46 protein-coding genes (2 of these 46 only partly in view) are annotated in these 57,671 nt (G+C 33.3%); 23 read left to right on the top strand and 23 right to left on the bottom strand.

Going from position 1 to position 57,671, the window contains the following annotated elements; all coding sequences use genetic code 11:
- The 3 genes from QLS65_RS06340 to ychF form a co-directional block, all read right to left on the bottom strand.
- Nucleotides 1–1,831 carry the 5' portion of a DNA topoisomerase IV subunit B gene (locus QLS65_RS06340; protein ID WP_121342525.1) on the bottom strand. It extends 32 nt beyond the left edge of the window, so only the first 1,831 of its 1,863 coding nucleotides appear in the window; the start codon lies at nucleotides 1,829–1,831; its stop codon lies beyond the left edge, outside the window.
- Between the two features lie 156 nt (nucleotides 1,832–1,987).
- Entirely contained in the window at nucleotides 1,988–2,509 is a 522-nt protein-coding gene (locus QLS65_RS06335; RefSeq protein ID WP_282716023.1) for an NADPH-dependent FMN reductase, read from the bottom strand.
- A gap of 248 nt (nucleotides 2,510–2,757) precedes the next feature.
- Nucleotides 2,758–3,852, bottom strand: a complete 1,095-nt coding sequence (gene ychF, locus QLS65_RS06330; protein ID WP_099714782.1) for a redox-regulated ATPase YchF — start codon at nucleotides 3,850–3,852, stop codon at nucleotides 2,758–2,760.
- A gap of 304 nt (nucleotides 3,853–4,156) precedes the next feature.
- On the opposite strand from ychF, the gene QLS65_RS06325 reads away from it, so the two are divergent.
- Together QLS65_RS06325 and QLS65_RS06320 are read left to right on the top strand one after the other, a co-directional pair.
- Complete coding sequence (locus QLS65_RS06325; protein WP_282716021.1) at nucleotides 4,157–6,853, top strand: TonB-dependent receptor; 2,697 nt, start codon at nucleotides 4,157–4,159, stop codon at nucleotides 6,851–6,853.
- 439 nt (nucleotides 6,854–7,292) lie between these two features.
- Entirely contained in the window at nucleotides 7,293–7,829 is a 537-nt protein-coding gene (locus QLS65_RS06320) for a hypothetical protein (RefSeq protein WP_282712407.1), read from the top strand.
- Between the two features lie 83 nt (nucleotides 7,830–7,912).
- Here the strand turns inward: QLS65_RS06320 and QLS65_RS06315 are convergent, their stop codons facing one another.
- A complete protein-coding gene (locus QLS65_RS06315; RefSeq protein ID WP_282716019.1) occupies nucleotides 7,913–8,263 on the bottom strand; it encodes a 4Fe-4S dicluster domain-containing protein in 351 nt (116 codons plus the stop codon).
- A gap of 135 nt (nucleotides 8,264–8,398) precedes the next feature.
- On the opposite strand from QLS65_RS06315, the gene QLS65_RS06310 reads away from it, so the two are divergent.
- The 6 genes from QLS65_RS06310 to QLS65_RS06285 all read left to right on the top strand — a co-directional run bounded on the left by QLS65_RS06310 (nucleotide 8,399) and on the right by QLS65_RS06285 (nucleotide 13,302).
- Entirely contained in the window at nucleotides 8,399–9,457 is a 1,059-nt protein-coding gene (locus tag QLS65_RS06310) for an acyl-CoA reductase (protein WP_282716017.1), read from the top strand.
- Between the two features lie 93 nt (nucleotides 9,458–9,550).
- The gene (serC, locus tag QLS65_RS06305; protein ID WP_282716015.1) at nucleotides 9,551–10,621 is read left to right on the top strand and encodes a 3-phosphoserine/phosphohydroxythreonine transaminase; all 1,071 of its coding nucleotides are present in this window, start codon (nucleotides 9,551–9,553) and stop codon (nucleotides 10,619–10,621) included.
- 186 nt (nucleotides 10,622–10,807) lie between these two features.
- Nucleotides 10,808–11,758 (top strand): D-2-hydroxyacid dehydrogenase, encoded by a 951-nt coding sequence (locus QLS65_RS06300; protein WP_282712403.1) that lies wholly within the window; start codon nucleotides 10,808–10,810, stop codon nucleotides 11,756–11,758.
- Nucleotides 11,759–11,854: 96 nt separating this feature from the next.
- The gene (locus tag QLS65_RS06295; protein WP_282716014.1) at nucleotides 11,855–12,319 is read left to right on the top strand and encodes a DUF937 domain-containing protein; all 465 of its coding nucleotides are present in this window, start codon (nucleotides 11,855–11,857) and stop codon (nucleotides 12,317–12,319) included.
- Nucleotides 12,320–12,532: 213 nt separating this feature from the next.
- On the top strand, nucleotides 12,533–12,967 hold the full coding sequence (locus QLS65_RS06290; RefSeq protein WP_282716012.1) for a DUF6146 family protein: 435 nt from the start codon (nucleotides 12,533–12,535) through the stop codon (nucleotides 12,965–12,967).
- Between the two features lie 32 nt (nucleotides 12,968–12,999).
- Nucleotides 13,000–13,302 (top strand): DUF6787 family protein, encoded by a 303-nt coding sequence (locus QLS65_RS06285; RefSeq protein WP_282712399.1) that lies wholly within the window; start codon nucleotides 13,000–13,002, stop codon nucleotides 13,300–13,302.
- A gap of 13 nt (nucleotides 13,303–13,315) precedes the next feature.
- On the opposite strand, the gene QLS65_RS06280 is transcribed toward QLS65_RS06285, so the two are convergent.
- Both QLS65_RS06280 and msrA read right to left on the bottom strand, forming a co-directional pair.
- Entirely contained in the window at nucleotides 13,316–13,615 is a 300-nt protein-coding gene (locus tag QLS65_RS06280; RefSeq protein WP_282716010.1) for a hypothetical protein, read from the bottom strand.
- A gap of 42 nt (nucleotides 13,616–13,657) precedes the next feature.
- Nucleotides 13,658–14,206, bottom strand: coding sequence for a peptide-methionine (S)-S-oxide reductase MsrA (gene msrA, locus QLS65_RS06275; protein WP_099716293.1), 549 nt, complete (start codon nucleotides 14,204–14,206; stop codon nucleotides 13,658–13,660).
- A gap of 245 nt (nucleotides 14,207–14,451) precedes the next feature.
- Between msrA and QLS65_RS06270 the strand changes: the two genes are divergently transcribed.
- The 8 genes from QLS65_RS06270 (at nucleotide 14,452) to QLS65_RS06235 (ending at nucleotide 24,390) form a co-directional block, all read left to right on the top strand.
- Nucleotides 14,452–15,114 (top strand): ABC transporter ATP-binding protein, encoded by a 663-nt coding sequence (locus QLS65_RS06270; protein WP_282716008.1) that lies wholly within the window; start codon nucleotides 14,452–14,454, stop codon nucleotides 15,112–15,114.
- A 61-nt stretch (nucleotides 15,115–15,175) separates the two neighbouring features.
- Complete coding sequence (locus QLS65_RS06265; protein WP_282716006.1) at nucleotides 15,176–15,940, top strand: TIGR02757 family protein; 765 nt, start codon at nucleotides 15,176–15,178, stop codon at nucleotides 15,938–15,940.
- A gap of 350 nt (nucleotides 15,941–16,290) precedes the next feature.
- Nucleotides 16,291–16,659, top strand: coding sequence for a response regulator transcription factor (locus QLS65_RS06260; protein ID WP_282712395.1), 369 nt, complete (start codon nucleotides 16,291–16,293; stop codon nucleotides 16,657–16,659).
- A gap of 135 nt (nucleotides 16,660–16,794) precedes the next feature.
- Complete coding sequence (locus QLS65_RS06255) at nucleotides 16,795–17,763, top strand: HEAT repeat domain-containing protein (RefSeq protein ID WP_282716004.1); 969 nt, start codon at nucleotides 16,795–16,797, stop codon at nucleotides 17,761–17,763.
- Nucleotides 17,764–17,775: 12 nt separating this feature from the next.
- Nucleotides 17,776–19,206, top strand: a complete 1,431-nt coding sequence (locus QLS65_RS06250) for a glycosyltransferase family 2 protein (RefSeq protein WP_282712393.1) — start codon at nucleotides 17,776–17,778, stop codon at nucleotides 19,204–19,206.
- 24 nt (nucleotides 19,207–19,230) lie between these two features.
- Nucleotides 19,231–21,681 (top strand): sulfatase-like hydrolase/transferase, encoded by a 2,451-nt coding sequence (locus QLS65_RS06245; protein ID WP_282716002.1) that lies wholly within the window; start codon nucleotides 19,231–19,233, stop codon nucleotides 21,679–21,681.
- Nucleotides 21,681–22,946 carry a YaiO family outer membrane beta-barrel protein gene (locus QLS65_RS06240; protein WP_282716000.1) on the top strand — a complete coding sequence of 422 codons (1,266 nt, stop codon included), beginning with the start codon at nucleotides 21,681–21,683 and terminating at the stop codon, nucleotides 22,944–22,946. The genes QLS65_RS06245 and QLS65_RS06240 overlap by 1 nt, the downstream gene beginning before the upstream one ends.
- Nucleotides 22,947–23,037: 91 nt before the next feature.
- Nucleotides 23,038–24,390, top strand: coding sequence for a DEAD/DEAH box helicase (locus QLS65_RS06235; RefSeq protein ID WP_282712389.1), 1,353 nt, complete (start codon nucleotides 23,038–23,040; stop codon nucleotides 24,388–24,390).
- A gap of 65 nt (nucleotides 24,391–24,455) precedes the next feature.
- Here QLS65_RS06235 and QLS65_RS06230 read toward each other — a convergent pair whose 3' ends face one another.
- Entirely contained in the window at nucleotides 24,456–25,568 is a 1,113-nt protein-coding gene (locus tag QLS65_RS06230; RefSeq protein WP_282715998.1) for a lactonase family protein, read from the bottom strand.
- 182 nt (nucleotides 25,569–25,750) lie between these two features.
- On the opposite strand from QLS65_RS06230, the gene QLS65_RS06225 reads away from it, so the two are divergent.
- The 4 genes from QLS65_RS06225 to QLS65_RS06210 all read left to right on the top strand — a co-directional run bounded on the left by QLS65_RS06225 (nucleotide 25,751) and on the right by QLS65_RS06210 (nucleotide 30,047).
- Nucleotides 25,751–27,679, top strand: a complete 1,929-nt coding sequence (locus QLS65_RS06225; protein WP_282715996.1) for a BatA domain-containing protein — start codon at nucleotides 25,751–25,753, stop codon at nucleotides 27,677–27,679.
- Between the two features lie 117 nt (nucleotides 27,680–27,796).
- Nucleotides 27,797–29,050, top strand: coding sequence for a dihydroorotase (locus QLS65_RS06220; protein ID WP_282715994.1), 1,254 nt, complete (start codon nucleotides 27,797–27,799; stop codon nucleotides 29,048–29,050).
- 3 nt (nucleotides 29,051–29,053) lie between these two features.
- Nucleotides 29,054–29,395 (top strand): hypothetical protein, encoded by a 342-nt coding sequence (locus QLS65_RS06215; protein WP_282715993.1) that lies wholly within the window; start codon nucleotides 29,054–29,056, stop codon nucleotides 29,393–29,395.
- A 4-nt stretch (nucleotides 29,396–29,399) separates the two neighbouring features.
- Complete coding sequence (locus tag QLS65_RS06210; protein ID WP_282712384.1) at nucleotides 29,400–30,047, top strand: alpha/beta hydrolase; 648 nt, start codon at nucleotides 29,400–29,402, stop codon at nucleotides 30,045–30,047.
- Between the two features lie 7 nt (nucleotides 30,048–30,054).
- Here the strand turns inward: QLS65_RS06210 and QLS65_RS06205 are convergent, their stop codons facing one another.
- The 3 genes from QLS65_RS06205 to QLS65_RS06195 are packed head-to-tail and all read right to left on the bottom strand — an operon-like array spanning nucleotide 30,055 to nucleotide 31,774.
- Nucleotides 30,055–30,495 carry a hypothetical protein gene (locus tag QLS65_RS06205; protein ID WP_282712382.1) on the bottom strand — a complete coding sequence of 147 codons (441 nt, stop codon included), beginning with the start codon at nucleotides 30,493–30,495 and terminating at the stop codon, nucleotides 30,055–30,057.
- Nucleotides 30,496–30,497: 2 nt separating this feature from the next.
- Nucleotides 30,498–30,998, bottom strand: a complete 501-nt coding sequence (locus QLS65_RS06200) for a hypothetical protein (protein WP_282715990.1) — start codon at nucleotides 30,996–30,998, stop codon at nucleotides 30,498–30,500.
- A gap of 11 nt (nucleotides 30,999–31,009) precedes the next feature.
- Nucleotides 31,010–31,774: an MBL fold metallo-hydrolase gene (locus QLS65_RS06195; RefSeq protein ID WP_282715988.1), complete on the bottom strand. Its 765-nt coding sequence runs from the start codon at nucleotides 31,772–31,774 to the stop codon at nucleotides 31,010–31,012.
- A gap of 94 nt (nucleotides 31,775–31,868) precedes the next feature.
- On the opposite strand from QLS65_RS06195, the gene QLS65_RS06190 reads away from it, so the two are divergent.
- A complete protein-coding gene (locus QLS65_RS06190; protein ID WP_099714758.1) occupies nucleotides 31,869–33,329 on the top strand; it encodes a TonB-dependent receptor in 1,461 nt (486 codons plus the stop codon).
- 223 nt (nucleotides 33,330–33,552) lie between these two features.
- Here QLS65_RS06190 and bcp read toward each other — a convergent pair whose 3' ends face one another.
- Nucleotides 33,553–34,005, bottom strand: a complete 453-nt coding sequence (gene bcp / locus QLS65_RS06185; protein WP_282715986.1) for a thioredoxin-dependent thiol peroxidase — start codon at nucleotides 34,003–34,005, stop codon at nucleotides 33,553–33,555.
- A gap of 89 nt (nucleotides 34,006–34,094) precedes the next feature.
- Between bcp and QLS65_RS06180 the strand changes: the two genes are divergently transcribed.
- Nucleotides 34,095–34,745 carry an endonuclease III domain-containing protein gene (locus QLS65_RS06180; protein WP_282715984.1) on the top strand — a complete coding sequence of 217 codons (651 nt, stop codon included), beginning with the start codon at nucleotides 34,095–34,097 and terminating at the stop codon, nucleotides 34,743–34,745.
- Nucleotides 34,746–35,055: 310 nt separating this feature from the next.
- Here QLS65_RS06180 and QLS65_RS06175 read toward each other — a convergent pair whose 3' ends face one another.
- The 8 genes from QLS65_RS06175 to QLS65_RS06140 form a co-directional block, all read right to left on the bottom strand.
- Entirely contained in the window at nucleotides 35,056–35,640 is a 585-nt protein-coding gene (locus tag QLS65_RS06175; RefSeq protein ID WP_099714755.1) for an RNA polymerase sigma factor, read from the bottom strand.
- Between the two features lie 343 nt (nucleotides 35,641–35,983).
- Complete coding sequence (locus QLS65_RS06170; RefSeq protein WP_282715982.1) at nucleotides 35,984–36,739, bottom strand: glycoside hydrolase family 16 protein; 756 nt, start codon at nucleotides 36,737–36,739, stop codon at nucleotides 35,984–35,986.
- Between the two features lie 6 nt (nucleotides 36,740–36,745).
- Nucleotides 36,746–39,046, bottom strand: coding sequence for a beta-glucosidase BglX (gene bglX, locus QLS65_RS06165; protein ID WP_282715980.1), 2,301 nt, complete (start codon nucleotides 39,044–39,046; stop codon nucleotides 36,746–36,748).
- 67 nt (nucleotides 39,047–39,113) lie between these two features.
- Nucleotides 39,114–40,757 carry a family 16 glycosylhydrolase gene (locus QLS65_RS06160; RefSeq protein WP_282715979.1) on the bottom strand — a complete coding sequence of 548 codons (1,644 nt, stop codon included), beginning with the start codon at nucleotides 40,755–40,757 and terminating at the stop codon, nucleotides 39,114–39,116.
- A 91-nt stretch (nucleotides 40,758–40,848) separates the two neighbouring features.
- Nucleotides 40,849–42,444 (bottom strand): PKD domain-containing protein, encoded by a 1,596-nt coding sequence (locus QLS65_RS06155; RefSeq protein ID WP_282715977.1) that lies wholly within the window; start codon nucleotides 42,442–42,444, stop codon nucleotides 40,849–40,851.
- Nucleotides 42,445–42,463: 19 nt separating this feature from the next.
- Nucleotides 42,464–43,942, bottom strand: a complete 1,479-nt coding sequence (locus QLS65_RS06150; RefSeq protein ID WP_282715975.1) for a RagB/SusD family nutrient uptake outer membrane protein — start codon at nucleotides 43,940–43,942, stop codon at nucleotides 42,464–42,466.
- Nucleotides 43,943–43,953: 11 nt separating this feature from the next.
- Complete coding sequence (locus QLS65_RS06145) at nucleotides 43,954–47,010, bottom strand: SusC/RagA family TonB-linked outer membrane protein (protein WP_282715974.1); 3,057 nt, start codon at nucleotides 47,008–47,010, stop codon at nucleotides 43,954–43,956.
- Between the two features lie 237 nt (nucleotides 47,011–47,247).
- Nucleotides 47,248–50,049: a helix-turn-helix and ligand-binding sensor domain-containing protein gene (locus QLS65_RS06140; RefSeq protein WP_345959331.1), complete on the bottom strand. Its 2,802-nt coding sequence runs from the start codon at nucleotides 50,047–50,049 to the stop codon at nucleotides 47,248–47,250.
- Nucleotides 50,050–50,236: 187 nt separating this feature from the next.
- On the opposite strand from QLS65_RS06140, the gene uvrA reads away from it, so the two are divergent.
- On the top strand, nucleotides 50,237–53,023 hold the full coding sequence (gene uvrA / locus QLS65_RS06135) for an excinuclease ABC subunit UvrA (protein ID WP_282715972.1): 2,787 nt from the start codon (nucleotides 50,237–50,239) through the stop codon (nucleotides 53,021–53,023).
- Nucleotides 53,024–53,028: 5 nt separating this feature from the next.
- On the opposite strand, the gene QLS65_RS06130 is transcribed toward uvrA, so the two are convergent.
- The 4 genes from QLS65_RS06130 to QLS65_RS06115 form a co-directional block, all read right to left on the bottom strand.
- Nucleotides 53,029–53,328 (bottom strand): hypothetical protein, encoded by a 300-nt coding sequence (locus QLS65_RS06130; RefSeq protein WP_099714746.1) that lies wholly within the window; start codon nucleotides 53,326–53,328, stop codon nucleotides 53,029–53,031.
- A 370-nt stretch (nucleotides 53,329–53,698) separates the two neighbouring features.
- Entirely contained in the window at nucleotides 53,699–55,168 is a 1,470-nt protein-coding gene (locus QLS65_RS06125; protein ID WP_282715970.1) for a lipopolysaccharide biosynthesis protein, read from the bottom strand.
- A 47-nt stretch (nucleotides 55,169–55,215) separates the two neighbouring features.
- Nucleotides 55,216–56,499, bottom strand: coding sequence for a glycosyltransferase family 4 protein (locus QLS65_RS06120; RefSeq protein ID WP_282715968.1), 1,284 nt, complete (start codon nucleotides 56,497–56,499; stop codon nucleotides 55,216–55,218).
- A gap of 69 nt (nucleotides 56,500–56,568) precedes the next feature.
- On the bottom strand, nucleotides 56,569–57,671 hold the 3' end of the coding sequence (locus QLS65_RS06115; protein WP_282715967.1) for a YfhO family protein. Its footprint extends 1,315 nt past the window's final position; only the last 1,103 of its 2,418 coding nucleotides appear in the window; the start codon falls outside the window, past its right edge; the stop codon is at nucleotides 56,569–56,571.

Here is a 57,671-nt window from a genome sequence, read left to right as displayed (position 1 = left end):
TCAAATTCTTGATGATAAACTCCTGTCTGTCTGGCGTATTTTTACCCATATAGAAAGACAATAATTGTTCAATCGAAGTGTTTTTGTCCATCATGATTGGATCTAAACGAATCGTTTCTCCAATAAAATTCTTGAACTCATCGGGAGAAATTTCTCCTAATCCCTTGAATCGGGTGATTTCTGGTTTTGGTTTTAGTTTTTCAATAGCATCTTTTCGTTCTTCATCCGAATAGCAATAAATAGTTTCTTTCTTGTTTCGAACCCTGAAAAGTGGCGTTTGCAAAATATACAAATGTCCTTCTTTTATCAATTCAGGAAAAAACTGAAGAAAAAACGTAATCAACAATAATCGAATGTGCATCCCATCGACATCGGCATCGGTTGCAATCACGATATTATTGTAACGCAATTTTTCCAATCCGTCTTCAATATCCAAAGCCGCTTGCAATAAATTGAATTCTTCATTTTCATACACAATTTTCTTGCTCATCCCATACGAATTCAAAGGCTTACCACGTAAACTAAAAACCGCTTGTGTATTTACATCACGTGATTTGGTAATAGAACCAGAAGCCGAATCTCCCTCAGTGATAAAAAGCGTACTTTCTAAATTTCTTGGGTTTTTGGTATCGGGTAAATGCGCACGACAATCTCTTAATTTCTTGTTGTGTAAATTCGCTTTTTTAGCTCGATCTGTTGCTAATTTTCGAATACCAGAAAGCTCTTTACGTTCTCTTTCGGCTTGAAGAATTTTTCGCAAAAGCGCCTCTGCTGTTGAAGGATTCTTGTGCAAGTAATTATCTAATTTCGTTTTCACAAAATCATTTACAAAAGTACGTACCGAAGGCATTCCCGGTTCTGAACCCATATCTGTCGAACCTAATTTGGTTTTGGTTTGCGACTCAAAAACAGGCTCCATTACTTTGATACTAATGGCGGTAACAATGGATTTTCGGACATCAGATGCTTCGAAACTTTTATTATAAAACTCCCGAATGGTTTTTACAATCGCTTCTCGGTATGCTGCTAAATGCGTTCCACCTTGAGTGGTATTTTGTCCGTTTACAAAAGAGTGATACTCCTCAGAATATTGGGTTTTGCTGTGTGTTAAGGCAATCTCAATATCGCCTTCTTTCAAATGTATAATTGGATATTCTAAATCCTCAACATTAATTGTAGCTTCTAATAAATCTTTAAGTCCGTTTTCAGAATAGTATTTTTCGCCATTAAAAATGATGGTTAAACCATTATTTAGATAACAATAATTCTGAATCATTTTCACTACATATTCCATACGGAATTTGTAATTCTTGAAAATGGTTTCGTCAGGAGTAAAAATAACTTTGGTACCTTTTCGTTTGGTAGTGTCTATAATTTCTTCTTCGAGAACCAAATTTCCTGCGGAGAATTCGGCTGCCTTTTGTTTTTCATCACGAACAGACTCTACTCTGAAATAATTAGAAAGCGCATTGACTGCTTTAGTTCCGACACCATTAAGACCAACTGATTTCTGAAAAGCTTTTGAATCATACTTCCCTCCAGTATTCATTTTTGACACTACGTCAACCACTTTTCCTAGCGGAATACCACGGCCATAATCCCTAACAGTAACCGTTTTGTCCTTAATTGTCACCTCAATAGTTTTTCCGGCGCCCATTGCAAACTCGTCGATACAGTTATCGAGGACTTCTTTGACTAAAATATAAATACCATCATCTGCAGAAGAACCATCCCCTAGTTTTCCGATGTACATTCCGGGACGCATGCGAATGTGTTCTTTCCAGTCGAGCGACCGAATATTATCTTCGGTATATTGATTTTGTTCGGACATTGTAAAATTTGTGGATTTTGTGCTAATGTAGTGTAATTCGATAAAATTTAAAATAGGTAGTCATCAAAGTTATTAAGAATGATATTGACAACCGATTTAGGATTTAGGATTTTAGATTGCAGATTTCAAATTGATGTTGATTTTTGATATTCAAATTTAAAAATTCTTGATAATCTCTTTCAATTGATTGTCTAATTCAGGATTAGAAATTTTACCGTTTACAATATCAAAATTAGCATCAAAACTAGGAAGTGAAAAAGCCGCCTTAACGTTTCCGCCATAAAATGGAAAAGCTTTTTTAGCGATTTCCAAAACACTTGCGCCACCTCTGGCTCCTGGAGAAGTTGCCATCAACAGCATAGGTTTTTCCTGAAAAACTTTCCCTGTTATTCTAGAACACCAATCAAATACATTTTTGAAAGCCGCTGAATAATTTCCATTATTTTCAGCAAGAGAAACCACTAGAATATCTGCGGTGGCAATTTTAGCCAAAAATGCTTTTGCTAACTCGTGCTGACCAATTTCTTTTTCTATATCAACAGTAAATATGGGCATTTGGAAATCGTTTAAATCCAATACCTTCACCTCGGCATTTTCAAAAAGATTTGCTGCGTAAGTCGCTAATTTTTTATTGATAGAGTTTTTGCTGGGGCTTGCGCCAAAAGCGATTATTTTCATGATACTTTATTTTTACTAAAAGTAGTAAAAATTGACTCTGTTGCAAAATAATTAGCCACAGATTCTCCCATTTTGAAAACGAATATGAAACTATGAAATCTGGTATCACCCAAATCTATTTTACCCTAGATTACAACGTAAAGTATTTTTCAGATCAATCTTAAAGTGTAAAGCTGGATTAGGTGCATAAAAAAAGTCAAAAGCTATTACTAACTTTCGACTTTATGATTTTTGATTTTATACCTTTTTTAGACGTTGAATCTAAAATGCATCACATCTCCATCTTTAACAATGTATTCTTTTCCTTCTACTTTAAATTTTCCGGCTTCTTTACATTTTGCTTCTGAACCATATTGAACGAAATCTTCGTAAGCAATAACTTCGGCACGGATAAATCCTTTTTCGAAATCAGTGTGAATCACTCCTGCAGCTTGCGGTGCAGTTGCTCCAATATTAATAGTCCAAGCACGAACTTCTTTGACACCTGCAGTAAAATAAGTTTGTTGTTTCAATAATTTGTAAGCGGCACGAATCAATACTGATGCTCCTGGCTCACTTAAACCCATATCTTCTAAGAAAACCTGACGTTCTTCGTAGCTTTCCAATTCGGTGATATCCGCTTCAGCACCTACAGAAAGTACGATAACCTCAGCATCTTCATCTTTTACCAATTCACGAACTTGGTCTACATATTTATTTCCGTTAACTGCCGAATTTTCATCAACATTACAAACGTACAATACTGGTTTTGCAGTAATCAATTGAAAACCTTCCATCAAAACTTCTTCGTCATTGTTTTGTGGCGTAATAGTTCTCGCTGATTTTGCTTGAAGTAAAGTCTCTCTAATTCTGTTCAACAATGCTTCTTCGACAATTGCTTCTTTATTTCCAGTTTTAGCGGCACGTTTTACTTTTTCCAAGCGTTTTTCAACATTTTCTAAATCTTTCAACTGCAACTCAATATCGATTGTTTCTTTATCACGAATTGGATTTACATTTCCGTCAACGTGAACAATATTGTCGTTATCAAAACAACGCAAAACGTGAATAATAGCATTACACTCTCTAATGTTTCCCAGAAACTGATTTCCTAAACCTTCTCCTTTACTGGCTCCTTTTACCAATCCAGCAATATCCACGATATCAACAGTTGCCATTTGCACACGCTCTGGTTTTACTAATTCTTCCAGTTTTTCTATTCTGGAATCCGGAACATTCACAACACCTATATTAGGTTCGATAGTACAAAAAGGAAAATTTGCACTTTGTGCTTTTGCATTAGATAAACAATTGAATAACGTTGATTTTCCAACATTTGGTAATCCTACAATCCCTGCTTTCATATGTAGATAATATTTATTTTTTTAATGGAATATTGTATCGCAATCCTATTTGTTTAAAAAAACAGAACGATTGAGATATTATGATCATTTTTTTTACCAATAACCGTTGCCAGTTAAAAGTTTAGCGTTTACTTTAAAAGTTTGCAAATATAAGATTTTATAAATGTTTAAGTAAGTAAAAATTGCAGTTTAAACAGGTCTGATATGTTTTTTATAAAAAATTAAACGATATGCTAATCTTTTGTTAAAAAAAAATTATATTGCAGCCGATTTTAAACCAAACAAAAACCAAACACAACTTATTATGAAAAAATTTGCATTATTATTATTTCTATTAAACGTCTCGTTTCTTTTTGCACAAAAAGAAGTCTCGGGGGTTGTAAAAGACAACACCGGCAATGCTTTGCCGGGTGTAAATATTATTGAAAAGGGAACTCAAAACGGAGTTTCTACTGACATGGACGGTATGTACAAGATTAAAGTAAAAGAGGGTGCTACTTTAGTTTTTAGTTATGTAGGGTTTTCTAAATTAGAGAAAGCTACTACGGATGCAGTAATAAATGTTGTTTTATCAGAAGAAGGCGGACAAAACCTAGACGAAGTAGTTGTAACAGGGTCAAGAACGGCTCCAAGAAGTAACACTACCACTCCACTTCCTATTGATGTAATATCATCAAAAGATTTGGCTTCAACTGGTCAAGCATCATTTGACAAAGCATTACAGTACAAAATTCCGTCTTTTAACACGGTTCAAACTCCTGTAAATGATGCTACTTCATTGCTAGACCCATATGAAATAAGAAACATGGGACCTAGTAGGACTTTAATCTTAATCAACGGAAAGCGTAAAAACTTAAGTTCATTGTTATATGTACAAACATCTCCAGGACGTGGAGAAACAGGAGCAGACATTTCTGCAATTCCTACAGATGCTATCGAAAGAGTAGAAATACTTCGTGATGGTGCATCTGCTCAATACGGTTCTGATGCGATTGCTGGAGTTATGAATATCATTTTAAAGAAAAGTACTAACGGTGGATCTGTAACTGCTAGAAGTGGTGTAACTTCTGAAGGTGACGGTGAAATGATTGGAGTAAGTTTAAATAATGGATCTACAGTAGGTGATAAAGGATATATCAACTATACTGTTGATTTTTCAAAAGTTAATCTTGCAAACAGACCAGGAACTGTAGACGCTGCTGGCGAAGCAGGAGATTTTGGAGCTGCACTTTCTGATGTTCAAGCTTTCCTTGCTAAAAAACCAGATGCTGGAAATATCAATGGATCTCCAGAAACTGCAGCTGCTAAATTTTTAGTTAACGGTGGATTCCAATTATCAGATGAAACATCATTGTATTATAACGCAGCATACGTTTACAAAAAAGTAAACTCATTTGCTAATTACAGAACACCATATTGGAGAACATTAAATCCTGCTAACCCATACCTTGCTGATTTCTTTGGAGATGGTACAGCAGCGTCTTACGTAGGTTATGTTCCTACTTTTGTTGGAGATTTAAATGATTACAATGCTACTTTAGGATTTAAAGCAGTTAAAAACGGTTGGAATACTGACGCTAGCGTAACAGTAGGTGGTAACTCACAAACGTATTCAGTAACAAACTCTCAAAACAGATCAGACATTCAAGATGCAAATGGCAACAACGTTTATCAAGAAAATAGCCCTATTACTTTTCAACCTGGAGGAACTGCTTTTAATCACATTGTAGGAAATTTAGACATCTCTAAAATAGTATCAGACAAAGTGAGTATTGGTTTCGGTACTGAGTTCAGAACAGAAAATTTTGAAGTAATCGAAGGAGATAAAGCTTCTTGGGATGGTATTGGTGCAGACTCGTTTGCAGGAAACAGACCTGAAAACTCAGGAAAATGGAATCGTTATAATTTAGGAGCTTATTTTGACATTGCTTACGATGTAACTGAAGATTTCTTAATCAACGGAACTCTTCGTCATGAAGAGTACAGTGATTTTGGTGGAGCTACCGTTTGGAAATTAAGCTCAAGATATAAATTTGCAGATGATAAAATTACGCTAAGAGGATCTGTTTCTACTGGATTCAGAGCACCTACATTGCACCAAATTTACACTCAAAAAGCACAATATTCTTTTGTAGCAGGTCAAGGAATTCAAGTAAGTGGAATTATCAATAACGTATCTCCACAAGCTCGTATTTTAGGTGTTCCACAACTAGATGCTGAAAAATCAACTAACGTAACTGTTGGTATTGGAGCTAAACCTTCTAAAAACTTCAACTTTACTGTAGATTATTACAATATCAAAGTAGAAGATAGAATTGTATTAGGAGACAGACAAGATACTCAATTTGGTAATGTTGCTTACTTTTCAAACTCATTTGATTCTCGTACATCAGGTTTAGATGTAGTAGCTAATTACAACAACATCTTATTAGGAGAAGGAAAATTAGGATTTAATTTATCTGGTAATGTTACCTTACAAAATGAAAGAATCTCTGATGTAACAAACAATTCATTCGGAGATATATTAAACTCATTGATGTTTACATCAAGACCTGATACCAAATGGATTTTAGGAGCTAATTATGAAGTTGGTAAATTTGGTTTCTCTTTGAACAATACTTACTTTGGTAAAACCACTTTTAATCAAGATGGCTTAGCTACAAATAACCCGAATGCTCCAGTTGGATCGGTAGATTATTTAAAAGCTAATTTAAAAACTGAATTTATTCCAAAAGTTGTTACAGATTTAGGAGTTACTTTCTCTGCTACTGAAAAATTAACTTTGGCATTGAATGTAAACAACTTGTTGAATGTACTTCCTGAATGGAAATTTGTTGCAGAAAATGCTAAAGGTGTAGAACTTTTAAACGACCCTGCTCAAGTAAAAAATCAATCTAACTTGATCACTTTCAACCAACGTTATTCTCAAATGACGTATGATGGATATCACTTTAGCCAATTAGGAACTATGTTTAATTTATCATTAAACTATAAATTCTAATTCATTTATTGAATAAATCAAAAGGGCTGTCGAAAGATAGCCCTTTTTTTATTTCACTTATTCTCTGTAAAATTATTGATTATAAAGCATCTGCAATTGGAAAATAATTTCATCATAAAATTTCATACTATATTGAATCACGCAACGTTACACCTCAAAAAGGACGAAAAGAAATAATTGTTAATGATTTTTCTCCAGTTCGTGTTTTTACCTTAAAACGAAATACAATTATTTTATATCTAAATGATTTTTAAATCATTAGAACAATTGACCGAAAAACTATAAACATGACACTTTTGCAATTGTTACTAGACAAAATTAAAAACATAGTCTTTAGCTTCCTTAATGTAAATTATATAATCTTTTATCATAATTACGTAACAAGTACTCAACCAGAGGATTGTAAATTAGCTTTATATTAATCCTAAAATTAAATATTATGAAGACTCTAATTCTTGGAATGGTTGCGTTTCTATTTTCAGTAAATATTCAAGCTCAAAATAAAAATGTTAAATCCGAAATTAAAACGACGGTAACTACTGTAAAAAACTCTGACGGCCAAAAAAAATCAGTAAAAACTCAAGAAGTAAAAGAAATTCAAAAAATTGAATTAAAAGACGCTGAATCTAATGCTTTAAACAAAGAAAGAAAAGAAACACCGGTTGAAGTAACGGCTATTACTAGCATTACTGCAAATGGAGTTACAAATATTGTTGATGTAGATAGATCCGCATATTATGATTTGAACGGACAAAAATATGAAGTCAAACTAGCTGAAAGTGGATATACGATATACCAACCTAATGCTGAAAAAGCCGCTGTTTTGAGAAAAACATCAAACAACAACTATATCTATAGTTCAAAAAACAAAACTTCTTATGGTTACTTTGATGCCAATGGAAATTTAGTTTTAGAATCCTATGATGACAAAACAGACAAAATTACGGTAGAAACTTTTGTAATTATCAAAAAATAATCTGTTTCAAAATACCTCAAAAAAAATCCTGTTTGCCGTGGCAAACAGGATTTTTTTTGTTGTAAAATATAAAAATTTTATCTTTATTCGTTATGTAAAAACGCTTGTCTGTTCAATAACGTTTCTTCACTTTCTACATGATTATCATCCGGAATACAACAGTCTACAGGACATACTGCAGCACATTGTGGTTCGTCGTGAAAACCTTTACATTCTGTACATTTTCCTGGCACAATGTAGTACACTTCGTCAGAAATAGGAGTTTGAGATTCATCAGAATCTACTTCTGTACCATCCGGCAAAATTACTTTCCCTTTAAGTTTTGTTCCGTCTTTATATCTCCAGTCATCTGCTCCTTCGTATATTGCTGTATTTGGGCACTCTGGTTCACAAGCACCACAGTTGATACACTCGTCTGTTATAATAATTGCCATTTTTCTATAGTTTTAAAGTCTTAATATCGAATGTCGAATGTCAAAATTCTTTTGACATTAGGACTTTTGACTTTCGACATATTTATGCTTATTTTTGTGCAAAATTACAATCAAAACTATTCATAAGCAAACATTATGACATTAGAAACAAAAAAAAGTGTTTTTGTTGAATTAGGAAAATTCCTAAGTCAATTTTCTGAAGATAATACTTACCGAAATCCGAGTGTTTTGCACAACGATGTGTTTTTTGAAGATTTCATAGCATTAATAAAATTATCTCAATCCCATAATGGATGGTATACACCAAAGCAAGTGTATTTTGCTATTCAATCTTGGGCAGAGGCATTAACTACAGAAAACTTAAATCAATGGCTTTCGGCTTATGACTTTCCAATAAAAGAACCTAAAAATATCGCCTTAATTCTTGCAGGAAATATTCCGTTAGTGGGTTTTCATGATTTCCTTTCCGTTTTAATTACAGGGAATAACGTATTGGTAAAAACATCCTCAAATGACCAACATTTATTGCCTTTTTTAGCAAAGTACATCCTGGCAGTTGCCCCTGAATTAGCCAATAACATTACTTTTGTAGATGGAAAATTAGAAAATTTTGATGCAGTAATAGCTACAGGAAGTAATAATACGGCACGTTATTTTGAATACTATTTTAAAGACAAACCTTCTATCATTCGAAAAAGCAGAAACTCAATTGCTGTCTTGAATGGAAAAGAAACCAAAGAACAACTAGCATCTTTAGGGGAAGATATATTCCGCTATTTTGGATTGGGTTGTCGCAATGTTTCTAAACTTTTTGTCCCAAAAGGATATGTATTTGACACGTTTTTTGAAGCTATATTCGAATACCAAGACGTGATACATTATGAAAAATATGCTAACAATTACGATTACAATAAGGCCGTTTTCTTGATGAGTAATTTCAAATTATTAGACAATGGCTTTTTGACAATAAAAGAAGATCAAAGCCATGCCTCACCTATTTCTAGTGTGTTTTATGAGTTTTATGAGGACATCAATGAATTGAAAACAAGATTACAATCTGAAAACGAACAAATTCAATGCATCGTAAGTGACAATCTTATAGAAGGCAGTATTGATTTTGGACAAACCCAAAAACCTAAATTATGGAATTACGCAGATAACATCGATACTATTTCGTTTTTGTTAACAACATAGTTGAAATATGTTTAATTATTTCGAATTATTTAACGCCTTTTAAATTCCTATTGCCGAAATTTGCACTTTAATTTTTTGGACTTAAACTACACCATGAAAAAACACAACTACAGCGCAGGACCTTGTATTTTACCACAAGAAGTTTTTGAAAAATCAGCACAAGCAATATTAAATTTTAACGATTCAGGATTATCGCTTTTAGAAATTTCGCATAGAAGCAAAGACTTCGTTGCCGTAATGGATGAAGCTAGAGCAATTGTTATTGAACTTTTAGGCCTTGAAGGCAAAGGATATCAAGCATTATTTCTTGCTGGCGGAGCTAGTTTAGAATTTTTGATGGTACCTTATAACTTAATGAAAGAAGGCGGAAAAGCGGCTTATCTTGATACCGGAACATGGGCTTCAGGCGCTATAAAAGAAGCAAAACTTTTTGGAGATACAGTTGTTGTAGCTTCTTCTAAAGAACAAAATTACAATCACATTCCAAAAGGATATACTGTCCCTGCAGATGCTGATTATTTCCATTGCACAAGTAACAACACTATTTTTGGTACACAAATGAAGGAATTCCCGTCACTTGATATGCCAATTGTATGTGATATGAGTTCTGATATATTTTCAAGAGAATTGGATTTTTCTAAATTTGATTTGATTTATGCAGGAGCTCAAAAAAATATGGGTCCGGCAGGAACTACTTTGGTTGTTGTAAAAGAAGAAATTCTTGCTAAAAACAACCGAATTATCCCAAGTATGTTGGATTACACTAAACATATCAAAGCAGAAAGTATGTACAATACTCCTCCTGTTTTTCCAGTTTATGCTTCATTATTGACATTACAATGGTTGAAAAACCTTGGTGGAATTGCTGCTATAGAAAAAATAAACAATGCCAAAGCGGCATTACTTTATGCAGAAATAGACAGGAACCCATTATTCAAAGGGGCTGCAGTTGTTGAAGACCGTTCAAACATGAATGCTACTTTCTTATTAAATGATGAAGCACATGCTGCAACGTTTGATGCAATGTGGAAAGCAGCAGGCATATCTGGATTACCTGGACATCGTTCAGTAGGTGGTTACAGAGCTTCTATGTACAACGCACTTCCGTTAGAAAGTGTTCAAGTATTAGTTGATGTAATGAAAGAATTGGAAGCAAAAGTTTAGTTTTCAGTTTCACAAAAAACACCAATTGAATTCTGAATACCTAGCCCCGATAGCAGTGAAAATCCTTTTTTAAGGTTTTTACCGAAAAAAAGATTGTAACGGATAGCGGGAAATAGCTCCAGAAAAATAAAATAATAAATTAAATATGAGGATGAGATTACTTCGTTCCTCGCAATGACATAAAAAATGAAAGTATTAGCCAATGACGGAATTTCAAAAAGTGGAATTCTAGCTTTAGAAAAAGGTGGATTTGAAGTTATAACTACAAAAGTAGCTCAAGAGCAAGTAGCTAATTTTGTAAATGAAAATAATGTAAGTGTAGTTTTGGTACGTAGTGCAACTAAAGTTCGTAAAGATATCATTGACGCTTGCCCAGGATTAAAAATTATAGGTCGTGGTGGTGTAGGAATGGATAATATTGATGTGGATTATGCTAAAAGCAAAGGAATTCATGTAATCAATACTCCAGCTTCGTCATCAGAATCAGTAGCAGAATTAGTTTTTGCACACTTATTTTCTGGTGTTCGTTTTTTACACGATTCTAACAGAAATATGCCTCTTGAAGGAGATACAAACTTTGAAGGTTTGAAAAAAGCCTATGCAAACGGAGTTGAATTAAGAGGAAAAACGCTTGGAGTAGTAGGAATTGGCCGTATTGGTCAGGCTACCGCTAAAATGGCATTAGGCTTAGGCATGAAAGTGATTGCTGCTGATATGTTTATCCCACAAGTTGATATTAAAGTGGAGTTTTTTGACGGGCAATCTATCACAACAACTATAGTTTCTCAATCATTGGAGTCTTTATTTAAAGAAGCTGACTTCATTACTTTACACGTTCCTGCTCAGGATGGTTACATCATCAGCGAGAAAGAATTAGCAATCATGAAAAACGGTGTAGGTATTGTAAACTGTGCTCGTGGTGGTGTTATTGACGAAGTGGCATTAGTAAAAGCATTAGACAGCGGAAAAGTATTATTTGCAGGATTAGATGTTTTTGAAAACGAACCAACTCCTGAAATGACTATTTTGATGAATCATAAAATCTCGTTGACTCCTCATATTGGAGCTGCAACAGGAGAAGCTCAAGATAGAATTGGTACTGAATTAGCTTCACAAATTATTAGCATATTAGGCTAGTATTTTTGACTAAATAAATAAAAAGGGATTTATTAACTTTGTTTAATAAGTCCCTTTTTTCATTAAATTTGATTTCTAATTTAAAAAATACTTTCCATGTTTGAACAATTAACACAATTAGCACAACAGTTTGGAGTAGAATCAGTTGTTAAAAACCAAGCGATTCCAAACGAGCAAAATGAAGCAGTTATGACCGAGGCAAGTAGTTCTATTTTTTCTGGGTTACAAAAAATAGTTTCAGAAGGCGGAGCAGATCAACTTGCAGGTTTATTTCAAGGAAACAATGCTCAAGACAGTTCAAATCCTGTAGTACAAAAACTCACCGAACAACTTACAGGAAGCTTAGGTGAAAAATTTGGTGTCAACAGTGAAACTGCCTCTGGTGTTGCAGGAAGTTTAATTCCTCAAATTTTAGGTTCGTTAGTCAATAAAGCAAAAGACCCTAATGATAGTAGTTTTCAAATTTCGGATGTGATAGCGGCGATTTCTGGTAATAGTGCCCAGAATTCAGGTATAATGGATGCTATATCTAAATATGGAGATCAATTTGGTTTAGACTAAAATGCAGATGGAAAAGTAGATATAAGTGATGCCATGTCAGCCGTAACAAAAAAAGGTGGCGGAATAGGAAGTATACTCGGCAAACTTTTTGGAAAATAATAAAAATAAAAATATTTATAAAAAATCATCTACTCGTTGTAGGTGATTTTTTTATGTTAAAACACTACAAACAAATCATTTAATTTTGTAAATTTAATATTCAATTTTCTGATTATGAAAAATAGTGTTTATCTATTAGCAATTATTCTAGTTTCTATTTTTAGTTGTAACACTTCAAAGTCTAATTTTCCAAGTACTGAAAAGCCTATTGCAACTCTAGGTGATACTGTGCGAATTGCCAATGACGAGCTCGAATATGAAGTAATTATAATTGATCCCGGTTTTAGCACATGGCTTAACTCCAGAGCGTTTCCAAGAGGATATCATTCGCAAAGCTATTTAGAGAATAAAAATCAATTTTATGTCAGCGAGTGGAATAGTCGTGTTATGCAACCTATGCGATACAATCCGAATTTATATGAAATGTCCATCAATTATGATCCAAATATTGATTATGGCTACGAAGTAAATTATCTGATTTACAATTACATGATTTATTTTCAAAATACCTACAAACAAAAACTTTTTGGTTTAGTCCCCATCAGATAATGTTACTATATTTGTAATCATTATAAATAAAAATGAATAAACTAAAACAACGTTGGGGAATTGAAACTAATTTCCAACTCATAATCATATTTATCGTTTTTGCAATTACCGGCTCGGCTTCGGCATGGTTGTCAAAACCGTTTTGTTTTTGGTTGGGAATTACAAAAGAAGACTTAGGATATTGGTTTACACCAGTGCGATTAATTTTAATCTTCCCTATATACCAAGTGCTTTTAGTCCTAATTGGATTTATTTTTGGGCAGTTCAATTTCTTTTGGGCTTTCGAAAAAAAGATGCTGAAACGTATGGGGTTGGGATTTCTTTTTAAAGAATAAAAAAACGCCTCAGTTACGAGGCGTTTTTGTTTTTAATCCAATACTTATAAATCCAAGTCAATGTAAACGTTGGTATAAAATCTGAAAAGGGTAAAATTTCTTCCAGAAAAGTAACTACACCTCCTACTCGTCCTATGGTTCCTTTATACATCCAAGTCATTAGAAACCCAGCTAATGGCGCCCAAATTACATCTGAGAATTCTCCAACCAACGGAACCGTAAACGATACTAATCCTATTGCATCAAACAGAATTCCTAATAGAAGATTTCTAGTTTTATTGTTTTCTGCGCTAACGGGCACTTGTTCTGTCATACTATTTCAATTTATCAGAAAGTTGTACAAATCCAATGCCAATTATTTTTTGAGCTTGTCTTGATACATTTTTTTCAGCTTTTCAATTTTTGGAGTTATCACATAACTGCAATATCCTTGAGTCTTGTTTTGATTGTAATAGTTTTGATGATAATCTTCGGCCTCATAAAATTTAGAAGCTGCAGAAATCTTAGTTACAATTGGTTTGCCAAACGTATTCTCACTGGTCATCAAAGCAATATAATCTTCCGAAACTTGTTTTTGAGTAGGATTATGGTAAAAAATCTCACTGCGATATTGCGTTCCAACATCATTTCCCTGACGATTTAACGTAGTTGGGTCATGTGTAGCAAAAAATATTTCCAATAATTCTCCAAAACTTATTTGGCTTGGATCAAAAGTAATTTCAATAGCTTCCGCATGGCCCGTATCTCCATTACAAATATCCTTGTAGGTTGGATTCACCGTATTGCCGCCAATATATCCTGAAACAACTTTTTTCACTCCATTTAATTCTAAAAAAACTGCTTCTGTACACCAAAAACAACCTCCTGCGAAGGTTGCAACTTCCAATCCGTTTTGTATTTCCATATTTTTTATTTCTTTACTTTTTGGCACATTAATTCTATTTTCTTTTGCACAAAATGAAAAAGGCAATAGTGCCAGAAAAATACCAATTATTTTTTTCATCATTACCAATTTAGAATCAAATTTATTCATTAAAACGAACTGATTATTCGATATTAACTAAAGTTTATATTTTGTCAAAGCAAAATATATTGGGATGCATTTAATAATCATTAAAATCTTTGTTTCTTTGTGAAAATAGTTTCAAAATGATACAAGCCAAAAATCTACATAAATATTACGATCAACTACATGTGTTGAAAGGAGTCGATTTACATATTCAAAAAGGAGAAATTGTCTCTATCGTAGGGGCTTCGGGAGCCGGGAAAACGACTCTTTTGCAAATCCTTGGAACTTTAGACAAGCCTACAGTCGAAAATGGAATTGAATTACGCATCAACAATGAAGACATTCTGACTATGAATGACAAAACCTTATCTAAATTCAGAAATTTAAATTTAGGTTTTATTTTTCAATTTCATCAATTACTACCTGAATTTACGGCTTTAGAAAATGTTTGCATTCCCGCTTTCATTGCTAATAAATCAAAATCGGAAACGGAGATTGAAGCAAAAAAACTGCTGACTTATCTTGGACTCTCCCATCGAATGAATCACAAACCCAATGAACTTTCTGGCGGAGAACAACAACGTGTAGCGGTTGCAAGAGCCTTAATCAACAAGCCTGCAATCATTTTTGCAGATGAACCTTCGGGAAATCTTGACACAGCTTCGGCTGAAAACCTGCATCAATTATTCTTTAAATTGCGTGATGAGTTTGGGCAAACCTTTGTCATTGTTACCCATAATGAAGATTTAGCGAATATGGCCGATAGAAAATTAATAATGATAGATGGATTGATTAGTAACTAAAAAATTTTAGGTTTAAAGTTCATTCGACACTAAGAGCCGCATTAAACTTTAATAATAGAAAATGAATTCTTCAGAACTCAAATCGTTTCTTGACGAAAAAGTGGTACAGTACAACACACTCGACTTTATCGAAAGTGATCCTGTTCAAATTCCACATTTGTTTTCACAAAAAGAAGATATCGAAATTGCCGGTTTTCTAAGTGCTACAATAGCTTGGGGAAATCGCAAAATGATTATCAAAAATTCCCATAAAATGATGGATTTAATGGGAAATGCACCTTATGATTTTGTTATGTCACATTCCGAAAATGATTTGGAACGACTAGAAAATTTTGTGCATCGCACTTTTAACGGTCAGGATTTTGCAAGTTTTATCAGAAGTCTAAAAAACATCTATGAAAACCATGATGGATTAGAATCCGTATATGCTAAAAACCAAGAATTAGCAACCATGCAAAAAAGTATCTCGGAATTCAAAAAGACATTCTTCGAAATTCCCCATCAATCTAGAACCCAAAAACACATTTCAGACCCTCTGAAAAATTCTGCAGCCAAGCGAATAAACATGTATTTACGCTGGATGGTGCGCCAGGACACTAAAGGTGTCGATTTAGGGATCTGGAAAAGTATATCTCCTGCGTCATTATCTTGTCCTTTGGATGTGCACTCGGGTAATGTAGCTCGAAAATTAGGATTGCTGACCAGAAAACAAAATGATGGAAAAGCCTTAGCGGAATTAGATTTAAAACTTCGTGAATTTGACGCAAATGATCCAGTGAAATATGATTTCGCTTTATTTGGATTAGGTGTTTTCGAAAAATTTTAAATTTATTTCAGAATTTCTCAAATCGGAAAATCGATTATTCCAATTTCCAGAAAAGTAAAAAATTTGATTAAAAATTGACTTTAATTTTTATAAAACATTGTCTTTTATAAAAATCTCAAGTTAAAACCTTGCTTAAATTTTATTAAAAAAGTATCTTTTAACTTACTTTTTTACACTTTATCTGCTTTTTTTGCACTTTATCGATTGTTTTAAAAACAAAATACATTATATTTGATTACTAAAATTACTAATAAATTTAAGTTAAAGCATATAAGTAACACTACTATAAACCAATTATTTTTTAGCATTTAAAATCTGAATTATTAAGGTAATTCAAATCAATAAGACAAATGGGGAACAAAAAAAAAATAGTTTTAGCCGAAGACAATTCAGTCCTTTCATTACTGCTAAAATTTAGATTAGAAAAAGAAGGATATGAACTTCTTGTAGCTATAGATGGAAAACAAGCTATAGAATTAATTGAAGAACACAAACCCGAATTAATCTTAACAGACATCATGATGCCTTTTGTTAGCGGACTAGAAGTAATCAGTCATGTAAGAAACAAACTTAACTTACAGACTCCAGTTATTGTTTTTTCATCAGCTGGACAAGAAGAAATAGTACTCAAAGCATTTGATTTAGGCGCTACTGATTTTATGAGTAAACCATTAAGTCCGCATGAACTGGTGATACGGGTTAAAAGATTACTGGTTTAATATTTAAACTAAATAAAGTATTTAGAGATGAACGAAATTGTATACATATTAGAAAATCTTAAACGATCATCGCCAATAATCCAGTTGGCATGGGCTCTAAGTAGTATTTTTTTCGTAATCATCTCAATGCTGATCATGTATCTTAAATACTTAAGAAACCATTTAAGAGAAAATGAAAAGATAGAAGCTAAATACCAAGAAGAATATGAAACTTACTTGATTACCTATTTATATTCCGGAAATGATGATGATACTATTAGTTTAGAACAACAAGCAATTATTAACGAGTTGACCTCCTGTATCATTGATCCATTCAAGAGAAAAATTGTTGTTTCAACATTATTAAAATTACGTAATGAAATATCCGGAGAAATAGCAGAATCTATTGATAAACTTTATATTGAATTAGGGCTTTTGAGTTATTCATTGGCTAAACTGAGAAATAAAAAATGGGACATTATAACTATCGGTATAAGAGAACTTACACAGTTTAAAGTAAAAGGAGTCCATAAAGTGGTAATGAATAATATTAACCACCCAAAAAAAGAAGTTCGCAAGGAAATGCAATTATACTTGATCCATTTATTTTCTTTTAAAGGACTTGCTTTTTTAAATGTTTTAGAGACTCCCCTATCTGAGTGGGATCAGATTCAGTTGTTAGAAGTACTTCAAGTAACTGATGATACCGAAATTGCTGACATTAGACCATGGCTGAAATCTTCAAATGATTCGGTAGTTATTTTTTCTTTAAAACTTGCTAGAGTTTACAATCAATTTGAAGCAAAAGAAGAACTTATTGAATTGCTAAGCCACAAAAGTGAAAACGTTAGGGTTAATACAATTTCTGCATTGAGCCATTTGAATATTATTGAAGCCAAGAATATTTTGAAAACTAATTTTATTGAACGCACGCATGAAGAGCAAATAGCTTTTCTTAAAATGATGGAAAATGTATATGAAAGTAATGACAAAGCCTTTTTATTAGAACATATGCAACATGAAAATTTTGAAATTAAACTATTAATAATGGGGATTTTGAAAAGTATCAATTTTGAAGAGTACTCATTTTATGAAAACGAATTTAAAAAAACATTAATAGCTTAAAACAAATCGAATATGAACACAAGTAGTGTAGAAATTATAATGTCAATAATTCATTATTTTTTTCTTGTTTTTACTTTAATTGCGATTTCCTCTTACATCATATTAGGAGTAATTTCTACTATCGAGACAATTGGATATGTAAAGAAAAATAGCTTTGTTAACTACAAGGAAATATTATCTTCGACTTTTTCTCCTTCAATTTCAATTATTGCACCTGCCTACAATGAAAGTCTAAACATTGTAGAGAACGTGCGCTCACTCTTATCTAGCCATTATGTAAATTATGATGTAATCATTGTAAATGATGGTAGTAAGGATGATAGTCTCAACAAACTTATTGAAGCTTATGACTTAATTCAAATAGATCATCATATCAACGAACAAATTAAAACTAAGCCGCTAAGAAAAGGTATCTATAAATCTACAAATCCCGCATTTGATAAATTAACTATAATTGATAAAGAAAATGGAGGAAAAGCTGATGCTTTAAACATGGGACTGAATATAAGTAAAAATAAATACGTTGCTTGTATTGATGTGGACTGTTTGTTATTAGAGGATGCACTTCAAAAAATGATTAAGCCATTTCTAGAAACAACCGATGCCAAAGTTATTGCTGCCGGTGGAGTAATAAGAATTGCCAACTCCTGTATTGTTAAAGACGGTAAATTACTTGATGTAAACTTTCCTAAAACCTGGCTGGAACAAGGTCAAATTTTAGAATACTTAAGAGCTTTTTTGTTAGGAAGAATGGCTTGGAGCAGGTTAAATGGTTTATTGGTTATTTCTGGTGCTTTTGGTTTATTTGACAAAAAGATAGCTATTACTGTTGGTGGCTATGACACAAATACAGTGGGAGAAGACATGGAGATAATTGTACGAATGAGACGATATATGGAAGAAGAGAAACAAAAATATAGAGTTGCTTATATTCCTGATCCTTTATGCTGGACAGAAGCTCCAGATAATTATAAAACATTTATTTCCCAAAGAAACAGATGGACTCGTGGGACAATCGAAACACTAAAAAAACACAATAAAATAGGATTTAATCCTAAATATAATTCACTTGGGCTTATCAGTTATCCATATTGGTTTTTTTTCGAAAGATTAGCACCAATTATAGAAGTAGCTGGTATCATTTATTTTGGAATTCTTACAGTTCTCAATGAAGTAAGATGGGATTATACATTTACATTTGTTATTTTAGCATACTTATTTTCAGTACTTTTCTCTATTGTTGCAATTGTTTCAGAAGAACTAACCTACCATCAATACAAAAAGAAGTCTACCGGATTTAAATTAGTAATGATAGCTTTCCTGGAACCTTTTGTAAATCATCCTTACATTTTATATTCAGCAATTAAAGGAAACATAGACTACTATTTTTACAAAAAAATAGAATGGGGTGATATGACAAGAAAAGGAATGACAAAAGCATAATATTTAAGGCATAATTTAAAAAAAATGAAGGTTAAAAAATTTAAAAACATTTTAAACAGTAGTTATTTTAACAATAATTATGTCTACATCTATTTAACTTTTTCATTAATTGTCACATTTTGGTTGTTAAGTATATTTGAAGCGTATGCAATAGGAGCAAATTATTCCCAAAACCAGAATATAGTAACAATTTTAGGCTACAAATTATTGAACGATTTTTGGACAGGAATAGGCATTGGATTATTATTTATTCCTTTTTATTTTGCATTACTTTATATAAAAAAGCCACTTGAAGTCGTATTAATTAAGGTGTTATTTGCTTTGGTTATCATTATTCAATTTGCTCTGGTAAAATACAGCCTTACTACACACATAAATCTGGGAGCAGATCTATTGGGATATTCCATAGACGATATGTACACCACAGTTACTGCATCTGAATCGTTGTCTCTTCTCTATTTTTTACCTTTTATAATAATGCCATTATTATATTTGGGAATCAACTATCTGTTGAATAAGTATACAAATGGGCGACAAATTTTTGCGACTTCATTCATTTTCGTAATTATTTTGGGTAGTTTAAAGCTTGTAGTGCCAGATTCATCCGCTACAGTTTTTCAAAACAAACTTAATTTCCTGGCTACAGATATCATTAAGTTTCAAAATGAAAAAAGCGCGCTGGATGTTTCTAATTTATTTTATAAAAAAGAGTTTCCTTTGATAAAACCATTTAAAGAAACAGAAGATGTACTGGCTCCGTTTTTTAATATTCAAAGTGAGAAACCCAATATTGTAATCATCATGGCAGAAGGTTTAGGAAGTGATTTCATAGGGAAAAATGCCTACAGAGGTTTTACGCCATACCTAGACTCCTTAACCTCAAAATCACTCTATTGGGAAAACTTCGTCAGTAATACCGGGAGAACCTTTGGTGTAGCATCATCATTATTAGGATCGTTACCTTATGGCGAAAAAGGCTTTATGGAATTAGGCCAACTTCCTTCACACATTTCGCTAATAAGCGTACTAAAAGCAAATGATTACACTACCTCTTATTATAGTGGTGACGATTCAAGTTTTGACAGAAAAATAAATTTTCTGGAATACAATGATATCGACCATATAACTGATATAAATAAATTTGGTTCCGGTTATGTAAAAACTAAAGAGAATTCAGGTGGTTTTTCTTGGGGATATCCCGATGCTGAAATATTCAAGAAAACATTATCTGAACTAGATGGCAAAAAAATGCCCCGATTAGATGTTATAATGACGCTTTCTAATCACGAACCTTTTGATTTCCCATCAAAGGATGTTTATTTGAAAAAAGTTGACGATATAGTCAATACAAATAAGACTTTGACAGTTAAAAAAGGAGAGGTCGAAACTTACAAAGATATTTTTGCTGCTCTCCTTTATACAGATACGTCTATTAAAAACTTCATGGAGGCTTACGCCAAAAGGCCCGAATACAACAACACTATTTTCATCATTACAGGTGATCACCGATTGATTCCTATCCCTCAAAAAGATGAATTATGTCGTTTTCATGTACCTTTATTTATCTATAGCCCGATGTTGAAAAAAGCGGAGAAATTTAAATCTGTTTCGTCTCATTGGGATGTAACTCCAAGTTTACTTTCTTTTTTAATGAATAATTACAAATTCAATAAGCTTGAAAAAACAGCTTGGATGGGTCAGGGATTAGATACTGCAAAAGAATTTAGAAATATTCACCAGATCCCTTTAATGAGATACAAAGGAAGTATCAATGATTACATTTATAAAGATTATTTGTATTCTGGTGGAGAATTATATAAAATAAATGAAAACTTTGGAACTTATAAAGTTCATGAAGAAAAAATATCTAAAATCATAGCGGACTCCTTATTGAGTTTTAAAAAACTAAATGCCTATTTAACCAAGAAAAACAAAATTTTTCCTGCCTCTTTAAATATTTATGCACAACCGACAGTTCAATTTTCAAAGGCTGAATTAGCTACAATTAAAGAGTTAACAAAGGGATTGAATTTTGACCAAACTTTTATTCTTGCTAGAGATTTTGCATTTAAAAAAGATTATAAAAAGGCAAAATTACTCTGTAATTACATTTTAAATGAACTTCCTAATTATTCAGAGGTACGAACTTTAAAAGGAAGAATGCTAGCTTGGGAAGGAAAATTTCCAGTTGCTGAATCTGAATTGTTAAGTGCTATTAAAAGAACTCCTTTTGAGAACGATAGTTATCTGGCATTAATGGATGTCTATTGGTGGTCTGACCAAAATAAAAAAGCAATTGAAATCGCAAATAAAGCAGTCAGTAATGGAATTAAAAATCCAGAAATCAGCTTTAAATTGGCAGAGACCTACAAACGAATGAACAACACTAAAGATGCTAGTAGTATTATAAATGATCTTCTGAGAAAATATCCAGGAAATACTAACTATTTAATTTTTAAAAAATCCTTACGATAATGATTCCAAAAATAGGTATTAAGCTCACTTTTGTAATAGCATTTCTATTTTCTTTTCCAATGTTTGGACAAGAACAAAAATACAATGGTGACCCTGACAGTTCTTTTGAAAGAGCCCGTGAATTGGCTTTTAACAAACAGCGAAAACAAGCGCAGGACACCTTGCTGTCTATTTTGACTAAATATCCTAATTATCACGAAATTCGTTCCTTTTTAGCGACAACTTATTCATGGGATGGTGAATACAAAAAAGCCAGAAAAGAATTTGCTACTATTTTTGAGAAAGACACCAAGAATAAAAGTATTTGGGAAGCGGGAATAAAAAATGAATTATGGGGAGATATGCCCTATCCCGCATTAGAAATGACAACTGAGGCTTTGAAAAATTTCCCTAATGATCCTGAAATATTATATTTAAAAGCTAGTGCACAAGAAAAAACAAATAATCAACTAGAAGCGTTAAATACTATTGAATTAATATTAACTCAAAACCCTAACGACCAAAAAGCAAAAGATTATAAAATCAGTTTAAATAATGCTCTAAGCCAAAATGCAATAGGAATAACTTCATCCGTAGATATTTATTCAGATGTTTTTGATCCAATGCAATATTATGCATTGACGTACAGGCGACAAACTAAATATGGAAGTATTATAGGACGAGTAAATTTCAACCGAAGATTTAATGAAAATGGATTGCAATATGAAGTTGATTTATATCCTAAAATTGCAAAAGGTCTTTATGCTTATGTAAATATTGGTCTCTCAAAATCTTTTCTTTTTCCAGATGTAAGATACGGTTTGGAAATATACAAATCTTTACCTAAAAGTTTTGAAGTTTCCATAGGTTTGCGAAGTTTAAAATACAGTACAACTACAAACATATATACCGGTTCTTTGGGTTGGTACACCGGAAATAGTTATCTGGCTTTTCGTCCTTATATAACTCCAGGAGAAACTGGAACCAGTAAATCAGGAACTTTTACGTATCGAAAATACCGAAGCGATGCAGATAATTATTTAGGAGTATCCCTTAGTGTTGGCTTTTCTCCCGAAATTAATCAATTCAACATCAATGAAGATACGGCAAAATTTGTTGACTTAAAATCCCAAAGAATCAATCTTGGATATTATTTTACTTCCACAAATAAGCAAAATGCTTGGGGAACCCAATTTGGAGTTTCACACCAAGAAATAATATTTGACCAAGGAAATTACTTTTGGATTTATTCCGTTGCTTTGTCATGGGAATTAAAATTCAAGTAAAATAGCACAAAAAATACTACTCATTTCTTGAATGTAGTAGATTTTATAGTTTTACTTTCAAAAAGACTATCTTTGCACAAAATTTAAGCAAATGAGTACTTTCGAACAATTCAATCTCCCTAAATCTGTACAAAAAGCAATAGATGATTTAGGATTTACTTCTCCAACTCCCATCCAGGAAAAAACTTTTTCTGTGATAATGTCTGGAAGAGATATGATGGGAATTGCACAAACCGGTACTGGTAAAACATTTGCATACCTATTGCCTTTATTAAAATTATATAAATTTACTCCGGGACATACACCTAAAATAGTAATTCTGGTTCCTACACGTGAGCTTGTAGTACAAGTAGTGGAAGAAGTAGAAAAATTGACAAAATACATGTCGGTTCGTACCGTTGGTATTTTTGGAGGGGTAAACATCAATACTCAAAAAACAACTGTTTATCAAGGTTGCGACATACTAGTGGGAACTCCAGGAAGAATCATGGATTTAACGCTGGATAATGTGATTCGTTTTGAAGAAATGCAAAAGCTTGTTATTGATGAGTTTGACGAAATGCTTAATTTGGGTTTCCGTACCCAATTAACCGCTATTTTGGCTATGATGCCAAAAAAACGTCAAAACATACTTTTTTCTGCAACAATGACTGATGAGGTAGATGCTATTTTGAATGATTATTTTGATTATCCGGAAGAAGTTACTCTTTCCGCATCAGGAACACCATTAGAAAACATCAAACAAATTACTTATAATGTTCCCAATTTCAATACCAAAGTAAATCTATTAAAACACTTATTAGAATCTAACGAAGACATGAGTCGTGTGTTGGTATTTGTTAATAACAAAAAGATTTCAGATATGGTTCACGAACGTATCGAAGAAGATTTTGAAGGTCAGTTTGGAGTAATTCACTCGAATAAATCACAAAATTATCGTTTGAGTACGATGGCTTCCTTTCAAGAAGGGAATTTGCGTGGATTGATTACCACAGATATTATGGCAAGAGGTTTAGATATTTCTAATATCACCCATGTTATCAATTTTGAAATGCCAGAAATGCCAGAACTATACATGCACCGAATTGGTAGAACTGGGCGTGCAGATGCTACGGGAACTGCAATAAGTCTTATCACACCTCGTGAAGAAGAATCTAAAGTAGAAATAGAAGTGCTGATGAACATGGAATTAGCAATCGAAGCTTTCCCGGAAACCGTTGAAGTTTCATCGAAATTAATCGAACCTGAAAAAGACAGACAACCGATTAAGTTTATGATGAAAAAACAAAAACTGGCAGGAGATGGTGCTTTTCAAGAAAAAAGTAAAAAGAACAAGAAAGTCAACCTGGGTGGACCTGGTGTAACCAAGAAAAAAACACATGGTTCTGTTAATAGGAATATGCTGAAAACCAGAGACAAAAAGAGAAAAGACAAGAACAAATAATAACTAAAAAAGGCTAAAAAATGACAATCATTTTTAGCCTTTTTTTGTGACTCTAAATTATTATTTTAATTCTTAGTAAAAATCAAGCAAACCGGAGAACACAAAGCTATTTTTTTTCCAGTATCTGTAAGTGCTCCCGTAGTTTTATTCCTTTTAAAAATCACCACATCATTAGTATATTGATGTGCTACCAAAAGAAAATTCCCGCTTGGGTCAATGGCAAAATTTCTAGGCCCTTTTCCTAAAGTACTGGTTTGTCCTTGCAATTGTAATTTTCCGTTTTTTAGAATTTTAAAAATTGTAATCGTGTTTGCTTCACCGCGATTAGAAGCATATAAAAACTTCCCGTCAGGCGAAATATGAATATCTGCAGAGCTAAATGTTCCTTTGAAGTCTTTTGCTAAAATGGAGGTTTCATCAATCTTTTTCAATATTCCGTTTGAATAACTAAATACCGTCAATGCTCCGTCAAGTTCCTGTAATAAGTAAACAAACTTACCGTCTTTGCTAAAAGTTAAATGTCTTGGTCCACTTCCAGATTTCACTGAAACACTATCTTTTAATTCTAATACAGTATTTGCAGCATTAGGATTATAGGCATACGAATATACTTTGTCATTCCCTAAATCGTTAGACAAAACAAACTTTTTATCCGGAGAAAAATGAACCATATGCACATGCGGACCTTCTTGTCTTTGCGCGTTGATTCCTTTACCATAATGTTGCACAACTTGTTTTGCTTCTGCAAGACTTCCGTCATTATTTTTTCCAAAAACAGAGATATTCCCACCAGAATAATTGGCAATTATCACATTTTTATCGTCATTAATGATGTAACAAGGATCAGCACCTTTTGAACTTTGCTTGTTGATTAAGTCTAATTTTCCGCTTGACGGATTGTAACTAAAAGAACTTACCGTACTTTCAGCACCAAACTCATTTACGGCATAAATGAAGTTATTCTCCTTTGAAACCGTCAAATAGCTCGGATTTATAACTTTTTCAGTTGCATTTTTAAAACTGAAATCACCTGTCTTTGAATCAAAATCATATACATAAATTCCTTTGCTATCACAGCTTTGAGTGTAGGTACCAATCAGTAAATTGAATTTATTTTTTTGTGCCTGCACACTTGTAAAAATGAAAATGAATAGAATAACAGCAAACGGTTTTTTCATGTTTTTAAATTTTATTGAAAAGCTAAAATACACATTATATTCATAATGAATGTCAATTGTTTATTCCTTTGAAAAATTATAACAACTTCATCTAAAACTGTCAACAAATTTGTATTTTTGACTCAAAAAATTCAATGAACTCCATTGAAAATAAAATCCAATGAAGTAAACTCAACCTCAGAATGCATTTTAAACATCCCGAAATTTTATACTTTCTGTTCTTGTTGATTGTTCCAATTTTGGTTCATTTATTTCAATTACGCCGTTTCAAAAAAGAATATTTTACCAATGTTCGTTTCTTAAAAGCACTTTCCATACAAACCCGAAAAAGCTCTAAAATCAAGAAATGGTTGCTTCTAGCCTCTCGTTTATTGCTACTAGCTTTTATTATTATCGCATTTGCACAACCTTTTTTTGAGTCAAAAGACAGTAAAAATGCAAACAACGAATTGTATATTATTTTAGACAATTCTTTTAGCATGCAAGCCAAAGGCAAAAAAGGTGAATTGCTAAAACGTGCTGTTCAGGAACTGCTTGAAGAAACTCCTGAAAATGTAAATTTTTCTTTGCTTACCAATTCTGAAAATTATTGGAACACAGATATAAAATCGGTCCGTGGTGCTTTGCAAAACTTAAAATATAGCGCTACTCCGTTCCAATTGGATAATATAATGGCAAAAATAAAAGCACATAAATCGGCTTTTAAAAAAGATATCGTTATCATTACCGACGCTGTTGGTCTTGATGAAAAACAACTGAAAAATACTGATGCAACTGATTCGCCTTTATTTATAGTCCCAAAAGCAGAACAAAAAAACAATGTTTCTATTGACAGCGTCTTCATCAATAAAACATTAGAAAATTTTTATGAAATTAGCGTCCAAATATCTGGTTATGGAGATGATTTTAACCCGATTCCTATTTCGTTATACAATGAAAATAAGCTCATTGCAAAGACGATAGTAACATTAGACACAAAGAAAAAAAATCTCAACTTCACGATTCCAAAACAAGCTTTTCATGGCTATTTCTCTATAGTTGACAATGGATTGACTTACGATAATACATTGTATTTTAGTATTTCAAAAGCTAAGAAAACCAACATAATCAGCATTGGAGAACCGGCGAAAAGTAATTTCCTTTCCCGAATTTACACCAGTGAAGAATTCAATTTTAGCAATTATACTTTAAGCGCATTGGATTACAATAAATTGGAGGAACAAGATGCGATTGTTTTAAATGAATTGGATGAAATCCCGCAAGCTTTAGCAACCACTTTAAAATCTTTTGTAGAAAAAGGTGGCAATTTAATTGTGATTCCTTCGGAGATGAGTTCAATTCCAAATATGAATTCTTTTGTATCAAATTTTGGAAAACTTACATTCAATTCTTTAGAAAACAGAGAAAAACTGATTACTAAAATTAACTTCAATCATCCTATATTCAATAGTGTTTTTGAAAATAAAGTAACTAATTTTCAGTATCCAAAAACAAAAAGTTCATTTGCATTATCCAGCTCCAGTCCTGCTGCTTTGTCCTATGAGGACCAAAGTGTTTTCTTGACTTCGATAGCAAATTCGGTTTCAGCAGTTGCAATTTTTGCAGCTCCTATCAATATTGAAAATTCAAATTTCCAGCAATCTCCATTAATTGTTCCTACATTCTACAAGATGGCGATGAACAATCAAAACAATGGCGTAAATGCTTTGATAATTGGAAATAACAACCCGCACTTAACAGAAGCATCGTTAAACAAAGACGCTATTTTAACGGTAAAAGGCTTAGATGAACAATTCATTCCTATCCAACAAATCCTGAATAATAAAGTCAAAATGACTTTCAATGATTATCCGGAACAAGCAGGGAATTTCAGCATTTACAATAAAAAAGAATGGATTGAAAACATCAGTTTCAATTACAATAGAACCGAAAGTGATTTGGCTTCAGTCAATGACAAAATTCTTTCTGACTATAAAACAATCGAATCAATCCCATCGCTATTTAACACTTTACAAACTGACAGAACTGATAATCAAATTTGGAAATGGTTTGTTATCTTTGCACTGTTATTTCTGATGACCGAAATGGCAATTATACGATTCGTAAAGTAATTAACGAAAGTCCAATACTTAAAAATTAATATGAAATGAGCATGACCGTAATTGGTCGTAAAAGTTATCACAACTATGCGAATTCCATATTCCATTAAAAACAAATATTATCTACATATGAAATTAATCATCAGAGGCGCCAAAATTATCGATTCAAAAAGTCCCTTTCATAATAAGACTGCAGATATTTTAATTGTTGATGGTTTTATAAAAAAAATTGAAACATCACTTCCAAATCCAGATAAAGCAGACGAAATACAACTTGATAATTTACATGTTTCACAAGGCTGGTTTGACAGCAGCGTTTCTTTAGGAGAACCTGGTTTTGAAGACCGAGAAACGATATCAAACGGACTTACTGTAGCTGCCAAGAGTGGTTTTACCGCAATCGCATTACAACCCAACTCCTTCCCTATTATTGACAATCAATCCCAAGTAAATTTTGTATTGAACAAAGCACTCGGATTTGCAACTCAACTCTATCCTATTGGCGCTTTAAGCAAAGAAAGCGCCGGAAAAGACATGGCTGAATTGTATGATATGAAAAAAGCAGGAGCAGTTGCTTTTGGAGATTACAATAAAAGTTTGGATAATGCTAATTTACTAAAGATCGCTTTACAATACGTTCAGGATTTTGATGGATTAATTCTTGCTTTTTCCCAAGACGAAAATATAAAAGGAAACGGAGTGGCAAACGAAGGCATTGTTTCTACCCGATTAGGTTTGAAAGGAATTCCAAATCTTGCCGAAGAATTACAAATCGCAAGAAATTTATTTCTGCTAGAATATACCGGAGGAAAACTACACATTCCTACGATTTCGACTAAAAAATCAGTTCAATTAATCAAAGAGGCTAAAGCGAATAGCCTAAATGTAACGTGTAGCGTTGCTGTACATAATTTAGTTTTAACAGATGAAAAACTGGAAGGTTTTGATACCCGTTATAAAGTTTCACCACCACTTAGAACTGAAACCGATAGAAAAGCATTGTTGAAAGGGATAAAAGACGGAACAATTGATATGATTACATCCGACCATAATCCGATAGACATTGAACACAAGAAAATGGAATTTGATGGTGCCAAAAATGGGACAATTGGAATGGAAAGTGCTTTTGGTGCTTTGATGACCGTCTTGCCATTAGAAACTGTAATAGATAAATTGACTGCTGGAAAATCTACATTCGGTATCGATATCCAGGTAATAAATGAGGGTTCAAAAGCAAATATTACCTTATTTAATCCTGAACCAAAAAGCACTTTCACTAAATCATCCATTTTATCCAAATCGAAAAACTCAGCGTTTCTGGAAACAGAAATCAAAGGGAAAGTTATCGGAATTGTGAATCAAGGAAAATTAATTTTAGCATAGAAAATGAATAATAATAATAATAATAATAATTCTGAGTCGGGAAAAACTGCCGCCATTACAAGCTATATTTTAGGAATTGGCGTGTTTATAGCGATGTCCATGAACTCCGAAGATAAGAATGCATTTGCTTCTTTTCACATTCGCCAAGGACTGGGACTCACATTAACTTTTATATCACTGGGATTAATCATCAGCAATTTTGACAGCTTAATGATTTCTGCTCCTATGTGGATTTTTGTATTTGTCTTATGGTCTTACGGCATTACGAGTGCTATAAAAGGAGAAACAAAACCGGTTCCTTTATTGGGAACTTATTTTCAAAAATGGCTTAAAAACATATCATAATCCGATGAATTTATCTTTAGAATGTAAAATACGAGAACCTAAAATAAAATTAGACAAAAATCCTCTTATCCTTTTATTACATGGATATGGCAGCAATGAAGAAGATTTGTTTTCATTCGCAACCGAACTTCCAGAGGAATATTATATCATCTCAGCACGAGCTCCTTACGACTTACAATACGGCAGTTATGCTTGGTACGCGATAAACTTTGATGCTGATCAAAATAAATTTTCAGACCATAAGCAAGCTAAAGTTTCAAGAGATATAATCGCTGGATTTATTGATGAGTTAGCCGCTAATTATCCTATCGATGAAACACAAATTGCTCTAGTTGGTTTCAGCCAAGGATCAATCTTGAGTTATGCAGTAGCACTTTCTTACCCAGAAAAAGTTCAAAAAGTAGTAGCTATGAGTGGCTATTTAAATTTAGAAATTGTGGCAGAGGATTATCTTAAAAACAACTTTACTAACTTGAAAATATTTGCTTCACACGGAACTGTAGATCAAGTAATCCCCGTAGAATGGGCTAGAAAAACACCTGCAATACTAGAAAATTTAGGAATAAATATAACCTATAAAGAATATCCTGTGGGTCATGGAGTGGCGCCACAAAATTTCTATGACTTTAAAAATTGGTTAGTAAACAACTAACTGATTTTTATTGTCCTGTATATTTAATTTCTTCGGCTTTTTTCAAAACATAACCTTTCCAAGTAATCAATTGCCAATCATCCTTAACCCATGGTTGGCCTTCGGATTTACGTTCTAAGATAATAGATTCCTTTTGGGTATCCAGAAATAATTCTGCTTTATTTCCATTATTAGCTTCAAAAATTACAAAAGCTGATGTAGTTGCACTTTCTTGTTCATAATGATTTAATCGAGTTCCAATTTCGAAAACTCGAATACACTCCTTTCTCAACGCAGACCAAGTATAACCAGCAGAAGCTTTACACCCGTGTTCATCCAAATCTCCACCTGTTAATTCTGGTTTTTCTTCTTTTAGAATTGTAGTCTTGGATTCCTTTTTTTGATCCATCTGTTTTGCACAAGAAAAAGCAAAAATGATCATTACCGAAAACAATAATCCTTTTTTCATGCTTATTTTTGATATAACAATGATTGATTTACTTCAAAAGAGATACTGTCATCAGCATTTACAAAATATTTTAATAAAACCTCTCCCCAAATTTCACCGTCACTAAAGTCTGCAATAATCCATCTGTGGTTTAGGATTCTTACTTTATTGACAATAAATTTATTTGTCCCAATTTGATCTTGCCCAGTGTAAGGATTTCCTTTTGGATTGGAATTATAATCTAATAATTTTTCAGTAACAACAGGAATTAATTTTTCGTATTGAATTATTTTATCTGAACTTCCTGAATCAAAATAATTTTGGGCGTTTTCGTTTTTAGCCAAAGAAAAATAGTTGGCATCAGCTAACTGATTCGAAACTAAACGTAGACTGTCTCTTAACTTTTTTGTAGTTTTTTCATACCTTGTTTGTTCAAATGTCACCTGTTTACTCAAAAACATATAAGTAAAAATTGAAGAAAGTACCGCTAAAATAGTGAGATAAAGGAATAATGATTGTTTCATTGTAAATTGAATTATAGTGTAATTTCTAAATTGTCGTACGCTAGAAAAACATTTGGAGGAAGGTTTTTTTGAACCTCTTCATGGTATCCCATAATATGACTAATGTGTGTAAGATAAGTGGTTTTTGGCTGGACCAAAGTTATAAAATCTAATGCTTCTTTCAAATTGAAATGCGTATCATGAGGCTCTTCCCGTAAAGCATTTATAACCAACACTTTCAAATTTTTTAATTTTCCGATTTCGCTTTTTTCAATAGTTTTCACATCCGTTAAATAGGCAAAATCATCTATTCGATACCCAAAAACCTGGAGATTTCCATGCATTACATCAATAGGAATTACTGTTTTATTTCCAAGGGAAAATGGTTCATTATTCACAACTTCTATAGTAGCAACAGAAGGTGCGCCCGGATATTTATTTACCGTTTCAAAAACGTAGTCAAACCGCCTTCTCAGATTATCTATAACCCTTTGATGTGCATAAATTGGAATTTCTCCCTGCTTGAAATTAAACGGACGAATATCATCTATTCCTGCTGTATGGTCAGCATGTTCGTGGGTAAACAGGATTCCATCTACTTTTTGACAATTTGAAGAAAGCATTTGCTGTCTAAAATCAGGTCCGCAGTCAATAACAAAAGAATGGTTTCCCCAAGAAATCCAAACGGAAACTCTCAGTCTTTTGTCTTTAAAATCAGTGCTTTTACATACCGGATGGTTACTCCCAATAACAGGAATCCCTTGTGATGTGCCAGTTCCTAAAAAATATACCTTCAATTTTATTGCTTTTATTTACAAAAATAGGGTTAATTATCTTTCATTAGAAACCTATTTCATTAACTTTGCAACATATTAGCCATATTAAAAGAAAATGGATACAGAAATAAAATTAAAAGGTGACAAAATCATCGAACAAATCCCTTCGATTAAAGACAAAGCACTACGTATCAATTTAAATGAAAATATTTACGGAACTTTTGCAGAAATTGGAGCTGGTCAAGAAACTGTAAGACATTTTTTTAGATCTGGTGGTTCTTCGGGTACAATTGCAAAAGCAATGTCAGCTTATGACAAAGACTTTAGTGATGCTGTATATGGCGTTGAAGAAGACGGCCGTTACGTAACCGAAAGTCGACTTAAAAAAATGCTTTCTCATGAAGTAAATCTGATAGAAAAAAGATTGAGCAGAGAAAAACATCCTAATAAAATGTTTTTTAGTTATGCCAATACTGTAGCTACGATAGATTTTGCAAAACAATTCAAAGGACATGGTTGGGTTGGAATTAGTTATCAAATTGAACCAGATGAGGATTATAACGAGATTATCATTCACATTCGATTTAAAGAAACTGATGTCCGCTTGCAACAAGAAACGCTTGGTATTCTTGGTGTAAACTTAATTTATGGAGCATATTATAAATACAATGATCCTAAACGATTGTTGCGTTATTTATACGATCACCTAGATAAAGATCAATTAGAAATAGACACTATAAATTTCTCAGGACCTCGTTTTGCTGATGTTGACAATCGTTTGATGAGTTTACAATTAGTAAAAAACGGAATGACTGATGCGGTAATGTTTAACCCTGAAGGTAAAAACATTCTTCCTGCAGCAATTTTATACAAGAAAAATATTCTTGCTTTTAGAGGTAGTTTTCGTCCCGTTACAAAAGTGAACATGGACATGTATGAGAAATCATTAAAAATGTTCCTGAATGAAAATAAGGTAAATGCCGAAAACACACTGGTAGTTTTTGAAATTACATTATCAAACTTACGTTCTGATGGTGAAATCGATGAAAGAGATTTTATGGATAGGGCTGAATTACTGTGTTCACTTGGACAAACTGTAATGATTTCAAACTTCCAGGAATACTATAAAGTGGTGGAATATTTTGCTAATTATACCAAAGCCAGAATGGGATTAGCCATGGGCGTGAATAATTTAGTAGATATTTTTGATGAGAAATATTACCGTCATTTAAGTGGTGGAATTTTGGAAGCATTTGGAAAATTATTCTATCGCGATATGAAAGTTTTCTTGTATCCAATGATTGGAGAAGACGGAGAAATCATCACATCAGAAAACTTGAAAGTACATCCTAGAATGAAAGAATTATACAAATTCTTTAAATTCAACGGAAAAGTAGTTGACATAGATGATTATGACCCTTCTATTTTAGAAGTTTTCTCTCGTGAAGTTTTAAATATGATTAATAATGGAAAACCGGGTTGGGAAATAATGCTTCCTACTGGTATTGCAGAAATAATCAAAGAACACCGCCTTTTTGGGTATGACCCAAACAAAGTTTTGAAGGAAAGTAATTAGCGAATAGTGGTCAGTAATCAGTTTTTAGTGTTCAGTTGCTAGTCCTAATAACTATCGGAATCAGTCATGAAATTTCGATTTAAATTACAAAACAAAGTCCAGAATTGAGGTCATTTAACACCTCAACTCTGGACTTTATTTTGTTTGTCAAAATTTAATTTCAGTTTTTGTATACTTATTTGTAATTGCAGTAACTGAACACTAATAACTGATTACTGAACACTTACTTCAATATCTGAGCTGCATGAGCCTTAGTTTTCACATCTGAAATCACATCTTCGATAATTCCTTTTTCATCAATTACAAATGTGGTTCTGTGAATACCGTCATATTCTTTTCCCATAAACTTCTTTGGTCCCCAAACTCCAAAAGCCTGAATTACAGATTTATCCTCATCAGCAAGTAACGGAAACGGAAAATCAAATTTTTCTTTGAATTTAGCTTGTGATTTTTGCGCATCGGCACTTACGCCTAACAGCTCATAATTATTAGCTTGGAATCGTTCGAAATTGTCTCTTAAATCACAAGCTTCTGCAGTGCAGCCTGGCGTATTTGCTTTTGGATAAAAGAAAACGACTAATTTTTTACCCGCATAATCCGCTAATTGATGTGATTTTCCGTCTTGGTCCAGACCAGAAAAATTAGGTGCTTTATCTCCTTTTTTTAATGTTGTCATTATTTATATTTTTTATTTATTTGAATTGAAATTGAATTTTGCTAATGCCAATGAAATTGTTTTTCTTTACAAATCAAATTTAATGAATAATGAATAAACAAGAACGTGTAACGTTTGTTATAAATACGTTAAAAGAGTTATACCCAACGATTCCAGTTCCTTTAGACCATAAGGATCCTTATACATTATTGATTGCTGTTTTACTTTCGGCACAATGTACGGATGTTCGCGTGAACCAAATTACACCTTTACTTTTTGCTAAGGCTGACAATCCATACGATATGATAAAAATGTCCGTGGAGGAAATTAAGGAAATCATTCGTCCTTGTGGCTTATCGCCAATGAAATCAAAAGGAATTCATGGTTTATCCCATATTTTAATTGACAAACATGATGGAAAAGTACCTCAAAGTTTTGAGTTTTTAGAAGAATTACCTGCGGTAGGACATAAAACAGCAAGTGTTGTAATGTCGCAAGCCTTTGGGGTTCCTGCTTTTCCCGTTGATACTCACATTCATCGATTGATGTATCGATGGAATTTGACAAACGGAAAAAATGTTGTCCAAACAGAGAAAGATGCGAAACGTATTTTTCCTGAAGAACTTTGGAATGATTTACACCTTCAGATTATTTGGTACGGAAGGCAATATTCTCCGGCTCGTGGCTGGGATTTAGACAAAGATATTATCACAAAAACAATTGGCAGAAAAACAGTCCTTGATTCCTACAACAAAAAATAAAACCTCATTGAACAAAAAATCCCATTATTTTTTTTAAAATAATGGGATTTTTTAATAATTTAAAAACCAAATTAAATACACTTAAGACCAACTATAATTGGAATCAGGTGTTTTTAATTCGATATGATTTCGAAACTTTTATTGTCTATTTTTATTATGCTTAACGCTTTGGAATAGCTTAATAAGAAAGAAATTGTTTCTTTACTTGGTTTCCTGTTTTTTGAAACTGATTCTTTTTTTGAGTAAATTTTTGCCATAGAGTAATATATATTTTTCTTTACATTACAACGCAGCAAGTTTAAACATATTGTTAATTGGTCAAAACAATTTGGTGTTTATCTATCACTTTTCTCAAATTCATCAAAGCATATCGCATTCTTCCTAAAGCGGTATTGATGCTAACTCCAGTCGATTCCGAAATTTCCTTAAAACTCATGTCCTGATACATTCGCATCACCAACACCTCTTTTTGATCAGCCGGAAGTCCTTCGATTAGTTTTTTTAAATCCATTTCGACTTGTTCCGAAATTATTTTATTCTCTATCGTTTGACAATCATCTGACATTATGGAAAAAATAGAGAACTCTTCGGTTTCTCTAAACATGGGCATTTTTTTTGTCTTCCTGAAATGATCTACAACGAGATTATGGGATATGCGCATAACCCAAGGTAAGAATTTACCTTCTTCGTTATATGAATTTGATTTCAAAGTCTTAATCACTTTGATAAAAGTATCTTGAAAAATATCGTTGGTAATATCTTTATCCGGAATTTTCGAATAAATAAAACCATAAATTTTTGATTCGTGCCTTTTTATTAGTTTAGCTAAGGCATCCTCGTTACCTGCGACATAATCCTTTACCAATGACGCGTCAGGGAGTTGTATATTAACCATAATAATACTTTTTAGTTTTAAAATAAAATAAGAGATGTCTCTAAAAAGTAGTTTTCTATTATAGGCTAGTGTTTATTTAGGTTTGTTAAGTTTTCAAATTTAACTAATTATTGTTTTAACATGCAAGTAAAATTAATAAAAATTAACAGAACAAGGCTGAAAATTGTTAAAATTTTTCTTCTTTTTTCACATTCCTATAAAAATAGGATGCTGACGAATAACAATTAGGAGTCTTTTACTAAAAATGAAATCTGAAACTAGAAAAAACAAAACAAAGTCTGATTATCAATTAATTACAATCTAACCTTATTTTATTTTTAATTAGTTTACTTATTATTTCTGATTATTGATAGACTCGAATGTAATCAACTATAAAATCCTGCGGAAGTATAGTGTCATCTACTTCGGGACCTCCAAAATTTCCTCCTATAGCCATATTGACAATAAAATAAAAGGGTTGGTTGAATGGCCAAATCGCTTCTGTTTTATTTTCAGGTTGAAAGGTATACACTAAAGTATCATCTACAAAAAAATCAATTTTATCTTTCGTCCATTCTACAGCGTAAATGTGAAAACCTTCCTCGATAGCATCAAATCTTGTTTTCTTGGTATTTATAGTGTTTCCATGACTGTCTTGTGTATGCAAAGAAGTAAAAACCATATTGGGTTCTTTCCCTACATATTCTAAAATATCGATTTCTCCAGATTTTGGCCAACCGACTTCACTGATACTTGAACCCAACATCCACCAAGCCGGCCAAACTCCTTGCCCAACAGGCAACTTTGCTCTAGCTTCGAAGCGTCCATATTGAAACTCTTTTTTGCCTTTGGTGGTAATCCGTGTCGAAGTGTATTTATCACCTTCCTTTTTGGCCGTGATAACTAACTGATTTTTAGCAACCGTGTGGTTTTGTTTCGTGTACAGTTGTCGTTCATTGTTTCCCCAACCACAATTAGGACAGCCATCTCCAAGCTCAAAATTCCAATTATTTTCGTTTAATGTGGTGCCGTCAAAATTTTCTTGCCAAACCAGTTTTCGTTTGTTCTGTTGTGCGAAAGAAAAATTAACCACAAGCAATAATATTAGTATTTTTTTCATTTTATTTTAATTAGAATATTGAAAATCTCCTTCCAACTTTGTTACTGAACTTCCTCCGATGAATACTTTAAAGTCACCTGCTTCTGCTTCCCATTTTTTATTGGCTGTGAAGTATTCAATTGTTTTTTCATCGATTGAAAATACTACTTTTTTTGCTTCGTTAGGCTGCAATTCGATCATTTCGAATCCTTTCAACTCTTTTACCGGACGGGTAATACTTCCTATCAAATCTCTAATATACAATTGAACAACCTCTTTTCCGGTAACTTTTCCAATATTTTTTATAGTTACTGAAACTTCTATTTTACCATTTTTAGCAAATGCATTAGATGATAATTGTAAATTAGAGTATTCAAATTTAGAATAACTTAATCCGTGACCAAAAGGATACAAAGGCGTGTTCTTTTCATCAATATAATGTGACCAAAATACACTTTCGGGCTCGTTCATAATAGGTCTTCCTGTATTTTTATAATTGTAATAAATAGGAACCTGACCTACATTTCTAGGAAAAGTCATTGGCAATTTTCCGCTTGGGTTATAATCACCGTATAAAACTTGTGCTATTGCGTTACCACTTTGCGTTCCTAAATGCCATCCTTCAACAATTGCAGGAATATTTTCATCAGCCCAAGGAATTGCTAATGGTCGGCCGTTATTTAAAACCAAAACAACATTAGGATTGACTTTATAAATTGCTTCCAATAATTCTTGTTGAACACCTGGCAAACCTAAATCTGCTCTACTTCTTCCCTCGCCTGATTGCAACCCGTGTTCTCCCAAAACCATAACTACCACATCGGCTTGTTTTGCAACCGCAATGGCTTCTGCAAATCCGCTCTTATCAGTTGTATTGATTTTAGTTTCCCAAATGAATTGTGTTCTTCCCTCGGCTACATCAGCTCCTTTAGCATAAGTAAGTTGGTTCCCTGAATACTTTTGTAATCCTTCCAGAACTGAAACAGCCGAGTTATCGTCAGCAGCGATTCTCCAACTCCCCAAAGGACTCGTTTTATCATTTGCCAAAGCACCGATTAATGCAATTTTTTGACCTGATTTTTTTAAAGGCAATACTTCCTTTTCATTTTTCAAAAGCACAATCGATTTTTTGGCTACATCCAAAACTCCTTCTTGAAATTCTTGTTTCCCAACGGTTGCCAATTCTCGATTTTCATCACAATATTTGTATGGATCGTCAAACAAACCCAATTCGAACTTTACTTTCAAAATGCGTCTTGTCGAATCATCAATATCACTTTCCTTGACTTTACCTTCCTTCACTAATGCTACCAAATGTTCCACATACGCACTGGATTCCATATCCATGTCTGAACCGGCATTAATTGCTATTTCGGCAGCATGTTTACTGTCTTTGGCATAACCATGTGGTATCATTTCGTTGATAGAACCCCAATCAGAAACTACGAAACCATTAAATTTCCAATCTCTTTTTAAAACTTCTCTTTGTAAATAGGCATTTCCTGTTGCGGGAATTCCATTCAATTCATTGAAAGAGTTCATAAACGTTCGCACACCAGCATCAACCGCCGCTTTAAAAGGAGGAAAAATTGTATTCTGCAACACCGTTTCACTAATATCAACCGTATTATAATCTCTTCCTGATTCTGCAAACGCATATCCTGCAAAATGTTTGGCGCAAGCCAAAATAGTATTCGTAGCGGCCAAATCTTCGCCTTGAAAACCTTGTATACGAGCTACGGCAATTTTACTTCCTAAAAAAGTGTCCTCACCAGCTCCTTCCATAACACGACCCCAGCGGGCATCTCTGGAAATATCAACCATGGGTGCAAAAGTCCAGTTCAATCCTACCGAAGCTGCTTCTTCTGAGGCAATTGCCGCTGACTTTTTTATTGCTTCTAAATCCCAACTTGCTGCTTCAGCCAGTGGAATTGGACTAATCGTTTTATACCCATGAATGACATCAAACCCAAAAAGTAACGGAATTCCCAATCGTGTTTGTTCTACCGCAATTTTTTGCAACGCTTTTACATCTTTAACTCCTTTTACATTCAGCATCGATCCCACTAAACCTTTTTTCAGGTCTTCGTATTTTTTAGCTGCCTGACCTTCTTTTGGAGTTGGACCTGTAATATCCCAAAATCCGTTATACTGGTTGAGTTGTCCCACTTTTTCTTCCAGAGTCATCAATTTGAGTACAGAATCTACTTTAGTATCTAAAATATTTTCTTTGGAATAAGAAACAGGTGATTTTAAAATTTTATTGCTGCAGCCTGCAATTATTAAAGCTGTAATAGCAAATAATGCTAACAGGGATTTATTTCTCATCTTTATCCTTTTTGTTATAATTAAAAGGTCGGTAAAAGAACCGACCTTTATAAATTCATTACATATTTTATTGATAAATCCTTACATAATCAATTTCCATTGAAGATTGCGAAAAAGCAGGATCAATTGTTCCTCCAAAACTTCCTCCCATTGCCACATTCAATATTAAGAAAAAATCACTATTGAAAGGTACTGAAGCGCTATTGATAAAAGAATGAAAGAGCTTATCATCTACATAAAACTGAATTGAAGTAGGACTCCAGATTGTTTTGTAAATATGGAATTCAGTAGACGCATTTGTTATTGTTGTTGTAGCTGTGTTTGGGTTTGCACCAAAATTACCCGGATAATGTAAAGTTCCGTGAATTACATTTGGATCATTTCCTTTGTGTTCCATGAAATCAATTTCACCACATTTTGGCCAAGCATTTGTTTTATAATCTTGTCCCAAAGACCAAATCGCCGGCCAAGTTCCTCCACCCGCAGGTAATTTTGCTTTTACTTCAATTTTCCCATAAGTAAATTCATATTTATCTTCTGTTTTCAACCTTGAGGAAGTATATCCTGTTCCTGATTTTTTAGCCGTAATTTTTAGATTTCCGCCTTGTACAATTACATTATCAGAAGCACTTGTATACGTTTGGGCTTCGCCATTTCCCCAACCGCCAGCACCAAGATCGTATCCCCATTTTGTAGGATCCGGAGCACCGTCAACATTAAATTCGTCAGAAAATTTCAAAACCGTATAATTTGTAGTTGGAGTCGGAGTTACAACTGCACCAGGAGCCGTTGTCGTAAAAATATGATACCAAGCTAAAAATGGATTTCCTGACTGAATCACTCGCACAACCATACGATTATCTGTAATTGATAAAATTTCGTAAGAACTGGTTCCAACAAAATACCCCATAAAACCTGCATCAGCTATGTTTAAAACCGTACCTCTAGTTTGGGTTGCACTATCTGGATTTTTTGAAACAAATGAATCTGACTTACTCAAAGTAACTGTTTTTGCACCACTGGTGTTTAAATCATAACAAGCATCATCGCCACCGCCTTTAAAAGCACCATTATAATACGTTTGACCTTTGTTATCTAATTCAAATTTCATTTGAGCTCCTACTAAAGAAAAAGTCATCACACTATTGTACAAACAAGTAGCTGATTTTTCATTTGCCTTAGCGCTATAAAATGAAGGGTAATAATTTTGCTTTCCAAAAGTTGGATCAGACCATGCTACGTTTGGACCAACTCCTAAGTGTCCCTCCTCAGCTTGTGCCCAATACCATTTTCTGGTAGCTCCACCTGTTAAAAACTGTACCGCTTGCTCATCTTTAAAATTACTAAAAACGGTTACTTCCAAAGTAACATTAGTGGCAACTCCTCCTGCTCCAGAAGCAATTACGGTCACTGTGTATGTGTTTGTCCCTGGTGTTGCAAAAACATTTTCGAACATACCGCTTGGCGAATTCTTTGAAGTCCCATCGCTAAAAATGTATTTATACGAAATAGCATTTTCTGCTGTACTGGTAAATTTTACTTTTCCGGAACCATCTCCGTTTGGAAATGCAGCAGATTTACCTATTATTTCCGCTGTAACTTGAAGATTTGTTGGCGTGTCTAGTGCTCCAAAACCTAAATTATCTTCCTGACAATTGACCATCAAAAGAAGGACAAAAACGGATACTATATTTATGATTATTTTTTTCATTTTAAATATTTTTTTAAAAAAATGTAGTTAGGATACTCGTTTTATACAAACTCATTTTAAATCCATAATTAGTTGATACTTTCTATTTTTATTAATTATGAAAATAAACATTATCTATATAAACAGTGTTATTTCCAGAAGGGCCACCCACATAAATTAACTGTGCAATGTGTGCTCGTGTAGTTAATCCTGTGAAGGAACTTAACGGAATATCTAAACTTACCCAAGATCCTTTAGCTGGTGACGGAATTGTAATTTCATGTTCTACATCATCTCCTCCTCCAAAGGCTCCATTAGCTCCAAAATCGACTAATTTTATTTTGAATTGTGTAAAATCTGAGGACCAGACGTCAGTGTGAAAATGTGTCATTGCAGTAGCATTTATAGGCGTTGTAGTCGCTTCTATACCAACAAAATCCAATGCACTATATTTTTTTGTCGCATTTCCATTAATACTCAAATCCGTTAGTGTGGCACTTGACCAAGAAGTTCTCCAAGTATTAACAGCAACATTTGTATAAGCGTCGCTAAACATAGAAATCACTTTAGAGGCTGCTACTGTTGGCGTAGGTGCTGCTGTAATTGAAGCAGCTTGATTATAGAAGAACACATTATCAACATAGACAGTTGTACTTCCAAATGGTGCGCCTACAAAAATTAACTGTGCTATATGACTGCGTGTCGTCAATCCAGTGAAATCACTTAATGGAATATCTAAGCTCACCCATTTTTCCTTAGCGGGATTAGCGATTGTAATTTCATGTTCTTTATCATCCCCTCCACCAAAAACACCATTAGCTCCAAAATCAACTAATTTAACTTTAAACTCTGTAAAATCAGATGACCAAATATCGGTGTGGAAGAAAGTCATTGCCGAAGCATTTATAGGAGATGTAGTCGATTCAATACCCACAAAACCTAATGAACTGTACTTTTTGGTTTTATTGCCACTAATATCAATATCTTCTAAATTTGCCTGTGACCAAGAAGTTCTCCAAGTATCAACAGCAACATTTGTATAACTATCGCTAAACATTGAGATGACATTTGCTGCCGGAATTGTAGGAACTGGAGCAGCGAATAAATTAGTTACTGTTACACTTTGTGTTTTTTGTGTCGTAGCAACTCCTCCGCTTAGTGCAACCACTTTTACCTGATACGTTCCCGGATTTAAATACGTGTGCGTAATCACCTCATCTTGCATGAAATCTACCGGAACTTCATTTGCTACATCTCCAAAATAAACTTGAAAGAAAGTCTCTAATTCCGCTTTGGCAGTTACATTAATCGATAGATTACTTCCAATAGTTATAGTAGGTTCAAAATTAGTTGGTGCCAAAAAAGAAACAGTTACCTCTTGAATCGTTTCGGTTTTTTTACCATTAATAGTTACTCCTACAATTTTTGCCTGAAATTTACCTTCTCTGTATTTATGGGTAATCGTACTTCCGGGGTTTACATATACAGGAGCTGTAGTTGTGTCACCAAAATAAATTTCGAACTGAGTAACTCCTTCGCCACGAGGCAAAAAAGTAACATTTCCTGAGTTATCCTGAGTAATGGTCGTCAGAGCAGATACATTTGAAGGAGCATTTATTCCATCCAGATCTACGTCATTATTTTCGTCTGAACATCCTAAAAAGAGGATTAGAGCAAAAAGACTTAGTATTAATTTTAAGTTTTTCATATTTAAATAATATTAGTTTTTAATATCCCGGATTTTGTTGCCAATTTCCATTTGCAAATTGAATTTCCTCGATAGGAATTGGAAACAATTCATTTTTGTTGACTGTAAATCCAGTAATTTCCTGAGCTGCTTTGCCAGTTCGTACTAAATCGAAGAAACGGTGTCCTTCACCAACTAATTCCAATCTTCTTTCTGCTAAAATAAAGTCAGTCAAAGCTGCTCCAGAAGACGAAATATCATGATTCAAATCACCAAAAGCACGTCTTCTAACTTGGTTCAAATATCCTCTTGCTTTAGTATCATCGATTCCTCCGCGATTGTAAGCTTCGGCCGCCATCAAAAGAACATCTGCATAGCGAATGGCCCTGTAATTATTAGGATTAGTTAGGTTTAAATCTCCTTGTGCGTTGGCACTTCTTTTTCTTGGAATGTATTTTCTGTTGAAAAAACCGGTGTGTTCATATCCTTTTCCAAAAGTAGCTCCTGTTGCTGTCGCCCAAGCTTCGATATCTAATATTGCTACCGCTTCTCTTCTGTCTCCGGCTTCAAATGCGTTTACGACTTTCTGAGTTGGAACATTAAAACTGAAACCCGAAGTAAATAAATCACCTGAATAATTTCTTGGTCCACTAAAACCAACGGCTACATTTCCTTCGCTACATTGGAGACATCCAAAACCTGCCCCTTCTACATCCGTGTATTGTACTTCGAAAACCGATTCTAATCCATTTTCTCCAGCATTTTCAAAAATAGTATTGTAATCTGAAACCAATGAATAGGAAGAAGTTCCGATTAAACTTTCGAAGGTTGTTGCTGCTTGCGCGTATTTATTCTGGTACAAATATGCTTTTCCTAATAATGCCAAAGCTGCGCCTTTAGTTGCTCTTCCTTTTTGGGCTGCTGTTGCAGATAAGTTTTGAGAAGCAAAAATCAAATCGGCTTCAATTGAAGCATACACTTCTGAAACGGATGAACGCGGAATTATTTTCTCGTCACCAGAGCTGAACCTTGCATCCCCTTTCAATGGGATTCCACCAAACCATTTTACTAATTCAAAATGATAATAGGCTCTAAGAAAACGAGCTTCACCAATCACTTGATTTTTCCCTTGAAAGTCTGTTTTGTCTTTGAATTCCAAAATGTAATTGGCTCTTTGAACTCCTGCGAACATCCAGTCCCATAAGTTTTTTAGATTGCTGTTCACCGGCGTGTGAATCATGTCATCAATTTGCTGAAAACCCGGAGTATCCGATTGACTTTCGCCTCCGGCCAAAGTATTATCTGAAGCTATTTCGCCTAACAATGCATTTAGATATGTAGTTTGCAACAAATCATACGCTGCAATTAAAGCATTGTCATAATCTGATTTTGAATTAAAATAATTCTCAGAATCAATCGAATATTCTATAGGTCGATCCACAAAATCATCACTACAGGAAATGGTTACAGTTGAGAAGATTGTTATCGATATAAGGGTAATAAATAGATACTTTTTCATTTTAATACGAATTAAAAATTAATGTTTAAACCTAACAAATAGGTTCTTGGGATTGGATAGAAACCATAGTCAATTCCTCCGCCAATTGGAGCTCCATTAGAAGCACCCGGATCAAAACCTTTGTACTTTGTAAACGTGTATAAATTATTTACACCCGCATACAAACGCAGTTTTGTGATTCCTGCTTTTTCAGAAAATTTAGAATTTATTGAATATCCCAATTGCATGTTTTGGATTCTTAAATAAGAAGCATCTTCAACAAAATAACTGGAGAAAGTAGAATTTCCTGTAGCACTTGTAGTCACTCTTGGAGTAGTATTAGTACTTCCTTCGCCAGTCCAACGGTCTAAAACATAATTAAGTCGATTGACATCTGTAAGGTTTCTTTCGTAATTTCTTACCATATCATTTCCTACGGAAGCAAAAGTATAGACTGCAAAATCAAAGTTTTTGTAATTCATTTGTAAATTGAAACCCATTGTAGCTTCAGGAATTGGATCTCCAATATTCGTTCTGTCACTTGAATTAAGAATTCCGTCTCCATTCACATCTACAAAGCGAAGGTCTCCAGGACTGGCGTCAGCACCCAAAGATAATTGAGACGGGTGTGCATCAACTTCTGACTGGTTTTGAAAAATTCCGTCTGTTTTGTATCCATAAAAATAACCTATTGGCTGACCCACTTCCATTCTTGAAGGTGCTTGTTGGCCTACGCCAAATGAACCTCCTTCAATATATCCTATCCCGTTGTTTACGGCTAATACTTCGTTTTTAAGGAACGTAACATTGTACCCAACACTCATCGAAAAATTATCCGAGAATTTGTTTTTGTAATCTATCGCAAACTCTAAACCTGAATTTCTTACCGTTCCTGCATTGATTGTTGGTGAACCTGCACCAGGAGCTGCTGTTCCGTTGATTCCAGAAACAGGTATAAATGGAATTAACAAATCGGCTCTGGTATCAATAAAATAATCCGCAACAATGGAAACTTTATTTTGTATCAATTTAAGATCTAAACCAACGTCAAATTTTCTGGCTTCTTCCCATTTCAAATTTGGATTTGGAATTTGTCCTGTAGCTAAACCATTCACTAAAACATCATCAAAAACATAGGTCGCTTCTCCGCTTAATTGCGAAACATAACCATTGTTTGGAATCTGGTCATTCCCTAAAGTACCGTAGCTTCCTCTCAATTTCATGAAGTTTATTAGTTTGTCTTCTCCAAAGAAACCTTCATCAGAAATTACCCAACCCGCAGTAAATGATGGAAAATAACCCACTTTATTTCCAGGTCCAAATTTTGTCGAAGCATCACGTCGTATCATCGCAGAAAAAAGGTACTTCCCTTTGTAATCATATTGTGCTCTTGCAAAATAAGAAAGCCTTCGTTCATCATAATTATAGGAACCGTTTGGTACGGTTTCAGAAATCCCTTTGGTCAATGCTATATCTGCAAATTCCCATGAATTGTAAGGAACATCAAATCCAGTTGCAAATAACCCGTTTCCGTATTGTTTGAAAATAGTATTTCCTACAGTTGTAACTACATTGTGATTTCCAATTTTCTTAGTATAGGTTCCAAATAAATCAAATGAATAATCATTATCATTAATAGCGCTTTGGGAAACCGAACTTCTCAAAACATCAAATACCTTATCCGAAGGATTTATCCAATATAGAATTTGCTTGGCAAACGATTTAGACTCACTGTTTGATGTATTAAAACCAATTGAACTCGAAATCGTAAAATCTTTGAAAACCTTGTAATCTAATCCGAAATTACCATTGACTTTTTTGAAGTTGTAGTCATTATAAGTATTTGCAATTTGAGCCAATGGATTTATAATTTCAATTCCTAACCCAGTATTTGTAGGCACCTTTGTAAAATCCCCATTTGCATCATACGGTGTTAGTGTTGATGGTGTATTCAAAGCATTGAACAAAACAGAACCTAAACCACTTTCGTTTAATGATTTTCTATTAAAATAAGTATAGATTACGTTTGTTTTCAACTTCAATTTCTCAGTAACATCAGCACCTAGAGAAACTCTGGCTGTATTTCTTAAAAAACCGGATTTACTTTCCCCAATAATTCCTTCCTGATCTAAATGAGAACCACTTACCGCATAGGTAATTTTATCTGATCCACCAGAAAAGGAAATGTCATGATTGATAATAGGAACACTGGTGCTGAAAACTTCATTTTGCCAGTTTGTTCCTTTGCCTAAACCTGAAACGTTAGGAAAGGGAATTGCGTTACCCCCATTAGCATAACTTTCATTCAATAATAAAGCGTATTCAGTAGCGTTAAGCATTGGTAATGTTCTTGACGTTTCCTGAAAACCTGTATAGGTATTGTAACTAATTTTTGATTTCGAATTCTTTTTCCCTGATTTTGTCGTGATAAGAATAACCCCATTAGCACCAATAGTACCATAAATAGCTGCTTGAGCATCTTTCAAAACGGTGATGGACTCGACATCATTTGGATTTAATAATCCAAGCTCTCCAACATATCCATCGATGATGGTTGTAGGCCTATTTTCACCATTGGTTGCAATACCTCTGATGCGAATATCCAAAGCGGCACCCGGAGCACCCGAAGTAGTTGTAACATTCACTCCGGAAACAGTTCCTTGTAAAGCTTGCTCAATTTTAACTGGTTTTAAAGCTTCCAAAGTTTTGCTGTCTACCACAGAAACTGCTCCTGTTACTTCTCGCTTTTTTTGACTTCCATATCCAATTACTACAACTTCATCCAATACTTTAGAATCTTCCTGTAACGAAATAGAAAGAGTACTATTATTAGATACTACTTTATATTCAAAACTTTTAAATCCTAAATATGAAAATATTAAAGTTGCGCCAGAGGAAACTCCTTTTAGAGAAAAACGACCATCCATGTCTGTCGCCGTCCCAATAGTTGAATTTTTAACTTGAACATTTACTCCAGGTATAGGTAAACCAGAACCGGTTTCTTTAACAACTCCTCCCACATCATATCCTTGGGCAAAACCAAAAGAGGATAGAAATAGAAAAAGGATTAGTAGATAGTTTGACTTCATAATTTATATTTTTTGTGAATTATAAAATTAATCGGAACAACTAATAATAAATCAAAAAGAACCTCTACAAAAAACATACAATGCAAAAAATCACTTGTTTAATTCATAATATTTAAAAAAGGGTTGAAAATTAAGAAGAAATTAAGAAATTCAGATTTTCTCTAAAAACAAAAAAACCACAACAATAACGGTATTGTTGTGGTAATGTATAGTTTTATTTGTAAAATTCAGAAGGAACTATACAGCTAAAATGTACTCTACAAGTCCTTGTTCGTGCGACAATTCCATTTTCTTACGCAAACGATATCTTTTTATCTCAACGCTTCGTACAGATATATTTAGCAAAGGCGCCACTTCTTTCGAGGAAAGATTTAATCTCAAGTAAGCACATAATCTCAAATCGTTTGGAGTTAAGGACGGATGAGCCAGTTTCATTTTTTTCAAAAAGTCTTTATCGGCATTATCAAAGGCTTCTTTAAATACACTCCAACTATCTCCTTCAGTTATGTTCTTATTAATTGTAGAAATGACTGATTTTATACTCCTGTTACCATCATCAGGCGTTTTCTTTAAATCATCTTTGATAAAAGCCAGCAACTCATTTTTACTATTCAAACTCATCGTAGAAACAGCCAACTCTCTATTTTTAGTATCTACATCTTGAGAAAGCTGTTCGTTTCTAATGCGCATTAATTCCTGCTCGTTTTCAAGCTCTTTAATCTCTAACAACAAATTATTCTCTTCTATCAATTTCTCTTTTTGTTTTTGATAGTAGTTTTTATAGGCCTTATGAATAAATCGAGCCATCACAATCACAAAAATAAAATAGAAAAAAAGAGCAATATTGGTTAAATACCAAGGCTTTTCAACAGTAAAAGTATACATAGCGGTATCTTCTAAAGTAGAATTCGCAAATTTAGCTCTCACCTTAAAAGTATATTCCCCAGGAGGCAAATTTTTAAAATTCACTGTTGATTTTGCACTCCATTCGCTCCACTCCTCTTGAAATCCTTCTAATAAATATTGAAACTCAGCATTGATGTATTTATTAAATTCAGGAACCGTATAATTAATGGTTATGTTATTTTCATCATATTTAAAACTGCCCTCTTCCTGAATGGAACGGTTTTCCGAAGTTTCATTTAGTTTATTTGTTGTAATTGCGGAAATAGAGACGTTATGATTTTTAAAACTCAATTCATTAAGATTCAAAATATAATATCCATCAGTAGTTCCTATCAAATAATTAGAATTGGAAATTTGAGTAATATTTTCGTAGCCTAACATCGAATTTGTTAATGAAGCGGGAATTGGAATTACATTTTGCTTCAGTTGATTACTTAGTTTACTCAATGAAAAATAATGGATGTAATTTTTAGAAAACAACCATATTTTATTGGAATTATCAACAATCAATTTTCCCGAAGTATATTCATCTTTTTCGAAAACAGAACTTAATAAATTATCCTTACTGAATTGTTTTGTCTTCTCATTCAATTTAAAAATACCTTCTTTATTAGCATAGTAAATTATGTTGTTGAACTTAGTTAGACTGGCATTTTTACCTTTTTCGGGTGTTTTATAGGTCACAAAAGGTTTCGTTTTTGACAGTTTTCCGTCTAGTTCCAGCCTATAAACTCCTTTATATTCGTGACTTACATATACATTCAGCGCATTCGTGATTTCAAAATATTTTGAGGAATAATCAAATCCTGTAATTTTATTTCTAAAACTCCATTGATTATTCGTTTTTGCCAAAACAGAAATTCCATAGTAATTCCCTTGAAGTAAGAGCCCTTTTTGATTGGGGACAGTTTCAAATTTCCAAGTTCCTGATGCTGAAAATATATTTTTTGCAACAGCGTTATCAATCACAAATGTTCCCGAATCATGACCGCAAAAAAGCGTTCCATCGTACTCAAACAAAGACCAAACCTGCCCTTTAGTTCCGTTTACAAATTTGAATTCATCATTAGTCAGATAATTTTTATAAAACAAACCTTGGTTGGTTCCTACATACAAATTACCTTTATAAAGTTTTGAAGTATAAACGGTTCCTAAAATTCCGGTGTCATCAACAAAGTTCTGTATCGGAGATTGCAGATTAATGCAATTGATTCCGTTGTCCAATCCTACCCAAAGATTTTTATCGGCATCTTCATATAAAGACAACGCAGTATTATTACTCAATCCTTTGTTTTGATTGATGTGATATTTAATTCTCCCGTTATTGTTTAAGATAAAAATTCCATTAGAGACAGTTCCTAAAGTAAAACTTCCATCCGACAGTAATTGACTGCTATACACACTACTGGATGCTAACTCCGAATCAACTTCGGTAGAAAATTTAGTCAAAACAGTTCCTATAAGTTTATAAAATCCATTCAGCTGTGTCTGGATTAAAAGTCCTTCCTCAATAGCAAAAACGTTGACTATCCTATTGTTTTGTAAAATTGGATTATTAGATACCAAGCGCCCTTTTCCGCTTTCAATTTCAAAAAGTCCTTCATTTATACTCTGAAAATAAATTGCATTTTTTGTACGGAACGATTTAGTAATATTGTTTTTGGGAGCAATGATTTTGAAACCTCCCGTTTTGGTATCGTAAATATAAATTCTGTCCAAAGATTGAAAAACAACCCATTGTTCATAGTTCAATATATTCCAAAACTGTTCGTCATTAAGAATTTGAGTTTTTATTGTTTTGCTAAGCGAAGTGTATTTTAGTTTTCCATTTGTCTGCCTCGTCCAGAAACCAAATTCCATGTAGCAACCAGTATAAATTTTATTTCCAATCACTTTTACAGAACGAACGATAGTTTCGTTTGGTGATGGATATAATTCCCAGTTTGATCCGTTAAATTCCAATAATCCCTCATTGTTAGCAAAGAAAACATAATGATTTTGATCCTGCGAAATCATCCAATTCTGATTTCCCGCACCATAAGTGGTTGAGGCATATTTTACAATTGGCGGCAATTCCTGAGAAAAAGCACAAAAGGACATTAAAAAAAGAAAAATGTATAGTTTTGTTTTCAATGGTATGGTGAAGTTAATTTTTTTCAAAAATAATCTTAAAAATACTATTTTTTTAGATGATAGAAAGCATAAAAACTATACAAGAAGAAAAATCACTTATTAACCACACTTTTAATGATTATTTGTGACTTGTTCAATCCATTTAGTCAGTTGAAAATTGATTACTTTTGTAAAAATTATCATTTTTATGCAAGTTGACCTTTCGAAATTAGATCCAAAGAAAAATATCATCATAAAAGGCGCGCAAGTACATAACCTAAAAAATGTAGATGTTGCGATTCCCCGAAATAAATTAGTGGTTATCACAGGACTTTCGGGTTCCGGAAAATCAAGCTTGGCTTTCGATACTTTATATGCCGAAGGACAACGCCGCTATGTAGAAAGTTTATCTTCCTATGCAAGACAATTTCTTGGACGATTAGATAAACCAAAAGTAGAATACATCAAAGGAATTGCTCCTGCGATTGCTATCGAACAAAAAGTAAATACGACAAACGCACGTTCTACAGTAGGAACTTCAACCGAAATATATGATTATATAAAATTGCTGTTTGCCCGAATCGGAAGAACATATTCTCCTATTTCTGGTCGTGAGGTCAAAAAAAATACGGTTACCGATGTAGTTACCGATGTGAAAAATTTTGAACTAGACAGCAAATGGTTGCTTATTGCTCCTATTCATTTAGAAGAAGGACGAAAACTGGAAGACAAACTAAAAGTACTTTTACAACAAGGTTTTGCGAGGATTTTGGTAAACAATGAAATGATTCGTTTAGACGAAATTGACCAACATTCTTTAGACAATAAAGACATAAAACTCATTATTGATAGGATTGTGGTCAAAAATGAAGAAGAGTTCTACAATCGATTGGGTGATGCGGTGCAAACGGCTTTCTTTGAAGGAAAAGGAATCTGTCATTTACAAGAATTAAACTCCGATAAAAAGTATTCCTATTCCAATAATTTTGAATTGGACGGAATTACATTTTTGGAACCAAACGTTCATTTATTTAGTTTCAACAATCCATACGGAGCGTGTCCTGTTTGCGAAGGCTATGGAAACATTATAGGAATTGATGCCGAATTAGTGGTGCCAAATACTACTTTATCCGTTTTTGAAAATGCTATTTTCCCATGGAGAGGTGAAAGTATGAGTTGGTTTCGCGACGAATTAGTAAATAACGCTTACAAATTTGATTTCCCTATTCACAAACCTTATTACCAATTATCTGAAGATCAAAAAGAATTAATCTGGAATGGAAATAGCTATTTTCAAGGTTTAAATGATTTTTTCAAGGAACTGGAAGAAAAGAATTATAAAATTCAAAACAGGGTTATGCTTTCGCGTTACAGAGGTAAAACCAAATGTCATTCCTGCAAAGGAAAACGCTTGAGAATTGAAGCTTCGTATGTAAAAATTAACTCAAAAACAGTTTCTGATTTAGTTGATTTGCCTATCAAACATTTGGTTACTTTTTTCGAAAATATTGACTTAGATGTTTATGAAAAACAAATAGCGAAACGATTGCTGGTAGAAATCAATAATCGTTTATCTTTTTTAACCGAAGTAGGACTGGATTATCTGACATTAAACAGAAATTCTGCAACACTTTCCGGAGGAGAATCGCAGCGTATCAATTTAGCAACTTCTCTAGGAAGCAGTTTGGTTGGATCGATGTATATTCTGGATGAGCCGAGCATTGGTTTGCACCCAAAAGATACAGAACGCCTGATAAAAGTACTGTTATCTTTAAGAGATTTAGGAAACACGGTTATTGTGGTAGAACATGATGAAGATATCATGAAAGCCGCAGATATGATTATTGATATTGGACCGGAAGCAGGCACTTTTGGTGGTAATTTGGTAGCACAAGGCACGTATGATGAAATTCTAAAATCAACTTCACTGACCGCTAAATATTTGAATGGAGACTTAGAAATTACTGTTCCCAAAAAACGCAGACTTTTCAAGAATTTTATCGAAATAAAAGGAGCTCGAGAAAACAATCTTCAAAATATAGATGTAACTTTTCCTCTGGATGTATTAACTGTTATTACCGGAGTTTCAGGAAGCGGAAAAAGTACGCTTGTTAAAAAAATCCTTTTTCCGGCGATGCAAAAAAAGCTGGAAAATGTTGGTGAAAAAGCAGGGCAATTCAGCGAAATATCAGGTTCGTTTTCGCAAATTAAACATATTGAATACGTAGACCAAAACCCAATAGGAAGAAGTTCCCGTTCAAATCCTGTGACGTACATTAAAGCGTATGATGATATTCGGGAATTGTATGCCAAAGAAAAACTATCAAAAATAAGAGGCTATCAAGCCAAACATTTTTCTTTTAATGTTGACGGAGGAAGATGTGAAACCTGCAAAGGAGAAGGTTCCATAAATGTAGAAATGGTTTTCATGGCCGATGTGCAATTACCATGTGAAACCTGTAACGGAAAACGATTTAAGAAAGAAGTTCTGGAAGTCGCTTTTGAAGGTAAAAATATTCATGATATTCTAACCCTGACGATAGATGATGCAATTGCTTTTTTTATAGCTAATAAACAAACTAAAATCACTCAAAAATTGCAGCCTTTACGAGATGTAGGCTTGGGTTATGTACAATTAGGACAATCTTCTTCTACACTTTCCGGTGGAGAAGCGCAGCGTATAAAACTCGCTTCATTCTTGGTAAAAGGAGCCACAAAAGACAAAGCTTTATTTGTTTTTGACGAACCTACAACCGGATTGCATTTTCATGATATCAAAAAATTATTGGCTTCTTTTGATGCATTGATAGACAAAGGTCATTCGATTCTAGTAATTGAGCACAACCTTGATCTCATCAAATGTGCCGACTGGATTATTGATTTAGGTCCTGAAGGAGGAGAAAATGGTGGAAAATTATTAGCCGTTGGAACGCCTGAACAAATAGTAAAAATAAAAGGTTCCGTTACTGGAAAATACTTAAAGGAAAAACTATAAAAATGCTATTCTGAATAGCATTTTTCTTCAAATGTATTTCCATCTTCATCAATAGCTATCACAATATTTTTTTCTTTGGAAGATACATAAGTTAAATAAATCCAGCCAACTGACCAAACTCCTAATGTCATACAACAAATTAAAAAATTAAACCCGTGATCGACCTCTTTCCTGCCTTTTGATAAAACAGCAAAAGGTAAAGTATCATTTTTTTCTATAATAGTAAATCCATGGTGGATTCTATTAGCTATGATACTAGAGAATTTTTGTAAGCTTTCTTCGTTAATGTATGGATTGCTTTTCATAATTATTGGGGTAAATTACTTTAGCTATTTAATTATTGTCTTTTCTAAAGATAACAACTGCAAAAATAAGGATAGTCACTTATTTGTACAATACCCACTTTTAGTGATTTTTGATCACTGCAAAACAATTAAACGACTATTAACTTTTACAATTAAATTTCTCTACAAATATATTTTTTTAGATCCCTCAAAAGTTACACAATAATTATTTAAAGTTATAATATTCACATACCGACTCCCTTAATCACCAATACAATAAAGACTTGTATCATTATTTTATAAGAGAGAAAACCCGAATTTGAGGTGAGATTTTGGTTGAAAAATTATTTTAAAAATTAAGATTAGTCGTATTTTCTGAACTGAAAAAAAATTACAACTTGATTCTTAACTTTTTCAAAACAACATCTAAAGCTTGATTAATTTCAATAGAAATAACAAATTTGTAGTTGATATAAACATACAAAAGGGTAACTAAAATTGATTTTAATCCAATGCTAATTATTGGGCTAAAAGGAAATTCCCAAAAATAAAATGCCAAAAATATTCCAAAAGTAATTCCTAGAGAATACAATGTCTGATTTGTAAATGGATACAAATGCATTCGTTTGACAACAAAAAGTAATTTAGCCAAACTGTATAAAGTTATAGATAATAAAGTAGCGACTGCAGTTCCTGTTATGGCATATCTAGGGATAAAAAACATGTTTAAGCCTACTGTCAAAAAAACAAGCAATAATCCTAAAAACAAAACCATTCGATAATATTTTGAATTGAAAATGATAGCATTGTTATTTCCTAAAATCAAATCAAAATATTTAGATATACCAATCAAAAATACCACAAGAATTCCTCCACTATATTCTTTTGGAACCATTACATACAACTGATTGATATTAACAAAAATACACAACATCACAAAACCTCCAACAACTTGCAGATTTATTGAAGTTTTTTTGTACAAATCATTTAATTCATCGTGTTTATTCTCATGCATCAATTTAGCCGTTATTGGATAGGTAATCTGATGCATCGCACGACTAGGAACAGCAATAACAGAAGCAATATAAGTCGCAACTGAATAATAGGCTATATTCTCAATCTTAATATATTGATTCAGCATAATCTTATCAATATCCAGCAACATAACCGCAACACTACCTGATAAAATAATGAAAAAAGTGTATACTAAAACATCTTTCACATTTTGAGGAATGGAGAACTGAAAAGCAGGTTTTTTTATTCGGAAAGCATAAAACATCGTAATAATAAAAGCCAGAAAATAAATAATAGCCGTAACATAAATAAATTCTACAACACTAATCCATTTGTAATAGACTCCAATCAAAGCAAATAACGAAAATAATCTAAGTCCAACCTCTTTAACAAAATTTCCAAAAACTGAGTGCATGTGAACCCTTGCCCAAGCATAAAAAATTTCGAAATATGCCATACTCAGCCCTATAAATGGAATAAGCCACAAATAATCCTTAACTACAGGATTTTCCTTGCTCAAGTACAATGAAATAGGTTCAAAAAAGAATAAGCCAATCAATACTAAAGGAATACACAATAATAAAGGGATTAGCACTGTAAATGATAGAAACTGAGAGCGTTCTTCTTCTGTTTTATATTGAGTATAAAACTTCACCAAAGTATTTTGCATCCCAAAAGCCAATAAAGGCATAATAATATTTGCCCAAGAAAGAATATAATTAGTTAAAGCATAAAATACTGTTCCTAAAAAAAATGGATACAAATAAAGTGTGTTGATTGCCCCAATTCCAAAACCCAAATAGGTAATTATCGTATTCTTTAAAGATTGATTTAATACTATTCCCATTTTAGGCGTTTAAAGTTTAAGGTTAAAAGTAGATCGAACTTCTAATTTTATTGGATTAATTGTACCAATTCTTTGGTAAGATTTTTTCTGGAATAGCGTTGTAATCCAACTCCGTTTGCTTGTAATTTACCCTCCAAAAACTGATTATAAAAGTCCAAAATTACACTTTTAAGTTTCATTTTCTCCGAATAATCAAAAAATACGCCTGTATTGGTTTCTGTTATGATTTCGGCAAAATCAGATCCGTTAGGACCAATCGCAACAATAGGTCTGTTTGAAACCATATATTCAAATAATTTTCCTGGAATAATACTTTTAGTATCTTCAGAATCAATTTCTATAAGCAACAAAACCTGTGATTTTCTTTGGTGCGCAATCGCTTCTGCATGCGAAACATAACCCAAATTATTCAAATAGGAATTAAGCCCAAATTGAGTAATCGTTTCCAAAACTTCCTGACTTACAGCACCTATCAATTTCACTTCCAAATGCGATTTAAAATCAGGAATCTCATGTAGCAATTCGACTAAACTTTCCCATAAAATCAGAGGATTTCTCTCAGAAAGAAAAGAACCAATATGCGCTAAGCTAAACTTTGAATCTAAGGTTTGTTTTCCAACTTCTTCCGTATCATAACCATTCGTTATTACCACAATAGGCTTAGTGGTAATCGCTTGAAATTCAGTTTTGGTAGTTTTACTGGTTACTATAACTGTGTCGGCTGTATTCAAAACCCGATGCTCTAATGCTTTGTGTTTCTTGGCAGCAAAACGAGACAATCGTAAGGATTTATGATAGCCAATAGTAGTCCAAGGATCCCGAAAATCGGCAAACCATTTTAAATCTAATTTTTGTTTTAATTCCAATCCAATAAGATGCAGACTATGCGGCGGTCCAGAAGTAACAATGGTGTCAATATTATTTTCTAAAATGTATTTTTCCAAATAAGCAACCGATGGTTTTACCCAAAAAACACGTGCATCCGGAATAAAAAGATTTCCACGAATCCAAAGAAATGTTTTATCCAGAAAAGATTGTTTTTTCTGATTTGGAATAATTCCTGAACTGATTTTCTTGGTTTTGTTTTTCGAAAGAAAAGAAGCCAGTTGATACGGTTCAAAAATCTTCTGTTTCAGAATAATCGCTTTATCCGAAACTTCTTTAACCAAGTTCTCATCAACAATAGGATACGTTGGATTCTCCGGAATGTATACAATTGGTTGAATACCAAAATCCGGCAAGTACTTAACAAACTTAAGCCAACGCTGTACTCCAGGTCCTCCAGACGGTGGCCAATAATAGGTAATGATTAAGAGTTTTTTTGGTTCCAAGTTTAAGGTTTAAGGTTTAAGGTTACAAAACCTCAGAATTCAACATAATTATTCAATATTCAAAAAACTTTAAACTTTAAGCTTTAAACCTTTCTTCCTTTCGAAATAAATCCCAACGGCTAAAAGTAACAGCATTCCTATTGAACTTATCAACGTAATTGTACTTCCGGTTTTTATCACTTGAGGTTCAAACTTGAATTCTACTTTATGATCCCCTTTAGGAATTATTAATCCCCTTAAAACATAATCAACTCTAATATGATCTGCACTTTTTCCATCAATGTAGGCATTCCAACCTTTTCCATAATACATTTCGGAGAAAACGGCTAAACCTTCGTTTGAATTATTAGACACATATTTCAAGTAATTAGGTTTGTAATTTTCTAAAATTATAGTGGTTGAACTGTCTTTGGCGAAAGCCGTATTTTTAATTTCAAAATCTTTACTATTTACAACTGCTACATTTTTAGAATCCAAACTATCCAACGCTTTCATCTCTTCATCAGCAGAATTCACCAATTTTACCTGGCTCACAAACCATGCATTTCCATTAACAGCTGGATTTGATACTGGGAATTCTTTCCCTTCTTTATCCTTTTGGATAACATACTTTACATTAAGCATGTTAAGGACTTCAATGTTATTTTTTGAAATTTGATAGTCAATTAATTGCTGCATTCTTCTAGGTCTTACGGCACTGTAACCACCAATAGATTTATGGAAATAAGAAGCTCTTGCCCCCATGATATCGCCCACTTCAAAAACGCGATAATTAGCCGTGTCTTTTAGAATCTCAGCATCAGAAGGTGACTCTTGAAAAGGCACTTGAACTTGACTTCCGCTTACAAAATCTTTCCCGGAAACATATTTTTTATCTACAAAAAACAAATCGGAAACCATCAATAAACCTACAATTATAATGGCCGTATTTTGAGCAAATCTATCTTTAATGAACAACCATAAAACGCCTGCTGTTAACATAATAAAAAAGCCTGAACGCAATAAATCAGCACTATACAAGCTCATTCGATCCAGTTTAAGGGCGCTCACAAACTCAGGACCGTAACTTTCTTGAAAATAAGCATCGTTTCCTCCTGAAAAGCTAAACATACTTTTGCTTAAAAATAAAATCAAAATAATTCCTAAACCTAATATTGTAGTTTCATACAATG

Origin of the sequence: Flavobacterium algoritolerans, assembly GCF_030010385.1 — a bacterium.
Classification (GTDB): domain Bacteria; phylum Bacteroidota; class Bacteroidia; order Flavobacteriales; family Flavobacteriaceae; genus Flavobacterium; species Flavobacterium algoritolerans.
Note: the sequence above shows the minus strand (reverse complement) of the source record. Positions and strands in the feature narration are given on the sequence as shown.

What these genes read in the sequence shown, in the direction of transcription:
- QLS65_RS06315 (WP_282716019.1), bottom strand. Translation starts at nt 8,263, where the DNA reads ATGGCAATTATTATAACAGACGAGTGTATCAACTGTGGTGCTTGTGAA.
- QLS65_RS06210 (WP_282712384.1), top strand. Translation starts at nt 29,400, where the DNA reads ATGAATTTATCTTTAGAATGTAAAATACGAGAACCTAAAATAAAATTA.
- QLS65_RS06150 (WP_282715975.1), bottom strand. Translation starts at nt 43,942, where the DNA reads ATGAAAAAGTATCTATTTATTACCCTTATATCGATAACAATCTTCTCA.
- QLS65_RS06295 (WP_282716014.1), top strand. Translation starts at nt 11,855, where the DNA reads ATGTTTGAACAATTAACACAATTAGCACAACAGTTTGGAGTAGAATCA.
- QLS65_RS06125 (WP_282715970.1), bottom strand. Translation starts at nt 55,168, where the DNA reads ATGGGAATAGTATTAAATCAATCTTTAAAGAATACGATAATTACCTAT.
- QLS65_RS06190 (WP_099714758.1), top strand. Translation starts at nt 31,869, where the DNA reads ATGGATACAGAAATAAAATTAAAAGGTGACAAAATCATCGAACAAATC.
- msrA (WP_099716293.1), bottom strand. Translation starts at nt 14,206, where the DNA reads ATGGAAATACAAAACGGATTGGAAGTTGCAACCTTCGCAGGAGGTTGT.
- QLS65_RS06255 (WP_282716004.1), top strand. Translation starts at nt 16,795, where the DNA reads ATGTATCTTAAATACTTAAGAAACCATTTAAGAGAAAATGAAAAGATA.
- QLS65_RS06160 (WP_282715979.1), bottom strand. Translation starts at nt 40,757, where the DNA reads ATGAAAAAAATAATCATAAATATAGTATCCGTTTTTGTCCTTCTTTTG.
- QLS65_RS06310 (WP_282716017.1), top strand. Translation starts at nt 8,399, where the DNA reads ATGACATTAGAAACAAAAAAAAGTGTTTTTGTTGAATTAGGAAAATTC.
- QLS65_RS06180 (WP_282715984.1), top strand. Translation starts at nt 34,095, where the DNA reads ATGAATAAACAAGAACGTGTAACGTTTGTTATAAATACGTTAAAAGAG.
- QLS65_RS06215 (WP_282715993.1), top strand. Translation starts at nt 29,054, where the DNA reads ATGAATAATAATAATAATAATAATAATTCTGAGTCGGGAAAAACTGCC.
- QLS65_RS06320 (WP_282712407.1), top strand. Translation starts at nt 7,293, where the DNA reads ATGAAGACTCTAATTCTTGGAATGGTTGCGTTTCTATTTTCAGTAAAT.
- QLS65_RS06230 (WP_282715998.1), bottom strand. Translation starts at nt 25,568, where the DNA reads ATGAAAAAACCGTTTGCTGTTATTCTATTCATTTTCATTTTTACAAGT.
- QLS65_RS06325 (WP_282716021.1), top strand. Translation starts at nt 4,157, where the DNA reads ATGAAAAAATTTGCATTATTATTATTTCTATTAAACGTCTCGTTTCTT.
- serC (WP_282716015.1), top strand. Translation starts at nt 9,551, where the DNA reads ATGAAAAAACACAACTACAGCGCAGGACCTTGTATTTTACCACAAGAA.
- QLS65_RS06225 (WP_282715996.1), top strand. Translation starts at nt 25,751, where the DNA reads ATGCATTTTAAACATCCCGAAATTTTATACTTTCTGTTCTTGTTGATT.
- QLS65_RS06285 (WP_282712399.1), top strand. Translation starts at nt 13,000, where the DNA reads ATGAATAAACTAAAACAACGTTGGGGAATTGAAACTAATTTCCAACTC.
- QLS65_RS06280 (WP_282716010.1), bottom strand. Translation starts at nt 13,615, where the DNA reads ATGACAGAACAAGTGCCCGTTAGCGCAGAAAACAATAAAACTAGAAAT.
- QLS65_RS06335 (WP_282716023.1), bottom strand. Translation starts at nt 2,509, where the DNA reads ATGAAAATAATCGCTTTTGGCGCAAGCCCCAGCAAAAACTCTATCAAT.
- QLS65_RS06145 (WP_282715974.1), bottom strand. Translation starts at nt 47,010, where the DNA reads ATGAAGTCAAACTATCTACTAATCCTTTTTCTATTTCTATCCTCTTTT.
- QLS65_RS06270 (WP_282716008.1), top strand. Translation starts at nt 14,452, where the DNA reads ATGATACAAGCCAAAAATCTACATAAATATTACGATCAACTACATGTG.
- QLS65_RS06260 (WP_282712395.1), top strand. Translation starts at nt 16,291, where the DNA reads ATGGGGAACAAAAAAAAAATAGTTTTAGCCGAAGACAATTCAGTCCTT.
- QLS65_RS06240 (WP_282716000.1), top strand. Translation starts at nt 21,681, where the DNA reads ATGATTCCAAAAATAGGTATTAAGCTCACTTTTGTAATAGCATTTCTA.
- QLS65_RS06170 (WP_282715982.1), bottom strand. Translation starts at nt 36,739, where the DNA reads ATGAAAAAAATACTAATATTATTGCTTGTGGTTAATTTTTCTTTCGCA.
- QLS65_RS06250 (WP_282712393.1), top strand. Translation starts at nt 17,776, where the DNA reads ATGAACACAAGTAGTGTAGAAATTATAATGTCAATAATTCATTATTTT.
- QLS65_RS06235 (WP_282712389.1), top strand. Translation starts at nt 23,038, where the DNA reads ATGAGTACTTTCGAACAATTCAATCTCCCTAAATCTGTACAAAAAGCA.
- QLS65_RS06155 (WP_282715977.1), bottom strand. Translation starts at nt 42,444, where the DNA reads ATGAAAAACTTAAAATTAATACTAAGTCTTTTTGCTCTAATCCTCTTT.
- QLS65_RS06265 (WP_282716006.1), top strand. Translation starts at nt 15,176, where the DNA reads ATGAATTCTTCAGAACTCAAATCGTTTCTTGACGAAAAAGTGGTACAG.
- QLS65_RS06205 (WP_282712382.1), bottom strand. Translation starts at nt 30,495, where the DNA reads ATGAAAAAAGGATTATTGTTTTCGGTAATGATCATTTTTGCTTTTTCT.
- QLS65_RS06245 (WP_282716002.1), top strand. Translation starts at nt 19,231, where the DNA reads ATGAAGGTTAAAAAATTTAAAAACATTTTAAACAGTAGTTATTTTAAC.
- bcp (WP_282715986.1), bottom strand. Translation starts at nt 34,005, where the DNA reads ATGACAACATTAAAAAAAGGAGATAAAGCACCTAATTTTTCTGGTCTG.
- QLS65_RS06300 (WP_282712403.1), top strand. Translation starts at nt 10,808, where the DNA reads ATGAAAGTATTAGCCAATGACGGAATTTCAAAAAGTGGAATTCTAGCT.
- QLS65_RS06200 (WP_282715990.1), bottom strand. Translation starts at nt 30,998, where the DNA reads ATGAAACAATCATTATTCCTTTATCTCACTATTTTAGCGGTACTTTCT.
- bglX (WP_282715980.1), bottom strand. Translation starts at nt 39,046, where the DNA reads ATGAGAAATAAATCCCTGTTAGCATTATTTGCTATTACAGCTTTAATA.
- uvrA (WP_282715972.1), top strand. Translation starts at nt 50,237, where the DNA reads ATGCAAGTTGACCTTTCGAAATTAGATCCAAAGAAAAATATCATCATA.
- ychF (WP_099714782.1), bottom strand. Translation starts at nt 3,852, where the DNA reads ATGAAAGCAGGGATTGTAGGATTACCAAATGTTGGAAAATCAACGTTA.
- QLS65_RS06175 (WP_099714755.1), bottom strand. Translation starts at nt 35,640, where the DNA reads ATGGTTAATATACAACTCCCTGACGCGTCATTGGTAAAGGATTATGTC.
- QLS65_RS06130 (WP_099714746.1), bottom strand. Translation starts at nt 53,328, where the DNA reads ATGAAAAGCAATCCATACATTAACGAAGAAAGCTTACAAAAATTCTCT.
- QLS65_RS06290 (WP_282716012.1), top strand. Translation starts at nt 12,533, where the DNA reads ATGAAAAATAGTGTTTATCTATTAGCAATTATTCTAGTTTCTATTTTT.
- QLS65_RS06220 (WP_282715994.1), top strand. Translation starts at nt 27,797, where the DNA reads ATGAAATTAATCATCAGAGGCGCCAAAATTATCGATTCAAAAAGTCCC.